Origin of the sequence: Cellulomonas marina, from assembly GCF_900111925.1 — a bacterium.
Taxonomy (GTDB): Bacteria; Actinomycetota; Actinomycetes; order Actinomycetales; family Cellulomonadaceae; genus Cellulomonas; species Cellulomonas marina.
The window spans coordinates 172118-229788 of record NZ_FOKA01000001.1 but is presented as its reverse complement, the minus strand read 5'-3'; the positions used below and the strand labels follow the sequence as shown (position 1 = coordinate 229788).

The 57671-nt window shown below is 76.7% G+C and carries 51 protein-coding genes, 1 tRNA gene and 4 pseudogenes (2 of these 56 running past the window's edge); 26 read left to right on the top strand and 30 right to left on the bottom strand.

Annotation, left to right across the window (positions count from 1 at the left end; genetic code table 11):
• Both bcp and BM048_RS01020 read left to right on the top strand, forming a co-directional pair.
• Positions 1-460: pseudogene (gene bcp, locus BM048_RS01025) on the top strand (thioredoxin-dependent thiol peroxidase) (its annotated part extends 23 nt beyond the left edge of the window); the annotation flags it as partial.
• Positions 461-563: 103 nt separating this feature from the next.
• Positions 564-646 (top strand) — tRNA-Leu (locus tag BM048_RS01020).
• A gap of 75 nt (positions 647-721) precedes the next feature.
• On the opposite strand, the gene BM048_RS01015 is transcribed toward BM048_RS01020, so the two are convergent.
• Positions 722-2233 carry an aldehyde dehydrogenase family protein gene (locus BM048_RS01015; protein ID WP_090029917.1) on the bottom strand — a complete coding sequence of 504 codons (1512 nt, stop codon included), beginning with the start codon at positions 2231-2233 and terminating at the stop codon, positions 722-724.
• 286 nt (positions 2234-2519) lie between these two features.
• Positions 2520-2654 (bottom strand): hypothetical protein, encoded by a 135-nt coding sequence (locus tag BM048_RS18910; protein ID WP_275407328.1) that lies wholly within the window; start codon positions 2652-2654, stop codon positions 2520-2522.
• A gap of 12 nt (positions 2655-2666) precedes the next feature.
• Between BM048_RS18910 and BM048_RS19010 the strand changes: the two genes are divergently transcribed.
• From BM048_RS19010 to BM048_RS00965, 10 genes are all read left to right on the top strand, one after another.
• Positions 2667-3989 carry an HAD-IIIA family hydrolase gene (locus BM048_RS19010; RefSeq protein ID WP_308439490.1) on the top strand — a complete coding sequence of 441 codons (1323 nt, stop codon included), beginning with the start codon at positions 2667-2669 and terminating at the stop codon, positions 3987-3989.
• Positions 3986-5143 (top strand): glycosyltransferase family 9 protein, encoded by a 1158-nt coding sequence (locus tag BM048_RS01005; RefSeq protein ID WP_090029914.1) that lies wholly within the window; start codon positions 3986-3988, stop codon positions 5141-5143. Before BM048_RS19010 ends, BM048_RS01005 begins: the two co-directional genes overlap by 4 nt.
• Positions 5140-6126 (top strand): glycosyltransferase, encoded by a 987-nt coding sequence (locus tag BM048_RS01000; protein WP_090029912.1) that lies wholly within the window; start codon positions 5140-5142, stop codon positions 6124-6126. Before BM048_RS01005 ends, BM048_RS01000 begins: the two co-directional genes overlap by 4 nt.
• The gene (locus BM048_RS00995) at positions 6123-7415 is read left to right on the top strand and encodes a glycosyltransferase (protein WP_090029910.1); all 1293 of its coding nucleotides are present in this window, start codon (positions 6123-6125) and stop codon (positions 7413-7415) included. The genes BM048_RS01000 and BM048_RS00995 overlap by 4 nt, the downstream gene beginning before the upstream one ends.
• Entirely contained in the window at positions 7412-8035 is a 624-nt protein-coding gene (locus tag BM048_RS00990; RefSeq protein ID WP_090029908.1) for a D-sedoheptulose-7-phosphate isomerase, read from the top strand. The genes BM048_RS00995 and BM048_RS00990 overlap by 4 nt, the downstream gene beginning before the upstream one ends.
• The gene (locus tag BM048_RS00985; RefSeq protein ID WP_239078705.1) at positions 8032-9564 is read left to right on the top strand and encodes a PfkB family carbohydrate kinase; all 1533 of its coding nucleotides are present in this window, start codon (positions 8032-8034) and stop codon (positions 9562-9564) included. Before BM048_RS00990 ends, BM048_RS00985 begins: the two co-directional genes overlap by 4 nt.
• 65 nt (positions 9565-9629) lie before the next feature.
• Positions 9630-10325: an SDR family oxidoreductase gene (locus BM048_RS00980; RefSeq protein ID WP_090030411.1), complete on the top strand. Its 696-nt coding sequence runs from the start codon at positions 9630-9632 to the stop codon at positions 10323-10325.
• Positions 10322-11488 (top strand): glycosyltransferase family 9 protein, encoded by a 1167-nt coding sequence (locus BM048_RS00975; RefSeq protein ID WP_090029906.1) that lies wholly within the window; start codon positions 10322-10324, stop codon positions 11486-11488. The genes BM048_RS00980 and BM048_RS00975 overlap by 4 nt, the downstream gene beginning before the upstream one ends.
• An 89-nt stretch (positions 11489-11577) precedes the next feature.
• Positions 11578-12141, top strand: coding sequence for a putative pterin-binding protein (locus tag BM048_RS00970; RefSeq protein ID WP_090029905.1), 564 nt, complete (start codon positions 11578-11580; stop codon positions 12139-12141).
• Positions 12142-12301: 160 nt separating this feature from the next.
• Positions 12302-14782, top strand: a complete 2481-nt coding sequence (locus BM048_RS00965) for a putative bifunctional diguanylate cyclase/phosphodiesterase (protein ID WP_139224259.1) — start codon at positions 12302-12304, stop codon at positions 14780-14782.
• Positions 14783-14821: 39 nt separating this feature from the next.
• Here BM048_RS00965 and trxA read toward each other — a convergent pair whose 3' ends face one another.
• From trxA to BM048_RS18565, 5 genes and pseudogenes are all read right to left on the bottom strand, one after another.
• Entirely contained in the window at positions 14822-15199 is a 378-nt protein-coding gene (gene trxA / locus BM048_RS00960) for a thioredoxin (protein WP_090029900.1), read from the bottom strand.
• 50 nt (positions 15200-15249) lie between these two features.
• Complete coding sequence (cydC, locus tag BM048_RS00955) at positions 15250-16878, bottom strand: thiol reductant ABC exporter subunit CydC (RefSeq protein WP_175499166.1); 1629 nt, start codon at positions 16876-16878, stop codon at positions 15250-15252.
• Positions 16879-16883: 5 nt separating this feature from the next.
• Complete coding sequence (gene cydD, locus BM048_RS00950; RefSeq protein ID WP_090029898.1) at positions 16884-18596, bottom strand: thiol reductant ABC exporter subunit CydD; 1713 nt, start codon at positions 18594-18596, stop codon at positions 16884-16886.
• Between the two features lie 3 nt (positions 18597-18599).
• Positions 18600-19622: pseudogene (cydB, locus tag BM048_RS18570) on the bottom strand (cytochrome d ubiquinol oxidase subunit II).
• Between the two features lie 15 nt (positions 19623-19637).
• Positions 19638-21062 (bottom strand): annotated as a pseudogene (locus tag BM048_RS18565) (cytochrome ubiquinol oxidase subunit I).
• Positions 21063-21259: 197 nt separating this feature from the next.
• Between BM048_RS18565 and BM048_RS00935 the strand changes: the two are divergent.
• Positions 21260-21814: an NUDIX hydrolase family protein gene (locus BM048_RS00935; RefSeq protein ID WP_090030408.1), complete on the top strand. Its 555-nt coding sequence runs from the start codon at positions 21260-21262 to the stop codon at positions 21812-21814.
• 45 nt (positions 21815-21859) lie between these two features.
• Here BM048_RS00935 and BM048_RS00930 read toward each other — a convergent pair whose 3' ends face one another.
• From BM048_RS00930 to clpS, 7 genes are read right to left on the bottom strand one after another with little or no spacing between them, the layout of a single operon-like run.
• Entirely contained in the window at positions 21860-23686 is a 1827-nt protein-coding gene (locus BM048_RS00930; RefSeq protein WP_090029896.1) for an ATP-binding cassette domain-containing protein, read from the bottom strand.
• Between the two features lie 5 nt (positions 23687-23691).
• Positions 23692-24420 (bottom strand): RdgB/HAM1 family non-canonical purine NTP pyrophosphatase, encoded by a 729-nt coding sequence (gene rdgB, locus BM048_RS00925; protein WP_090030406.1) that lies wholly within the window; start codon positions 24418-24420, stop codon positions 23692-23694.
• A gap of 35 nt (positions 24421-24455) precedes the next feature.
• Positions 24456-25316, bottom strand: coding sequence for a ribonuclease PH (gene rph, locus BM048_RS00920; protein ID WP_090029895.1), 861 nt, complete (start codon positions 25314-25316; stop codon positions 24456-24458).
• A 55-nt stretch (positions 25317-25371) separates the two neighbouring features.
• Complete coding sequence (locus tag BM048_RS00915; RefSeq protein ID WP_090029893.1) at positions 25372-26160, bottom strand: MBL fold metallo-hydrolase; 789 nt, start codon at positions 26158-26160, stop codon at positions 25372-25374.
• The gene (murI, locus tag BM048_RS00910; RefSeq protein WP_090029892.1) at positions 26157-26972 is read right to left on the bottom strand and encodes a glutamate racemase; all 816 of its coding nucleotides are present in this window, start codon (positions 26970-26972) and stop codon (positions 26157-26159) included. Before murI ends, BM048_RS00915 begins: the two co-directional genes overlap by 4 nt.
• A gap of 19 nt (positions 26973-26991) precedes the next feature.
• Positions 26992-27717 (bottom strand): DUF2017 family protein, encoded by a 726-nt coding sequence (locus tag BM048_RS00905; RefSeq protein WP_090029890.1) that lies wholly within the window; start codon positions 27715-27717, stop codon positions 26992-26994.
• Positions 27717-28004: an ATP-dependent Clp protease adapter ClpS gene (clpS, locus tag BM048_RS00900; protein WP_090029889.1), complete on the bottom strand. Its 288-nt coding sequence runs from the start codon at positions 28002-28004 to the stop codon at positions 27717-27719. The genes BM048_RS00905 and clpS overlap by 1 nt, the downstream gene beginning before the upstream one ends.
• Positions 28005-28087: 83 nt before the next feature.
• On the opposite strand from clpS, the gene BM048_RS00895 reads away from it, so the two are divergent.
• Positions 28088-29419, top strand: a complete 1332-nt coding sequence (locus BM048_RS00895) for a nicotinate phosphoribosyltransferase (RefSeq protein WP_090029887.1) — start codon at positions 28088-28090, stop codon at positions 29417-29419.
• A gap of 249 nt (positions 29420-29668) precedes the next feature.
• On the opposite strand, the pseudogene BM048_RS19110 reads toward BM048_RS00895, so the two are convergent.
• The 4 genes and pseudogenes from BM048_RS19110 to BM048_RS00875 form a co-directional block, all read right to left on the bottom strand.
• Positions 29669-30241: pseudogene (locus tag BM048_RS19110) on the bottom strand (HNH endonuclease signature motif containing protein); the annotation flags it as partial.
• Between the two features lie 865 nt (positions 30242-31106).
• Complete coding sequence (locus tag BM048_RS00885) at positions 31107-32948, bottom strand: DEAD/DEAH box helicase (RefSeq protein WP_090029884.1); 1842 nt, start codon at positions 32946-32948, stop codon at positions 31107-31109.
• Positions 32945-33322 carry a DUF3039 domain-containing protein gene (locus tag BM048_RS00880; RefSeq protein ID WP_090029882.1) on the bottom strand — a complete coding sequence of 126 codons (378 nt, stop codon included), beginning with the start codon at positions 33320-33322 and terminating at the stop codon, positions 32945-32947. Before BM048_RS00880 ends, BM048_RS00885 begins: the two co-directional genes overlap by 4 nt.
• Before the next feature lie 87 nt (positions 33323-33409).
• Complete coding sequence (locus BM048_RS00875) at positions 33410-33787, bottom strand: hypothetical protein (RefSeq protein ID WP_239078704.1); 378 nt, start codon at positions 33785-33787, stop codon at positions 33410-33412.
• A gap of 173 nt (positions 33788-33960) precedes the next feature.
• Here BM048_RS00875 and pgi point away from each other — a divergent pair, with 173 nt between their 5' ends.
• Complete coding sequence (pgi, locus tag BM048_RS00870; protein ID WP_090029881.1) at positions 33961-35664, top strand: glucose-6-phosphate isomerase; 1704 nt, start codon at positions 33961-33963, stop codon at positions 35662-35664.
• Positions 35665-35758: 94 nt separating this feature from the next.
• Here the strand turns inward: pgi and BM048_RS00865 are convergent, their stop codons facing one another.
• The gene (locus tag BM048_RS00865; RefSeq protein ID WP_090030404.1) at positions 35759-37021 is read right to left on the bottom strand and encodes an amidohydrolase; all 1263 of its coding nucleotides are present in this window, start codon (positions 37019-37021) and stop codon (positions 35759-35761) included.
• 162 nt (positions 37022-37183) lie between these two features.
• Here BM048_RS00865 and BM048_RS00860 point away from each other — a divergent pair, with 162 nt between their 5' ends.
• Genes BM048_RS00860 through BM048_RS00850 form a run of 3 tightly spaced genes read left to right on the top strand, consistent with a single transcriptional unit; the run spans position 37184 to position 39977 of the window.
• Complete coding sequence (locus BM048_RS00860) at positions 37184-37555, top strand: RNA-binding S4 domain-containing protein (RefSeq protein WP_090029879.1); 372 nt, start codon at positions 37184-37186, stop codon at positions 37553-37555.
• A gap of 55 nt (positions 37556-37610) precedes the next feature.
• On the top strand, positions 37611-38588 hold the full coding sequence (locus tag BM048_RS00855; protein WP_239078703.1) for a DNA-3-methyladenine glycosylase family protein: 978 nt from the start codon (positions 37611-37613) through the stop codon (positions 38586-38588).
• 15 nt (positions 38589-38603) lie between these two features.
• Entirely contained in the window at positions 38604-39977 is a 1374-nt protein-coding gene (locus BM048_RS00850; protein ID WP_175499163.1) for a glycoside hydrolase family 32 protein, read from the top strand.
• 2 nt (positions 39978-39979) lie between these two features.
• Here the strand turns inward: BM048_RS00850 and BM048_RS00845 are convergent, their stop codons facing one another.
• From BM048_RS00845 to BM048_RS00830, 4 genes are all read right to left on the bottom strand, one after another.
• Positions 39980-40558, bottom strand: a complete 579-nt coding sequence (locus tag BM048_RS00845; protein WP_239078702.1) for a DnaJ family domain-containing protein — start codon at positions 40556-40558, stop codon at positions 39980-39982.
• A 223-nt stretch (positions 40559-40781) separates the two neighbouring features.
• Positions 40782-41204 (bottom strand): ChaB family protein, encoded by a 423-nt coding sequence (locus BM048_RS00840; RefSeq protein WP_090029875.1) that lies wholly within the window; start codon positions 41202-41204, stop codon positions 40782-40784.
• Positions 41205-41301: 97 nt separating this feature from the next.
• Positions 41302-41706 (bottom strand): PPOX class F420-dependent oxidoreductase, encoded by a 405-nt coding sequence (locus tag BM048_RS00835; RefSeq protein ID WP_090030399.1) that lies wholly within the window; start codon positions 41704-41706, stop codon positions 41302-41304.
• Positions 41707-41806: 100 nt separating this feature from the next.
• On the bottom strand, positions 41807-43189 hold the full coding sequence (locus tag BM048_RS00830) for an MFS transporter (RefSeq protein ID WP_090029872.1): 1383 nt from the start codon (positions 43187-43189) through the stop codon (positions 41807-41809).
• A gap of 112 nt (positions 43190-43301) precedes the next feature.
• On the opposite strand from BM048_RS00830, the gene BM048_RS00825 reads away from it, so the two are divergent.
• Both BM048_RS00825 and mtnN read left to right on the top strand, forming a co-directional pair.
• Entirely contained in the window at positions 43302-43811 is a 510-nt protein-coding gene (locus BM048_RS00825; protein ID WP_090029871.1) for an S-ribosylhomocysteine lyase, read from the top strand.
• On the top strand, positions 43808-44593 hold the full coding sequence (mtnN, locus tag BM048_RS00820; RefSeq protein ID WP_239078701.1) for a 5'-methylthioadenosine/S-adenosylhomocysteine nucleosidase: 786 nt from the start codon (positions 43808-43810) through the stop codon (positions 44591-44593). Before BM048_RS00825 ends, mtnN begins: the two co-directional genes overlap by 4 nt.
• 34 nt (positions 44594-44627) lie before the next feature.
• Here the strand turns inward: mtnN and BM048_RS00815 are convergent, their stop codons facing one another.
• From BM048_RS00815 to BM048_RS00800, 4 genes are read right to left on the bottom strand one after another with little or no spacing between them, the layout of a single operon-like run.
• Positions 44628-45350, bottom strand: coding sequence for an esterase/lipase family protein (locus BM048_RS00815; RefSeq protein ID WP_090029869.1), 723 nt, complete (start codon positions 45348-45350; stop codon positions 44628-44630).
• Positions 45347-46153, bottom strand: coding sequence for an alpha/beta fold hydrolase (locus BM048_RS00810; RefSeq protein WP_090029868.1), 807 nt, complete (start codon positions 46151-46153; stop codon positions 45347-45349). The genes BM048_RS00815 and BM048_RS00810 overlap by 4 nt, the downstream gene beginning before the upstream one ends.
• A 37-nt stretch (positions 46154-46190) precedes the next feature.
• Positions 46191-47939 carry an HVA1 family protein gene (locus BM048_RS00805; RefSeq protein ID WP_090029866.1) on the bottom strand — a complete coding sequence of 583 codons (1749 nt, stop codon included), beginning with the start codon at positions 47937-47939 and terminating at the stop codon, positions 46191-46193.
• A gap of 2 nt (positions 47940-47941) precedes the next feature.
• A complete protein-coding gene (locus BM048_RS00800; RefSeq protein ID WP_090029865.1) occupies positions 47942-48595 on the bottom strand; it encodes a response regulator transcription factor in 654 nt (217 codons plus the stop codon).
• 113 nt (positions 48596-48708) lie between these two features.
• On the opposite strand from BM048_RS00800, the gene BM048_RS00795 reads away from it, so the two are divergent.
• The 3 genes from BM048_RS00795 to BM048_RS00785 all read left to right on the top strand — a co-directional run bounded on the left by BM048_RS00795 (position 48709) and on the right by BM048_RS00785 (position 52105).
• Positions 48709-50061, top strand: coding sequence for a hypothetical protein (locus BM048_RS00795; RefSeq protein ID WP_090029864.1), 1353 nt, complete (start codon positions 48709-48711; stop codon positions 50059-50061).
• Positions 50062-50253: 192 nt separating this feature from the next.
• Positions 50254-51213 carry an ABC transporter ATP-binding protein gene (locus tag BM048_RS00790; RefSeq protein ID WP_373308403.1) on the top strand — a complete coding sequence of 320 codons (960 nt, stop codon included), beginning with the start codon at positions 50254-50256 and terminating at the stop codon, positions 51211-51213.
• The gene (locus BM048_RS00785) at positions 51200-52105 is read left to right on the top strand and encodes an ABC transporter permease (protein WP_090029862.1); all 906 of its coding nucleotides are present in this window, start codon (positions 51200-51202) and stop codon (positions 52103-52105) included. The genes BM048_RS00790 and BM048_RS00785 overlap by 14 nt, the downstream gene beginning before the upstream one ends.
• Before the next feature lie 37 nt (positions 52106-52142).
• Here BM048_RS00785 and BM048_RS00780 read toward each other — a convergent pair whose 3' ends face one another.
• On the bottom strand, positions 52143-53096 hold the full coding sequence (locus BM048_RS00780; RefSeq protein WP_090029861.1) for an inositol monophosphatase family protein: 954 nt from the start codon (positions 53094-53096) through the stop codon (positions 52143-52145).
• An 83-nt stretch (positions 53097-53179) separates the two neighbouring features.
• A complete protein-coding gene (locus BM048_RS00775; protein ID WP_090029859.1) occupies positions 53180-53797 on the bottom strand; it encodes a LysE/ArgO family amino acid transporter in 618 nt (205 codons plus the stop codon).
• A 71-nt stretch (positions 53798-53868) separates the two neighbouring features.
• On the opposite strand from BM048_RS00775, the gene BM048_RS00770 reads away from it, so the two are divergent.
• From BM048_RS00770 to gndA, 3 genes are all read left to right on the top strand, one after another.
• Positions 53869-54780, top strand: coding sequence for a LysR family transcriptional regulator ArgP (locus BM048_RS00770; protein ID WP_090029858.1), 912 nt, complete (start codon positions 53869-53871; stop codon positions 54778-54780).
• 118 nt (positions 54781-54898) lie between these two features.
• The gene (locus BM048_RS00765; RefSeq protein ID WP_090029856.1) at positions 54899-55741 is read left to right on the top strand and encodes an aldo/keto reductase; all 843 of its coding nucleotides are present in this window, start codon (positions 54899-54901) and stop codon (positions 55739-55741) included.
• Between the two features lie 335 nt (positions 55742-56076).
• Entirely contained in the window at positions 56077-57471 is a 1395-nt protein-coding gene (gene gndA / locus BM048_RS00755; RefSeq protein WP_239078711.1) for an NADP-dependent phosphogluconate dehydrogenase, read from the top strand.
• A 106-nt stretch (positions 57472-57577) separates the two neighbouring features.
• On the opposite strand, the gene BM048_RS00750 is transcribed toward gndA, so the two are convergent.
• Positions 57578-57671 carry the end of a mycothiol transferase gene (locus tag BM048_RS00750; RefSeq protein ID WP_090029851.1) on the bottom strand. 422 nt of this gene lie beyond the right edge of the window, so the window shows 94 of its 516 coding nt (coding positions 423-516); its start codon lies off the right edge, out of view — the gene reads right to left on this strand; the stop codon is at positions 57578-57580.

Here is a 57671-nt window from a genome sequence, read left to right as displayed (position 1 = left end):
TCTGACCGTCGGCGAGACCGCACCCGACTTCACCCTGCCCACCGCCGACGGCGGCACGCTCGCCCTGGCGGACCTGCGCGGCCGGCCCGTCATCGTCTACTTCTACCCGGCGGCGATGACCCCGGGCTGCACCACGCAGGCGTGCGACTTCCGCGACAACCTGGCCTCGCTGGCCGCCGCGGGGTACGCGGTCGTCGGGGTCTCCCCCGACCCGGTGGACCGGCTGGCGGCGTTCGTCGAGCAGGAGGGCCTGACGTTCCCGCTCGTGTCCGACGCCGACCACGCCGTCATGGAGGCGTGGGGCGCCTGGGGCGAGAAGACGCTGTACGGCAAGAAGGTCACCGGCGTCGTCCGCTCGACGGTCGTCCTCGACGCCGAGGGCCGGGTCGTCCTCGCGCAGTACAACGTCAAGGCGACGGGGCACGTCGCCAAGCTGCGCCGCGACCTCGCGGTCGCCTGACGCCCGCCCCGGGCGCCGGCACCGGCCGGGCGCAGAGGCCCTGACGCCCGTGCCGGCCGGGTGGCACACTCCTGACGCGGTCCGGCCGGCAGCGGCCGGACCCGCGGGAGTGGTGAAACGGCAGCCACGCCAGGTTTAGGTCCTGGTGCCCGAGAGGGCGTGCGGGTTCGACTCCCGTCTCCCGCACGCCCCTCGCGCACGCCCCCGGCAGCGATCCCCGGCGGCCGACCTCCGGGGGCCACCGCGGGAGGCCGCGCGGGCTCAGGCGCCCGGCAGCACCGCCGCCTCCAGGTGCACGGCCTTGAGCACGGTCATGGACGCCAGCAGGTCCGGTCCGTAGCCGGCTCCGGCGCCGGAGTCGCGGCGCGGGTCGGCCGAACCGCCGGGCGCGCCCCCGAAGACCGCGTTGACCTTCACCGTGCCGACCTCGAGCTCGTCGGCCGCCCGCAGCGCGTGGTCCAGCCGCGGCGTGAGCACCGTCGCCGCCAGCCCGTAGCGACCGGCACCGGCCAGCTCCAGGGCCGCCGCGAAGTCCGGGACGCGCGTCACCGCGGCGACCGGCCCGAACGTCTCCTCCGTCATCACGTCCATGTCCGCGGTGCACCCGTCGAGGACCGTCGGCGGGTAGAAGGTGCCCGGGCCGTCCGGCCGCGCACCGCCCGCCAGCACCCGGGCCCCGCCCGCGACGGCGTCCTCCACGTGCGCGACGACGACCGCGAGCTGCTGCTCGTCGACGAGCGGCCCCAGCCCGGTCGCGGGGTCCGTCGGGTCCCCGACCACCGTGGCCTGCGCCACCGCGACGAGCTCGGCGAGCACGGCGTCCGCCACCTCCTCGTGCAGGTACACGCGCTCGACGGACGTGCAGAGCTGCCCCGTGTTGGTGAAGGCGCCGATCGCGATCTGGCGCGCCGCCCACGCCGGGTCCACCCCGGCGTCGACGACGAGCGGGTCCTTGCCGCCGTTCTCCAGCAGCACGCGGGCCCCGCGGGCGCCGGCAGCCGTCGCGATGGCACGCCCGGTCGCGGTGCTGCCCACCTGCGCGACGAGCGCGACCCGGGGGTCGGCGACGAGCGCCGCACCTGTGGCCCCGTCGCCGTTGACGACCGACAGCACCCCGGCCGGCAGGGCGTCGGCGACGAGGCGCCCGAGCTCCCAGCCGGACCGCGCGCTGCGCTCGGACGGCTTGTGCACGACCGTGTTGCCGGTGACCAGCGCGGCGGCGAGCAGCCCGGCAGCCGCCGGCAGCGGGTCGTTCCAGGGTGTGATGATCGCCACGACGCCGTGGGGGTCGCGGCGGACGACGTCGAGCGCGGCGGGCGCCCCGGCGAGCGTGCGGCCGGTCGGGCCGAGCCCCGTCGTCGCCGCCTCCTCCAGCAGCTCCGCAGCCACCTGCGCCGACTCGACCGACGAGCCCAGCAGGCGTCCCGTGTCCGCCGTCAGCGCCGCCCCGAGCGCGTCGGCCTGCGCGCGCACGGCAGCCGCGGCGGCGCGCAGGTACCCCGCGCGCTCCCCCGGCGAGGTACGGCGCCAGGCGGCCCGAGCCGCGTCCGCGGCCGCCACGGCTGCACCCACCTCCGCCTCGGTGGCAGGCACCAGCACGAGCGTGGGCGTCCCGTCGACGGGGGACGTGCGGGTCAGCTCGCGGTCCCCCGTCGCGGGGACGAGGTCGCCGCCGACGTGGTGCTCGGCCAGGCGCAGGGGGGCGGTCGACGTCCCGTCGGCCGGGCTGGTGGTCGTGCTCCCGGTGGCGGTGCGGTCGGGCGTCAGCGTCATGGCGTCTCCTCGCGGTCGTCCCCGGCGGTGCCGGGGGTGGCGCCGGCCACGTGCCGGCACGGCTGCCGGCATCGTGCCGCACGCCGCCGACATCCGGCCGGCGATGCACCGGACGGGCACGTCGCGCCCCCCGGCCCGGGCACTGCTCGACTAGCGGCACCGGGTGAAGTGCTCCACAGTGACGCCCAGGCGCCCGGCCGGGCGCCGTCGGCAGGACCGGTCGGCACGACTGCGTCCCTGGTCAGGGAGGTCCGCCACCGATGAGGGCACGGCAGGTCCCGGCAGGTCAGCGGCGCACGGCCACGTCCATGTCGACGGACACGTCGACGGACACGGCGACGGTGCGCGGCGCCCGCCCGGCGCCGGCAGCGCCCGCGGCGGGCGGCACCGCACGGCCCGGCGGCCCGACGACGCCCGCCACGGGGCTCCCCGCGTGAGCGCGGCCCCGCTCCCGCCCTGGTCCCTCGTCCTCACCTCGCTCGGCCGCCCGCGGCTGGCCGGGCTCCTCGACGTCCTCACGCTCGACCTCGCCCAGGCGACACGTGCCGCGCGAGCCTCAGGTCGCCCCCTGCCCGCCCCCGTCGAGGTCGTCGTGGTCGACGACCGGTCCGTGGCCCTCGACCCCCGGCCGGACGACGACGCCCCCGTGCTGCGCGACCCGGCCCCGCTGGAGGTGGCCGGCACGAACGGACCGGGCGCCACGCCCGTGCGGGTCGTCCGCACCGGCGGCCGCGGGCCGGCCGCCGCGCGCAACGCGGGGTGGCGCTCGGCGTCGGCCCCGTGGGTCGTCCTGCTCGACGAGCTGCGCGAGCCGGCTCCGGGCTGGGCCGCCGCCCTCGCCGAGGACCTCGCGGCCGCGGCCACGGGTGCGGGGGGACGGACGGCGCTCAGCGGAGGTGCCGCCGAGGCGCCCACCGACGCCGCCGCTCCCGGCGACGACCTCCTCGTGCGGCGCGACGCGCTCGCCGAGGTGTGGGGCTGGGACGAGCGCATCGGCGACGCCGAGCAGGCGCACGACGACCTCGTCGCCCGGCTGGGCGCGGCCGGGTGGGACGCCGTCCCCGGGACCCGCCGCGCGGCGGGTCCGACGGCACCCGAGCAACCCACGGGCACGGGGACCCGCACGGACGCCCCCGCACCCACCCGCCGCACGGACGCCGACCTGACGTCCTGGCCGCCGCCCGTGCAGGCGGTGCTCTTCGACCGGGACGGCACGCTCGTGCACGACGTGCCCTACAACGGCGACCCGGACCAGGTCCGCGTCATCGCCGGCGCGCACGAGGTCCTCGACGCCCTGCGCGAGGCCGGCGTGGCGGTCGGGATCGTCAGCAACCAGTCGGGCATCGCGCGCGGTCTGCTCAGCGTGGCGGACGTCGCCGCCGTCAACGCCCGCGTGGCCGCGGAGGTGGGCCCGTTCGGCACCGTTCAGGTGTGCCCGCACGGCACCGGTGACCACTGCGCGTGCCGCAAGCCCGGCCCCGGCCTCGTGCTGCGGGCGGCGCACGCGCTGGGCGTGCCGCCCTACGCCTGCGCGGTCGTCGGCGACATCGGGGCCGACGTGGGGGCCGCGGTCGCCGCCGGGGCGCGGACGGTCCTCGTGCCCACCGCCGTCACGCGCAGCCGGGAGGTGGCGACGGCGCCGGTCGTCGCGGTCGACCTGCGGGCAGCCGTCGCGCACCTCGTCCCCGGCGTGCTCGACCCGCTGCCCGGCGGCGTCCCGGACGGGGCGCCGCGCACCGCCGGGGACGCCGCGTGACCCGGGTCCTGGCGGTCCGGCTCGACAGCGACGGCGACGTCCTGCTCACCGGGCCGGCCGTCCGCGCCCTGGCCGCCGGCGCCGAGGCGCTGGACCTGCTCGTCTCCCCCGCGGGACGCCAGGCCGGCGAGCTGCTGCCGGGCGTCGACCGCGTGCTCGTCGCCGACGTGCCCTGGAGCGGCTACGCGCCGCCGCCCGCCGACCCGGCGGCGCTGCGGGACCTCGTCGACGTGCTCGCGGCCGGCCGCTACGACCGCGCCGTGGTGTTCACGTCCTTCCACCAGAGCCCGCTGCCCATGGCGCTGCTGCTGCGGATGGCCGGCGTGCCGTTCGTCGCCGGCACGAGCGAGGACTACCCCGGCTCGCTGCTCGACGTGCGGCACCGCCGCCCCGACGGCCTGCACGAGGTCGAGGCCGCCCTCGACCTCGCGCGCGCGGTCGAGGGCGAGGTCGAGGGCGAGGTGGGGGCGGCCCCAGCCGGGCGGCGGGGTAGCCCCGCCCTCGACCCCGCCCTCGACGACGACCGCCTGGCCCTGCGCGCGGACCGCGTCGCGGCGGCCGCGGCCGCCCTGCCCGACGAGGTGCCGGCCGGCGGGTTCGTCGTCCTGCACCCCGGCGCGTCCGTCCCCGCCCGGGCCCCGTCGCCCGCCCACGCCCGTACGATCGCGCTCGCGCTGGCCGAGGAAGGGCGGACCGTCGTGGTGACCGGGGGGCCGGGCGAGCGGGAGCTGGCACGCGCCGTCGCCACCGGCGTGCCCGGTGCGGTCGACCTCGCCGGCCGGACGAGCCTGGCCGGGCTGGCCGCCGTGCTGGCGCGCGCCGACGCGGTCGTCGTCGGCAACACGGGCCCGGCGCACCTCGCCGCGGCCGTCGGCACGCCGGTCGTGTCGCTGTTCTCGCCCGTCGTGCCCGCCGACCGCTGGGCGCCGTGGGGCGTCCCGACCGTCGTGCTGGGCGACCAGGGCGCACCCTGCGCCCTCACCCGGGCGCGCACCTGCCCCGTCGAGGGCCACCCCTGCCTCACCGGCGTCACGCCGGGGCAGGTGGTCGCGGCCGTCGACGCCCTGTCCCTGTCCGCCGCCGGAGCACCGGCGCGGACCACCGACCACGCAGACGCGTCCGGCGCACGGCCGGACGGGAGGGTGAGCGCATGAAGGTCCTGGCCTGGCACGTGCACGGCTCGTGGATGACCTCGTTCGTCCACGGCTCCCACGACTACCTCGTCCCGCGCGACGCCGAGCGCTCCCGCGACGGCGGCGGCCGCGCGACGACCTACGCCTGGCCCGACCGCGCGCGCGAGGTGCCGATCGACGTGCCGGACGGCACCGGCCTGGCCGAGGACCGCCCCGACGTCGTCGTCCTGCAGCGCCCCCACGAGCTCGAGCTGCTCAAGCGCTGGACCGGCCTGCGCGCCGGCGTGGACGTGCCGGCCGTCTACGTCGAGCACAACACGCCCGCCGGGCCCGCGGCCGCCACGCGCCACCACCTCGCCGACCGGTCCGACATCCCCGTCGTGCACGTCACGGCCTACAACGCCCTCATGTGGGACAGCGGGGCCGCGCCGACCCTCGTCGTCGACCACGGCATCGTCGACCCGGGGTACACCTACACCGGTGAGCGCGAGCGGGTGGCCGTCGTCGTCAACGAGCCCGTGCGCCGGTGGCGCGTGGCCGGGACGGACCTCGTCGTGCGGGTCGCGGAGGACCTGCCGGTCGAGGTCTACGGGATGGGCATGGACGCCCTCGCCGAGCACCTGCCGCAGCACAAGGAGCACCTGCACGAGGACGTCCGGCAGGCCGACATGCACGTGGCGATGGGCGGGGCCCGCGCCTACCTGCACCCCTACCGCTGGACGAGCCTCGGCCTGTCCCTCCTCGAGGCGATGACGGTCGGCCTGCCCGTCCTCGTCGTCGCCTCGACCGCCGCGCCGGAGGCGGTGCCCGCGGCCGCCGGCGTCGTCAGCGCGGACCCGGCGGCGCTCGTCGCGGCCGGGCGGCGCTGGCTCGCCGACCCGACGGAGGCGCGCGAGCGGGGCCTCGCGGGCCGCGAGCACGCCCTGGCGCACTACGGGCTCGCGCGGTTCCACCGCGACTGGGACGAGGTCCTGGCCGCCGTCGTCGAGGGGAGGGTGCCGTGAGGGTCGCCCTGGTCTCGGAGCACGCCAGCCCCCTGGCCGTGCTCGGCGGCGTCGACGCCGGCGGGCAGAACGTGCACGTCGACGCCCTGGCCCGCGGTCTCGCCGACCTCGGTCACGACGTGCGCGTCTACACACGGCGTGACGACGCGTCGCTGCCGGAGCGGGTGCCGCTCGGGCCGCGCGTCGAGGTCGTGCACGTGCCCGCCGGGCCCGCGCGGGAGGTGCCCAAGGACGCTCTCGCGCCGTACATGGACGCCTTCGGCGACTGGATGGCGCGCGACTGGGAGCGCACCGGCACCCCGGCCGTGGCGCACTCGCACTTCTGGATGTCGGGGCTGGCGACCCTCCGGGCGGCCGCCGCGCTCGACGTGCCCGTGGCGCACACGTACCACGCGCTGGGCTCGGTCAAGCGCCGCCACCAGGGCGCGAAGGACACGAGCCCGGCGGGCCGGGTCGCGGCGGAGCTGTCCGTCGGGGAGCGCGCCGACCTCGTCGTCGCCACCTGCCGGGACGAGGTCGACGAGCTCGTCCGCCTCGGCCTGGACCCCGCGCGCATCCAGGTCGTGCCCTGCGGCGTGGACGTCACGCACTTCCGGCCCCTGCCGCCCGCCCGCCGGGGCCGTGCCGCCGGTGCCGCCCGCGGCGGCGGCGCCCTCCTGCCCCGCCGCCGGCAGCCGCACCGGCTCCTCGTCGTCGGGCGGCTCGTCGAGCGCAAGGGCGTCGACACCGTCGTCCGGGCGCTGGCCGCGGTCCCGGGGACGGAGCTCCTCGTCGCCGGGGGGCCGCCGGCGGACCTCCTGGCCGCGGACCCCGAGGCGTGCCGGCTCGTCGCCCTGGCGGAGGCGCTCGGCGTCGACGACCGGGTCACGCTGCTGGGGCGCGTCGAGCACGACGACCTCCCGGCGGTCATCGGGTCGGCCGACGTCGTCGTGGCGACCCCCTGGTACGAGCCCTTCGGCATCGTCCCGCTCGAGGCCGCGGCGTGCGGCGTGCCCGTCGTGGGCAGCGCCGTCGGGGGGCTGCTCGACTCCGTGCGTCCCGGCGTCACCGGCCTGCTCGTGCCGCCGCGCGACCCCGACGCCCTCGCCGCGGCGCTGCGCCCGCTGCTCGCCGACCCGGTGCGGCGCCGCGCGCTCGGGCAGGCCGCGCGCCGCCGCGCGGTCCGCACCTACGCGTGGTCCCAGGTCGCCCAGCGCACGGCGGCCCTCTACCAGACCCTGGCCCTCCCGGCCGATGCGTTGCTCGCCGGGCCCGCCGCCGTCCCCGCCCTCACGGAGGTCGCCGTATGAGCGCCCAGTCCTGGATCGACGCCCACGACGACGAGCTGCGCGGTGCGCTCGACGGCCTGCGGGCCGACGCCGCCGTCGTCGAGCGCTGGGGGCGCACGCTGACCGACCGCCTGCTCGACGGCGCGCGGCTGCTGGCCGCGGGCAACGGCGGGTCGGCCGCCGAGGCGCAGCACCTGACCTCCGAGCTCGTCGGACGCTTCCTGGCCGACCGGCGGCCGCTGTCGGCGGTGTGCCTCTCCGCGGAGACCTCGACGCTGACCGCCCTGGTGAACGACTACGGGCCCGAGGAGATGTTCGCGCGCCAGGTCGAGGCGCACGGTCGACCCGGGGACGTGCTGGTCCTCCTGTCGACCTCCGGCTCGAGCCCCAACGTGCTCCGCGCCGCCGAGCGCGCGCACGAGCGCGGCCTGCTCGTCTGGTCGCTGACGGGGCGGCGGCCCAACCGCCTCGCGGCGCTGTCCGACGAGGCGCTGTGCATCGACGCGCCCTCCACCGCCGCCGTGCAGACCCTGCACCTCGTGGCGATCCACGCGCTGTGCGCGGCGGTCGACGAGGGGCTCGCGCGGCTCGACGCGGTGCACGCGGCGCCCGTCGTGCGCAGCCTCGAGGCCACCGCGTGAGCGGCTCGCCGCGGGCGGTGCGCCCGCACGTGGTCGTCGTCGGGGACGTCGTACTGGACCGGGACGTCGACGGGACCGTCGAGCGCCTGTGCCCCGACGCACCGGCCCCCGTCCTCGACGTCACCCGCGTCCGCGAGAGCCCCGGCGGCGCCGGCCTGACAGCCCTGCTGGTCGCGGCGTCGGGGGCGCGGACGACCCTCGTCGCACCCCTGGCCGACGACGACGCCGGCACCCGCCTGGCCGAGGACCTGCGCCGTGAGGTCGCCGTCGTGGCCCTGCCGCACGTCGGCGGCACCCGGCGCAAGGTCCGCATCCGCAGCGGCGGTCAGTCCCTCGTGCGGGTCGACGACGGCGGGCCGGGCGCGCCCGGTGCGGTCGACGCCGACGCCGTGCGCGCGGTGCTGGCCGACGCGGACGTCGTCCTCGTGTCGGACTACGGCGCGGGCGTGACGCAGGACCCGGCCCTGCGCGAGGTGCTGGCCGAGGCGGCCCGCGGCACCCGGGTCGTCTGGGACCCGCACCCGCGGGGCGGCGCACCCGTCGCCGGCGCGGCGCTCGTCACGCCGAACCTGTCCGAGGCGAGGGCGGCGGCGGGCGGAGGCGGCGGGGGTACCGCCGGTGGCACGGCGCCCCAGCACCCCGACGAGCTCGCCGCCGCCCTGCGCGCGTCCTGGGAGGCGCGGGCCGTCGCCGTCACGGCCGGGTCCGCCGGCGCCTTCGTCGCCGGTGGGGGCGACGCGCAGTACGTGCCGGCCGTGCCGGTCGCCGGTGGCGACCCGTGCGGCGCCGGGGACCGCTTCGCCGCCACCGCGGCCGTCGCCCTGGCGAGCGGCGCCACCGTGACGGAGGCCGTCGGCCGGGCCGTCGCGGACGCGGGGGCCTGGGTCGCGGCGGGCGGGGCGGAGGCGTTCCGGCGCGAGCGCGACGAGGAGACCGGGGCGCCGCCGGCGGCGGCGGACGTGACAGCGACCGGTCCGGTGGCGGAGAGCGCCGACGCCGCGCCCACGGACGGGACCGACGCCGTGCCGACCCCCGACGACGTCGAGGCGCTGGCAGCCCGGCTGCGACGCGGCGGTCGGCGGCTGGTCGCCACGGGCGGGTGCTTCGACATCGTCCACGCCGGGCACGTCGCCACGCTCCAGGCGGCCCGCCGGCTCGGCGACGCGCTCGTCGTCCTCATGAACTCCGACGCGTCGGTCTCGCGGCTCAAGGGCCCGACCCGGCCCGTCGTCACGGCGGGCGACCGCGCCCGCGTCCTCGAGGCGCTGGACTGCGTCGACGCCGTCGTCGTCTTCGAGGAGGACGACCCCGGCGCGGTGCTGGCCCGGCTGCAGCCGGACGTGTGGGCCAAGGGCGGCGACTACGGCGGGACCGAGCTGCCCGAGGCGGCGACGGTCCGCGCCCACGGCGGGCGGATCGTCCTGCTCCCCTACCTGGACGGCCGGTCGACGACGTCCATCATCGAGCGCTCGGGACGGTCCCGGGCGCAGCACGTGCCGGCAGCGGTCGGCGAGAAGGAGGCGGTGTGAGCACCCAGTCGAGCGTGAGCGCGCAGGCGGACCAGCGGACGGACCAGCAGGCGGACGCAAAGGTCCTGGCCCCCCGGCCGGTCGGCACGGTGTTCGTCACCGGCGGGTCCAGCGGCCTGGGATCGGCGGTCGTCGACGCCGTGCTGGCCGCCGGCGGGACGGTCGGCGTGCTCGACCGCGTGCCGCCGAAGCAGGACGTGTCGTTCGTCGAGGTCGACCTCGCGGAGCCGGCGTCGGTGGTCGCGGAGGCCGTCGAGCGGCTCGTCGGCCTCGTCGGGGCGCCCACGGGCGTCGTCACCGCGGCCGGCACGGACGCCTGCGGCGCCCTCGTGGACATCCACCCGGACGTGTGGGAGCGCGTCGTGCGCGTCAACCTGTTCGGGACCGTCGCCGTCGTGCGCGCGTGCCTGCCGCACCTGGAGGCCTCGCGCGGGACCGTCGTCACCGTCGGCTCGACCCTGTCGCTGCGGGGCATGAGCGACGCGACGGCCTACAGCGCCTCGAAGTTCGCCGTCCGCGGCTTCTCGCACGCCCTCGCGGCCGAGCTGCGCGGCAAGGTCGGGGTCACGCTGCTCATCCCCGGCGGGATGGACACGGCGTTCTTCGACGGCCGCACCGAGCAGTACAAGCCCGGCCCGGACGCGGACCTCAACGACCCGCGCGCCACGGCCGGCACGGTGGTCACGGCGCTGACGCAGCCCGTCGGGTCCGAGATCCGCGAGATGCTCGTCATGGCCTCCGGGGAGAGCTCCTGGCCGTGACCGGCGACGTCCTCGTCCTGCGCGCCCTCGGTCTCGGCGACGCCCTCACCGGTGTCGCCGCCCTCCGTGGGCTGCGGCGCGCGTTCCCCGGTCGTCGTCTGGTGCTCGCCGCTCCGGCGACGACCGGGGGCTGGCTGCGCGACCTCGGCCTCGTCGACGCGGTGCTGCCGACGCGCGAGCTGGAGCCGTTCGCGTGGTCGGGGACGGGCCACGTGGCGGTCAACCTGCACGGCCGCGGCCCGCAGAGCCACGCGCTCCTCGCGGCCACGCGCCCGGACCGGCTCGTCGCCTTCGCCGCCCCCGGCTTCCCCGGCGGCCCGGCCTTCGACCCCGAGGAGCACGAGGTCGTGCGCTGGTGCCGCCTCGTCGCGGCCGCGGGCGGCACGTGCGGACCGCAGGACCTGCGTCTGCCGGAGGTGACGTCCGCCCCCGCCCCGGCTCCCGAGGACGCACGGCCCGAGGTCCTGCTCCACCCCGGGGCGGCGTCCGGGGCCCGGCGCTGGCCCGCCGACCGGTTCGCCGCCGTCGGGGTCGCCCTGCGGGCGCGGGGCTTCCGCGTCGGCGTCACGGGCGGTCCCGACGAGCGCGAGCTGTGCGCGCAGGTCGTCGCCGGCGTCCGGGAGCGCGGCGGGACGGCGGGAGGCGGCACGGGGGACGCCGGGGACGAGGCACGCGACGTCGTCGACCTGGCGGGAGCGCTGGACCTGCCCGCTCTCGCGGCACGCGTCGCGGGGGCGGCGCTGCTCGTGTGCGGGGACACCGGGGTCGCCCACCTCGCCACGGCCGTGGCCACGCCGTCGGTCGTGCTGTTCGGCCCGGTGCCGCCCCGCTGGTGGCGCCCGCTGCTCGACGAGAGGCGCCACGCGGTCGTGTGGCACGGCGACGACGGGTCACCCGCGGGCGACGGCGGCGCCGACGTCGTCCACCCGTGGCTGGCGTCCGTCCAGGTCCCCGAGGTACTGGACGCCGTCGACCGCGTCCTCGGCGCCGGGAGGGCGCCCGCCCGCCCGCGCCCCTCCGCTGCGCGGTCGACGAGCACCGCCGTCGCCCCGCGGCCGAGCCGCACCGCACGCACGGTCGGCACGGCGACCCCGGCAGGCCCCGCGCGCGCCGTCAGCCGCGCGTCGCACGTCGCGTCGGTCGCCTCGCGCCCGGACGGGTGAACGGTCACCCCGAGGGGTGACGCGTCCGGCCGCGGCTCAGGAGGGAGGTCGTCGCGTCGATCGGCGGGGCTGACGGAAGGAGTCCCTCGATGCGCGCACGCCCCCGTGCCCTGCTCGTGCTCTGCCTCGCCGGTGCGGCGGTCGCGGGCCTGGCCTCGTGCTCCGACGGGACGAGCGCGCAGGTGCACGCGGTCTCCGCCGGCACCGTCGTCGAGGTCGCGGACCTCACGACCCCGGCGGCGGAGGACGTGGTCCTCACCGTCGAGGGGACGTCGTCGGGCACCGTGACGCTGTCCATGGCCGACCTCGAGGCGATGCCGACGGTCGAGGCGGAGGTGTACGAGCCGTTCCTCGAGGAGCGGGTGACGTTCCGGGGCGTCGCGCTGGCCGAGCTGCTGCGCGTCGTGGGCGTGCCGCAGGACGCGACGGTCCTGCACTCGCTGGCCCTCAACGACTACGCCGTCGACGTGCCGCTGACCGTCGCCGACCACCCGGGCGCCGTCCTCGCGACCCGCGCCGACGGCGAGCCGATCCCCCTCGAGGAGGGCGGGCCGACCCGCCTCGTGCTGACCGACGACCACCCGGACACCCGCGACCAGTCGCTGTGGATCTGGAGCATCGCGTCCCTCGCGGCGGACAGCACGGCGCCGTGACCGCGCGATGACGGGGCGGCGCGCCGGCGCGCCGCGAGGGCTGCACGTGCCGCGGAGGCCGCGCGCGTCGCGGACGCCGCGGGCGCAGCGCGCCCGGTGGTCGCGAGCCGGCGCCGGCACCGACGCCGGCGCGAACCGAGGCGGGGCCCGGCTGTCACCGGTGCAGGGGCTCCTGGAGCTGGCGCTCGCGGCCGCGGTCCTCGCGACGCCGGTGCTGTCGCTGCGCGACTACGCCAGCCTGCGGGCCACGGCCGACTCCTTCTCCCTCGCGCAGGACGTCACCGGCAACCTCGCCGACGCCCAGCGTGACGCCCTGCTCGCGCTCGTGCAGGCGGAGCGGCTCGACGCGGGCGACGACTCCGTCGTCACCCTGCGGCAGCAGAGCGCGTTCCTCGGCCAGCAGGTGCGGATCCTCGCCGCGAAGGACCTCGACGGACCCGTCGCGGCCCAGGTCACGCAGGCCGTCGCCGACCACGCCCGGCTCGACGCGCACCTCGAGGCCCTGCCCGACGTGCTCGCCCCCGACGAGGTGGCCGCGGCCCGCGCGACCGTCGTCGCCGACGCCGAGGCGGTCGTCGCCGACGTGCGCGGCCTCTACGCGCGCCTCGAGGGCGCCTTCTACTCCGAGCTGTCCGACCGGCTGCAGCAGCAGAACGCCCAGCAGCGCCTCGTCGTCGTCTGCGCCGCGCTGTCCCTCCTGCTCGGCGGGCTCCTGGTGGTGCTCCTGCAGCGCTCGGTCCGGCGGGAGTTCTCGGCCGCGTACGCCCTCGTCGTGCGCGAGGCCGCCGAGCGCGCGGAGGCGCAGCGGGCGGTCGAGCTCAGCGAGCGGCGGTTCCGCGCGCTCGTGGCGCACGGCAACGACATCACGCTCGTGCTCGACGAGCGGGGTGCGCTGACCTACGTCGACCCGCGCACCAGCACCGCGCTCGGGACCACCGTCGGGCCGCTCGACGGCCTGCGCGTCGGCGACCTCGTCCCGGCGGACCTGCAGGCGTCGGCGGTCGCTTCGTTCCGCGCGTGCCTGGCCGCGCCCGGCGCCACGACGACGCTCGACGTGGCGGTCCGCCTGCCGCGCGCCGGGCAGGACCCGGCGGGCCTCACGCACCTGGCCGTGCGGCTGACCAACCTGCTCGGCGACCCCGCCGTCGCCGGCGTCGTCGTCAACGCGCACGACGTCACCGACCGGACCCGGCACGCCGCCGAGCTCGAGCACCTCGCGTACCACGACCGCGTCACGGGCCTGCCCAACCGTCTGCGCCTCGACCGGGACCTCGACGCGGCGGCCGCCGACGACGAGCACGGGACCGGGGTGGCGGCGCTCGCCGTGCTCGACCTCGACGGCTTCCGCTCGCTCAACGAGCGGGTCGGCGCCCTGCGCGGCGACGCGGTGCTGCACGAGCTCGGCGCGCGCCTGCGGCGGCACGTGCCGGACGGCGTGGTCTACCACCTCGGCGGCGACGAGTTCGTCGTCCGGCGCGCGGGGGACGACGACGCGCACGGGCTGGCGCAGACCCTGCGCGCCGCGCTGCGCGTCCCGCTCGACGCCGTCCCCGGGGTGGCGGTGACGGCCGGCATCGGGGTCGTGGCCGCCCGCGCGGCCGACGTGCGGCCGCACGAGCTGGTCCGGCACGCCGACGCGGCGATGCAGGAGGCCAAGCGCCGCGGCCCCGACCAGGTCGAGACCGTCGACGGCGCCGGGCTCGCCGAGCAGGCGGCCCGCCAGCACCTCGTCGACCGGCTGGCGGAGGCCATCGCGCACGACCGCCTCGAGCTGCACTACCAGCCGATCGTCCGCACCGGCGACCGCTCGTGGGTGGCGGTGGAGGCGCTCGTGCGCTGGCGGACCGCCGACCGGCTGGTCCCGCCGGACGAGTTCATCCCGCTGGCCGAGGAGTCCGGGCTGGTCCTGGCGCTGGGCCGCTGGGTCGTGGCCACGGCAGTCCGCGACCTCGCCGTCATGCGCGCCGCCGGACGCCCGGACCTCAGGGTGAGCGTCAACGTCGCGGCGACGCAGCTGCACGACCTGGGCTTCCTCGACCACGTCCGGCACTGCCTCGCGCGCGCCCGGCTCTCCCCCGACGCGGTGGTCCTCGAGCTCACGGCGACCGTCGTCCTCGAGGACCCGGAGCACGCCATCGCGGTCCTCGCGGCGGCGCAGGCCGTCGGCATGGAAGTGGCGCTCGACGACTTCGGCACGGGCTACTCGTCGCTGGCCTACCTGCTGCGGCTGCCCGTCGACCTCGTCAAGCTCGACCGCTCGTTCCTGCGGGACCTCACCGTCTCGCCGCGCACCCGGCGCCTGCTCGGCGCGCTCACCGCGATCGTCCACGACCTCGGGATGCGGGTGACGGTCGAGGGCGTCGAGACGGAGGCGGAGATGGCCGCCGTCGTCGCGGCCGGCTGCGACACCGTCCAGGGCTACCTGCTCGCCCGCCCGGCCCCCCTGGGTGCACTGACGCCCGCCGCCCCGGAGGGGACGGCGGGCGTCCGGACGGGCCTTGCGGCGCTGTCGCCGGTCCGGAGACGGGACCTCGCACCGGGCCCGGCCCCCACGGGAGCGACCCCGCGGGTGCCGGCCCCGCGCGGGCCGGTCGACGAGGCGCGCGACCGCAGCAGCCGCCGACCGCCACCCGTCGCATGACGGTCCGGCGTCGCCCCCACCGGGCGGGAGCGACCGGTGTCAGGCCTGCGCGCCCTCGTGGTCGTGCTCGGCGATGGTCTTGCGCACCTCGTCCATGTCGAGGTTGCGCACGGCGTCGACGACCTGCTGCAGGGCCGGGCCGGGCAGCGCGCCCGGACGGTTGTAGACGAGCACGCCCTCGCGGAAGGCCATGAGCGTCGGGATCGACGTGATCTGCAGCTCGGCGGCGAGCGCCTGCTCGGCGTCGGTGTCGATCTTCGCGTGCACGATGTCGGCGTGCGTGTCCGAGGACTTCTCGAAGATCGGGCCGAACTGACGGCACGGGCCGCACCAGGCCGCCCAGAAGTCGACCAGGACGATGTCGTTGTCCTTGATGGTGGTCTCGAGGTTGTCTGCTGTCAGGGTGACGGTCGCCACGGCGTTCTCCTCTGTCGGTCGCTGGACGGTGGGTACAGCACGGCCGGCCCTCACGGTATTCCGGGCGGTGTTCCGGGCGGTCGCAGCACCACCACGCGCCACCGCTCGTCGAGCAGCGTGGCGTCGTGCGTGACCATCACGACGGTGCGCGGCTCGCGCGCGAGCATCGACACGACCGCGGCACCGGCGGCGCGGTCCAGGTGCGCGGTCGGCTCGTCGACGAGCAGGAGGGGTGCGGGCCGCAGCAGGGCCCGCGCCAGCCCGAGGCGCGCGCGCTCACCCGCGGACAGCCGCGAGCCCGCCTCGCCGACCCAGCCGTCGAGACCCAGGTCGGCCGCCCGGTCGGCGAGCCCGACGTCGGCGAGCACCGCCCGCAGCCGCCCGTCGTCGGCGGCGGGGTCTCCCATGCGCAGGTTGCCGGCCAGCGACGCCCCGGGCACCTGCGGCTCCTGCGGCACCCACGCGGACGCGGCCCGCACCTCGTCGAGCGGCAGGCGGCGCAGGTCCGCACCGCCGAGCAGGACGCGGCCGGCGGACGGGTCGCGCGCCCGCAGCAGGAGCGCCAGCACGGTGCTCTTCCCGGCGCCGCTGGGCCCCACGAGGGCGACCTTCTCCCCCGCCCGCACGACGAGGTCGAGGTGTGCCAGCGCGGGGCTCGACGCACCCGGGTAGGTGACGCCGACGTCCACCGGCGCCACGTCGTGCCCGGCCGGACGGGGCCCGGGCCCCTCCGGGTCGACGACCGCCGGCGGGGTCGCCGCCAGCGCCTCGACGCGGCGTCCGGCCGCGCGCGCACCGCCCGCCAGCGGCCAGGCCGCCCCGAGGCCGGCCACGGCCTCGAACGAGCCGAGGACGCCCAGCGCCGCCGCCGCGAGCAGCAGCGGCGAGGTCTCGCCGGCGGCCACGCCCCCACCGACCAGCACGAACGCGGCCACGAGGCCGAGCGCGGGCACGCCCTCCCGGAGCAGGGTCGCCACGGCCGCCACCCGGGCGGCCGCCCGCTCCGCCGCCTCCTGCTCCCGCAGCCGCGCGTCGGCGGCGGCCAGGGCCGTCGCCCCGCCGTCGCCGCCGACGTGGTCCGCCAGCCCCCGGACGAGGTCGAGCACGTCCGCGCCGCGGGCCTCCTCCGCCGCGGCGACCGCCCGGGCCGCCGGCGCGCCGGCCCGGTCCGCCCACGCCGGCACGACGACGCCGAGCAGGAGGAGCAGCGCGGCCGGCACGGCGCCGAGGCCGGGGTGCACCGCGGCCGCCAGGACGACGGCCGCCGATCCCGCGAGCACGGCCACCGCGGCCGGGGCCAGCAGGCGCAGCAGCACGTCCTGCAGGGCGTCGTCGTCGGCGTGCAGGCGGGCCAGCAGCTCGCCGCCGCGCACGCCCGTCAGCGCCGCCGGCGAGAGGGGCACGAGGCCCAGGAGCAGGTCGGTGCGGAGGCGGGCGACCAGCCGGAGCGTGACGTCGTGCGACACGAGCCGCTCGACGTAGCGCAACGCGGCACGCGACAGGCCGAAGGCGCGGACCGAGGTGATGAGGGGCAGGAGGACGAGCAGCGACTCCGGGCGCAGCGACGCATTCGTGACAAGGGCCCCCGAGGTCGCCAGGAGAGCCGCCCCGGACAGCACCGTCCCGGTGGCCAGGGCCACCGCCAGCGCCGTGCGGCCGCGAGGCAGGTGGCGCAGCACGGCCCTCACGGCACGGCCTGCGCGACGGCCCCGTCCACGAGCACGCCGTCGGGCCGGAGCCGGACCACGCGGTCGTGCAGCGCCGTCGGCGCGGATCGGTGCGTCACTGTCAGGAGCGTGCGGCCGCGCGCGAGGTCCGCCACGGCCGCGAGGACGACGGCCTCCGTCGCGGGGTCGAGCTGCGAGGTCGGCTCGTCGAGCACCACCAGGGGCGTGTCCTGCAGGAAGGCCCTCGCCAGGGCCAGGCGCAGCCGCTCGCCGCCGGAGAGCGTCGCGCCGTCCTCGCCGACCCGGGTGCGGACGCCCTGCGGCAAGGCCGCGACGACCTCCGTCAGCCCGGCGCGGACCAGCGCCGTCGACACCTGCTCGTCGTCGGCGTCCGGGCGCCCGAGCCGCACGTTGTCGGCGACGGTGCCGGGCAGCAGGTAGGGCCGCTCCGGGACGTGCGCGACCGCCGCCCACCAGTCGGCGCGCCGCAGCCGCGGCAGTGGCGTGCCCCCGACGAGCACGCGGCCGGTACCGGGCTCGCCGTACCCGAGGACCAGCCGGACCGGCGTGGTCTTGCCGGCACCGCTGGGCCCGACGAGGGCCGTGCGCGACCCCGGGGGCAGCACGAGGTCGACGCCCTGCAGGACGTCCCGCCCGTCGCGCCGCACGCCGACGCCCTCGAGCCGGACCTCGGGCACCCCGGCCGGCACGGGGACGTCCCCGCTCGGCGGGCCGGGCAGCGCCAGGAGCGCCGCGATCCGCTCCGCGGCGGGCCGGCCCTCCAGCGCCGCGTGCCGGTCCGCCCCGAGCGCTCGCAGCGGCGCGAAGAACTCGGGCGCCAGGAGCAGCACCAGGAGGGCGCACTCGAGCCCGAGGCCGCCCTCGAACAGCCGGACGCCGACGGTCATCGCGACGAGGGCGGTGCTGAGCGTCGCGCCCAGCTCCAGCACGAAGCCCGAGAGGAAGGCGGCGCGCAGCACGCGCAGCGTCGCGACCCGGTAGCCCTCGGCGACGTCCGCCAGCCAGCGGACCGTCGCCGGTGCGCGGCCGTAGGTGACCACCGTCGGCAGGACCCGCAGGGCGTCCGTCAGGAGCGCGCCGAGGCGCCCCAGGCCCTCCCACTGCCGCGCCGCGGCCCCCTGCGCGCGCAGCCCGACGAGCCACAGGAACACGACGACGAGCACGCCCGTCGGCACGAGGACGAGGGCCGTCGGCGGGTCGAGCACGAGCACCGCCGCCGCCAGGAGCAGGGGCACCACCGTGGCGTGCGTCCGGCCCGGGACGTAGCGGGCCACGAGGCCGTCGAGCAGCCGTACCCCTGCGGTCGCCGTGGTCGCCAGCTCCCCCGCGCGGGCGTCGGCCGCGGGGCCGAGGCGCACGAGCGTGCGCACGACGTCGAGCCCCACCTCCCGCCGCACCCGCGCCGAGGTGCGGGCGGCCAGCAGGTCGCGCAGCGCCAGCAGCCCGGCGCGCGCCCACCAGGCCGCGAGCGCGCCGGCGAGCGGCACCGCGAGCGCCGCCGGGCTGCGTCCGGCTCCCACGACGGCCTCCACCACGCGGGCGACGAGCGCCCACTGCAGCACGACGAGCGCCGCGACCAGCACGGCGACCGCGGTGCACGCCGCGCGCAGCCGCCGCACCTCGGGCCGCGCGGTCACCGCGGCGGTGCCGGCGTCGTCGGCCCCACCACGGCCGGTGCGGGCGCGGGCGAGGAGGCGGCGGCCCGGCACCCGTCAGTAGCCCTTCTGCAGCCCGCCGGCGTCGGGCCGCACCCCCTCGCGGAACACGTCGTAGTCCCACACCTGGTACCCGATGATGAGCGGCAGGAAGAACCCGCCGACCCAGGTCATGAGGACCAGGGTCCGGTGCTGGCTCGCCGAGCCCGCGAGCGTCAGGCTGAAGGCGGGGTCGATCGTCGAGGGCAGCACCACGCCGCGGGTGAACAGCGCGAGGAACACGGTCACGGTCGCCAGGAGGATCGTCAGCCCGCTCATCACGAACGCGAGCACGTCGCGGCGGAGCGAGAGCGCGAGCCAGATCGTCGCGAGCGTGGCGAAGGCGGCCACCGGGAAGACCCAGGGCAGCACGCCGAAGCTCTCGAACAGCCCCTCGGTCACGTAGCCCATGGTGACGAAGGCGAGGATCGCCACCGTGGCCAGCGCGCCCCACCGCAGCGCCGCCCTGCGCGCCCGGGCGTACAGGACGGAGTCCTGGTGCAGGCGCAGGAGCAGGAAGTTCGCGCCGTGCAGGGTGAACAGCAGCAGCGTGGTCAGGCCGCCGACCACGGAGAACGGCGTGAACAGCTCCCCCAGCCCGCCGACGACCCGCTAGTCGCCGTCCACCGGGAGCCCCTCGATGATCTTGGCCATCACCAGGCCCCACAGGAAGGCGGGCAGGACGCTGCCGGCGAAGGCCATGAGGTCCCAGAAGTCGCGCCACCGCTGCTTGTCGACCTGGTTGCGGTACTCGAAGGACACCCCGCGCAGCAGCAGCGCGAGCAGGATGACGACGAACACCGGGTACATGCCGCTGAACAGCGCGCCGTACCAGACGGGGAAGGTCGAGAAGAGCAGCCCGGCGGCCGCGATCACCCACACCTCGTTGCCGTCCCAGAACGGGCCGATCGTGCCGGTGAGGGCCCGCTCCTCGGACTCGTCGCGCGCGAGCTGCGGCCACAGGATGTCGACGCCGAAGTCGAAGCCCTCGAGGAAGAAGTAGAGCGTGAAGGTGAGGGCGATGAGCCAGAACCACAGCACGACGAGGTCCACGGCTCAGGCCTTCCGCTCGTAGCGCTCGAAGCCCTCGCCGCCGTAGTCCGGCACCGGCGCGGCGACGAGCTGCGCCTGGGGCACGTGGTCGATGCCCGCTCGCGCCGTGACGGTGAGGAGGAAGACGTCGAGACCGATGAGGGCGAGGTAGACCACCCAGAGGCCGACGAGCCCCACGAGGACCTCGCCCGCCGTGTTCGCGCTGACCCCCTCCTGGACGGTCAGCAGGCCGTAGACCATGAAGGGCTGGCGCCCCATCTCCGTGACGACCCACCCGGCGAAGTTCGCGATCCACGGCAGGGGCACCAGGAGGACCAGCAGGCGCAGGTACCAGCGCGTGCGGTCCAGCGCCGCGCGCCTGCGCCACCACAGGAACAGCCCGGTGAAGGCGGTCAGCAGCAGGAGCGACCCGATCGCGACCATGAGCCGGAAGGACCAGTAGACGGGTGCCACCGGCGGGACGTAGTCACCGGGCCCGTACGCCTCCTGGTACTGCTCGTTCAGCTCGACGAGCCCGTCGTACCGGCCCTCGAGGCTGTTGTAGGCGAGGATCGACCCGAGTTAGGGCAGTTCGACGGAGAAGTCGTTCTCCCGCTCCCGCTCGTCGATGTCCGCGACGAGGGACCACGGCGCCGGGGAGTCGGAGGTCTCCCACTGGGCCTCCATCGCCGCGAACTTCATCGGCTGGTCCACGCGGGCGACCTGCGCCTCGCGGTGGCCGCTCGTGGCGGAGAAGACCGTCCCGACGGCGGCGAACACCAGGGCGATCCGCAGGGAGCGCGAGAAGACCTCGACGTTGCGGCCCCTGAGCAGGTGGTAGGCGCTGATGGCCAGGACGAAGAACCCGGCGACGGTCCACGCGCTGCCCTGTACGTGGGCGAAGTACAGCCACGCCTTGTAGTTGAGCACCACCGCGGTGAAGTCGGTGAGGACCGCGCGCTCGTCGACGATCGCGTACCCCACGGGGTGGTGCATCCAGGCGTTGGCCAGCACGATCCAGAACGCGCTCACCTGCGTGCCGATGGCCACGAGCCAGATGCTGCCCAGGCGCATCCACGGCTTGAGCCGGTCCTTGCCGAACCACCACAGCCCGATGAACGTGCTCTCGAGGAAGAACGCCATGAGCACCTCGAGCGCCAGCGGCACGCCGAAGATGTTCCCGACGAACCGCGAGTACTCGCTCCAGTTCATGCCGAACTGGAACTCCTGCACGATCCCCGTCACGACGCCGACGGCGAAGTTGATGAGGAACAGGTGCCCGAAGAACGCGGTCATCGTCGCGTAGGCCTCGCGCCGCTCGTGCCGCAGGAACGCGAACGTCTCCATCACCGCGATGAGGAACGCGAGCCCCACCGTCAGGGAGACGAAGAAGAAGTGGAAGATGCTCGTCGAGGCGAACCGGAACCGGGACAGGTCGACGACGTCCATGCGCAGCCTCCGGGGCGACCGCCGGCGGGCGGCCCTCGGCGCCCGGCGTCGCGGCCCAGGGTGCTCCCGGCCCGGACGGCGTCGCGCTCGGCGGGGCCAGTATGGGTGGGTCCGCGCACGCCCGCCCGGCGGACGTGGCGCGGACACAGGTCGCCCCGGTGCTGGTCCCACGGGCGGCGCACGGCAGACTGTGCGGCGTGACTGCGACCCCCGACTTCCCCCGCGGCCCCGAGCGGCCCGCCGGCTGGTTGAGCCCCGAGCAGATCGCGGAGGCCCGCTCGCGGCTGCCGATCGTCTACGTGGACGCGGTGCCCGTGCGCGTCGACGACTGCGGCGACGTGGTCGCCGTCGGCCTGCTGCTGCGCGTCACGTCGTCCGGGGTGATGTCCCGCGCGCTCGTGTCGGGCCGCGTCATGTACCACGAGCGGGTGCGGGACGCGCTCGTGCGGCACATCGAGAAGGACCTCGGCCCGGTCGCGCTGCCGCAGATCCCGTCGACGCCGCAGCCGTTCACGGTGGCGGAGTACCTGCCGACGCCGGGCGTGACGCCGTACCACGACCCCCGGCAGCACGCGGTGTCGCTGGCGTACGTCGTGCCGGTCGCCGGTGATTGCCGCCCGCAGCAGGACGCGATCGACCTCGCGTGGATGACGCCCGAGGAGGCGTGCTCCGAGGAGGTCCAGATCGAGATGCACGGCGGGCAGGGCACGCTCCTGCGCCAGGCGATGGCGTTCGTCGGCCGCATGCCCTGACCGGGGTCGTCCCCCTCCGGGCCCGGCGGGCCACCGGGCGGCGGCTCAGCCCAGCTCGAGCGCCGGCCAGTCCGCCAGGTCCGCCCGCATCTGCCGGTCGTGCGTGGCGACGACGACGGCCGCGGACGTCCCGCGCAGCGCGACGGTGAGCTCGTCGACGAGGTGCACGGACAGGTGGTTCGTCGGCTCGTCGAGCACGAGGAGGTGCGGCGCGGCCAGGAGCGCGCACGCCAGGTCGAACCGGCGGCGCTGCCCGACCGACAGCTCCACGAGCGGCCGCTCCAGGTCCTCCTCGGTCAGCAGCCCGAGCGCGGCGACCGGCACGAGCCGGTCCGGGTCGACGAGCCCGGCCCGCAGCAGGTCCAGGGCGTGCCGTGCGTAGGCGTCGAATCCCGTGAGCGGCCTGCCCGTGGGGTCCCGCTCGTCGACGGACGGCAGCCCGACGGGCAGCCCGGCGTCAACAGCACCGGCGTCCGCGGCACCGGCGTGCTCGGCACCGGCGTGCTCGGCACCGGCATGCTCGGCACCGGGCTGGCCGGCAGCGGGCTGCGGGGCGCGCCCGTCCCGCTCCTGGCCCAGCACGCCCAGCCGCACGCCCGGCGCGACCGTGCGGACGCCCCGGTCGAGCCGCAGCGTCCCCGCGAGCGCCGCGAGCAGCGTCGACTTGCCCGACCCGTTCGGTCCGGTCACGAGCAGCCGCCCGCACGGCGGCACCGCGAGCCGGTGACCGGGCAGGTCGAGACGCACCCGCCCGTCGGGCGCGACCACGCGCGGGGCCCGCAGCTCGACGAGCGCCGCCGGCTGCGGGACCCCGTCGCGCGTCGTCGGCAGCGCCGGCAGGTCGGGGAACGCCAGGGCCAGCGGCGGGACGGGCACCTCGACGCCCTCGGCCTCCAGCCGCTGCACGAGCCGGTCGGCCGCCTTGACGTGGATGCGCGCCCGGGTGGCCCGGCGGTGTCCCTGCGAGCCCTTCGGCGGGCGCCATGCGTCCGACAGCCCCTCGTAGGAGGCGTCCAGCCGGCGCTCGAGCGTCTCCGCGCGCTTCCGCTCCGCGCGGTAGCGCGCGGACCAGCGCCGCAGCATGGCGTCGCGCGTGAAGCGGTAGTCCGCGTACCGCGTCGCCCCGTACAGCGCGGGGCGCCCGTCCATCGACGGGTCCATGTCGAGGATCGCGGTCATGACCTCGTCGAGCAGGCGCCGGTCGTGCGTGACGATGACCAGCCCGCCCGGCCACGCGCGCAGGGCCGCCGTCAGGTACTCGATGCCGGCCGCGTCCAGGTGGTTCGTCGGCTCGTCGAGCAGCAGCAGGTCCGCGCGCTCGGCGATGCGGCACGCCAGCCGCACGCGGTAGCGCTCGCCGACCGACAGCTCGTCCAGCCGGCGTCCCGTGTCCCGCGGCGCTCCGAAGCGGGTGAGCGCCTCGTCGACGCGCCGGTCGACGTCCCACGCCTCCAGCCGCTCGACGGCCGCCAGCGCCGCGCCGAGCCGGGCGAGGTCGCCGCTCTCGTGGTCGAACCCCGCGACGGCCGCGTCGAGCGCCGCCTGCGCCGCCCGCACGCGCGCCTGCGTGGCGGCGACGAGGTCCCCGACGGTCGACCCGGGCACGACGTCGAGCGCCTGCTCGACGACCGCCAGCGTCCCCGAGCGGCGCACACGACCGGCCTGCGGGACGAGGTCGCCGGCGAGGACCCGCAGCAGCGTGGTCTTCCCGGCGCCGTTCTCCCCGACGAGGCCCACCCGGTCCCCCGCGTGCACGACGAGCCCCAGGTCCGTCACGACGGACCGACCCGGCCACCCGTACGTCACCCCCTCGGCGACGAGCTGGACCGTCCCGACCGCCTCCTCGGCGACGGCGAGCCCCTCGTCCGGCACCGCGCTCACGTCCGTGCGGACCCGGGCCCGGGCCCCGACGAGCGCCCGAACCCGCGCCCCGACCCGCGCCCAGACCCCGAGGAGGGCACCAGGACCCGTGCGACGACCGGCGCCAGCGCACGGAACGCGGCGCCGCGGTGGCTGATGGCGTTCTTCTCGGCGGGGTCCAGCTCGGCGCACGTCCGGTCCGACCCCGTCGGCACCAGCACGGGGTCGTACCCGAAGCCGTGCCCCCCGCGCGGCGCGGTGGCGAGCGTGCCCTCGAGCGTGCCCAGCTCCACGTGCTCGAACCCGTCGGCCGCCTCCCCCGCGACCCCGGCGGCACCGGCGGGCACGACGAGGGCCGCCGCGCACACGAACCGGGCGCCGCGGTGCTCCGGCGCGATGTCCGCCAGCTGCGCCAGCAGGAGCGCCAGGTTCGCCGCGTCGTCGCCGTGCCGCCCGGCCCACCGCGCCGAGAAGATGCCGGGCGCACCGCCGAGGACGTCCACCGCCAGGCCCGAGTCGTCCGCCACCGCCGGCAGCCCGGTCGCGGCGGCGAGCGCGCGCGCCTTGATGAGCGCGTTGGCGGCGAACGTCACGCCGTCCTCGACCGGCTCGGGCACGCCGAGGTCCGCCGCCCCGACGACGGCGTCGTCGGGCAGGTCGGGCAGCGCCGCACCGAGGATGGCCCGCAGCTCCTCGACCTTGTGCGCGTTGTGCGTCGCGAGCACCAGCCGCGCGCCCGCTGGCACGCGGGGACCGCCGCCCGCGACCAGCGACGCCGCGCTCACGGCGCCGCGGGGGCGGCGAGGTCCCCCGGCGACCCGGCCACCGGGACCCCGTCGACGGCGGACGCGCCCGTGGCGGCCTTCGTCGCCGTCCCCGCGCCCGGCGCCGCCGTCAGGGCCGCCGTCTGGATCTCGGCCAGGCGCCGCGTGCCCTCGAGCGCGAGGTCGAGCATCGCGTCGAGCTCGGCGCGCACGAACGGCGCGTGCTCGGCGGTGCCCTGCACCTCGACGAACGCGCCCGAGCCGGTGACGACCACGTTCATGTCCGTCTCGGCGCGGACGTCCTCGACGTACGGCAGGTCGAGGACGGGCACGCCGTCGACGATGCCGACGCTGACCGCGGCGACCGAGTCGGTGAGCACCGGCTTCGAGGAGCGCACGAGCCCCTGCGCCGTGGCCCACGCGACGGCGTCGGCCAGCGCCACGTACGCGCCGGTGATGGCTGCCGTGCGCGTGCCGCCGTCCGCCTGCAGGACGTCGCAGTCGAGCACCAGGGTGTTCTCCCCCAGCGCGGACACGTCGACCACCGCGCGCAGGGAGCGGCCGATGAGGCGGCTGATCTCGTGCGTGCGGCCGCCGACCTTGCCGCGCACCGACTCCCGGTCGGACCGCGTGCTCGTCGCCCGCGGGAGCATCGCGTACTCCGCCGTCACCCAGCCCTGGCCCGAGCCCTTGCGCCAGCGCGGGACCCCCTCGGTCAGCGACGCCACGCACAGCACGCGCGTGTCCCCGAACTCGACGAGGACGTTGCCCTCACCTGCCCCGAGGAAGCGGCGGGTGATCGTCACGGGGCGCAACTGGGTGGGCAGCCGCCCGTCGGCGCGCGTGCCGGTGCCGGCCGGGGCAGGGGTGGAGGTCATGCGTCGAGACTAACGGGACCCCCCGACACGACCCCGCCGCCAGCATCCGTCCGGGCTAGAGGACGTGGACGGCGCCCGGGACGGCCATCGCGACCTCGCCGTCGAAGACGGCGGTCGCCTCCGCCAGCGTCTCCGCGGGGTCGTTCCACGCCGGGACGTGCGTGAGCACGAGTCGCGGCACCCCGGCGCGCGCGGCCGCGAGGCCGGCCCGCCGGCCCGTCAGGTGCACCCCGCGCACGGCGTCGTCGCGCCCCTCGAGGTACGCCGCCTCCGACAGCAGCAGGTCGGCGCCGTCCGCCAGGGCGTCCAGGCCCGGGCACTCGTCGGTGTCCCCCGAGTACGCCAGGGTGACCGTGCGGTCCGGGTCGAGGTCCGACGGCCCCGTCACCCGGACCCCGAACGCGGGGACGGGGTGGAGCACCGGGAACGGCTCGAGCAGCAGGGGTCCGACGCGGACCGGCTCGCCCGGCTCCCAGCGGTGCAGCGTGAACATGCCGGAGGCGTCCACGCCGGGGTCCTTGTCCGCGAGCCGCGCCAACCACTTCTGCGTCCCGCGCGGCCCGTACAGGTCGACGGGCGGGAGGGACCCGCCCGGCCGGTACTTGCGCAGCACGCTGAGGACGAGCAGGTCGGCGGCGTGGTCGGCGTGCAGGTGGCTGATGGCCACCGCGTCCAGCGCCTCCGCGTCGCCGTAGCGCTGGAGCGGGCCCAGCGCGCCGTTGCCCAGGTCGAGCAGCACGTGCCACGTGCGCCCTTCGGCATCCTCGGCCTGGACGAGGTAGCTCGACGCCGCGGAGTCCGCCGACGGGAAGGACCCCGCGCAGCCGAGGACGGTGAGCCTCATCGGAGCGCCCCGCGCGGCTCGACGAGCTCGACCTCGGGCCCGAGGAACCGGCGCGCGAGCACCTGGAACGACAGCGGCTCCCCCGTCGCGAGGAACCGGTGGCGGGGCGGGCCCGCCTCGGGGTCGCGCTCCAGGTCGTGCTTGACCAGGGTCCGGTACACGTCCTTGGCCGTCTCCTCGGCGGACGAGACGAGCGTGACCCTGTCCCCCATGACGTAGGAGATGGCGCCGGTCAGCAGCGGGTAGTGCGTGCACCCCAGCACGAGCGTGTCGACGTCGGCGGCCCGGACGGGCGCGAGGTACTCCCGCGCGAGCTCCAGGACCTGCGGACCCGAGGTCACGCCGGCCTCCACGAGGTCGACGAAGCGCGGGCAGGCGCGGGTGACGAGCTCGACGCCCGGGGCGACGGCGAAGGCGTCGTCGTAGGCGCGGCTGTCCACGGTGGACTGCGTGGCGATGACGCCGATCCGGCCCGTGCGCGTCGCCGCGACCGCCCGGCGTGCGGCGGGCAGCACGACCTCGACCACGGGGATGCCGCGGCGCAGCGTGTACCGCTCCCGGGCGTCCCGCAGCACCGCCGACGAGGCCGTGTTGCACGCGATGACCAGCATCTTCACCCCGGCGTCGACGAGGTCGTCCATGACCTCCAGCGCGAAGGCGCGCACGGCCGCCAGGGGCTTGGTGCCGTAGGGCGTGTTGAGGGTGTCGCCGATGTAGAGGGTGGACTCGTGGGGCAGCTGGTCGAGGACGGCCCGCGCCACGGTCAGCCCCCCGACCCCGGAGTCGAAGATGCCGATCGGGGCGTCGTTCACGCCCCGAGGCTAGACGCGGCTACCGACGCCGTTCGCAGCTGAGCAGCGTGACGAGCGTCTCCTGCCACCAGGTCAGCGCGCCGTACACCGCACCGAGCGCCCGCTGCGACCGCTCGGCCGCCTCCTCCTCCGCGGTCGGCCGGTCCCGGCCACCGCGGGCGCGCCACCGCCGGGCCCGGTCGGCGGCCCGGCCGTCCAGCTCGGCGTAGAGCGCGTCGACCTGCGCGTCCGTCTCGAGCCCGAGCCGGTCGGCCAGCACCAGGCGCACGTCGGTCAGCGCCGCGGCCACCTCAGCCGCGTCCGCCGGGGCGACCACGAGGTCCCCCTCGGCCCAGCCGTCGGTCCCCCGGACGACCGCGCGGAACAGCCGCACGAGCCGCGTGATCTTCGTCGCACGCAGGTCCGCCTCGGTCAGCCGCCGGAACTCGGCCGCCACCTCGGGCTCGTCCGGCGAGGCGTCGGGGAGCAGCCGGCGGACCGCCGGGTCGTCGGGCACCGGCACGGCCTCGGTGCTCCAGTCCGGCAGCCGAGCCTCGTCGGGCGCACCCGCGCCGCCTCCCGCCCCGCCGCCGTCGGCCCCGGACCGCAGCGCCCGGGCCTCGTCGGGCAGCAGCGGGCCGCCGTCCGGCCCGGCCTGCGCCCCGAGGAGGAACGCGACATCGGCCAGCACGCCGCCGACCACCTGGCGCTCGGTCGCGTCGAGCCGCGCGACGAAGTGGTCCCGCTCGCGCCGGAAGTCGCGCATCAGTCGCCCCCGCGCTGCAGCGTCGCCCACAGCCCGTACCCGTGCATGGCCTGGACGTCGACCTCCATGGCCTCCCGTGCCCCCGCCGAGACGACGGCCCGCCCCTCCTCGTGCACCTGGCGCATGAGCCGCTCGGCCTTGCTGCGCGGGTAGCCGAAGTACTCCTCGAACACGAACGTCACCCAGCTCATGAGGTTGACGGGGTCGTTCCAGACGATGGTCACCCAGGCGTCGGCGGTGACGGCCGAGACCTCGGCGACCTCCTCGGGAGCGATGGACGCCGGCACGGGCCGAGTCTAGGTCGGCCCGTGCCCTCCGTCCGGAGGACGGCCGGCGGTGCGGCCCCCGCCCGGCTGGGTAGGTTGCCCGCATGGCCCACCCCGCGTCGACGGCGCTGATGACGGACCGCTACGAGCTCACGATGCTCCAGGCCGCGCTGGCCGACGGCACCGCGCACCGCCGCTGCGTCTTCGAGGTCTTCACGCGCCGGCTCCCGGCCGGCCGGCGCTACGGCGTGCTCGCCGGCACGGGCCGTGTGCTGGAGGCGATCGAGCGGTTCCGCTTCGGCGACGCCGAGCTGTCGTGGCTCGAGGAGGCCGACGTCGTCGACGCCCTGACGCTCGACCACCTCGCCGGCTACCGCTTCACCGGCACGGTCCACGGGTACGCCGAGGGCGAGGCGTTCTTCCCGGCGTCGCCCGTCCTCGTCGTCGAGGGCACGTTCGCCGAGGCGGTCATCCTCGAGACGCTCGTGCTGTCCATCCTCAACTACGACTCCGCCATCGCCTCGGCAGCCAGCCGCATGACCACGGCCGCGGGTGACCGCCCGTGCCTCGAGATGGGTGCCCGCCGCGCGCACGAGGAGGCCGCCGTCGCCGCCGCCCGCGCCGCCGTGGTGGGTGGGTTCGCCGCGACGTCCCTGCTCGAGGCCGGCCGCCGCTGGGGCCTGCCGACCATCGGCACCGCGGCGCACGCCTTCACCCTCCTTCACGACGACGAGCGTGGGGCCTTCGCCGCCCAGGTCGCCTCCCAGGGCGCCGGCACCACGCTGCTGGTCGACACCTACGACGTCGCGCAGGGCGTCCGCCACGCGCTGGCCGCGGCCGGCGATGCGCCGCTCGGGGCGGTCCGCCTCGATTCCGGCGACCTCGGCGTGCTCGCCCACGAGGTCCGCGCGCAGCTCGACGCCGCGGGCGCCACGTCGACGAAGATCGTCGTGACCTCGGACCTCGACGAGTACGCCATCGCCGCGCTGGCCTCCGCGCCGGTCGACAGCTACGGCGTCGGCACCTCGGTCGTCACCGGCTCGGGGCACCCCACCTGCGGCATGGTCTACAAGCTCGTCGCTCGCGAGGGCGCCTCCGGCGAGCTCGAGCCCGTCGCCAAGGCGTCGGCCTCGAAGGCCTCCCAGGGCGGGCGCAAGACAGCCGCACGCCGCCTCGACGCCCACGGCCGTGCGACCGAGGAGGTCGTCGTCTCCGGTCGCGACGAGGCCGTCGTCGCCTGGCAGCCCGCGGACGGCATGCGGCCGCTGCTCGAGCCCCTCGTCGTCGACGGGGAGGTCCAGCCGGGGTGGACCGGCGCCGAGGGCGTCCGCCGGGCGACTCGTCGCCACCAGGAGTCCCGCGCCGAGCTCCCTCGCGTCGCCCGCCGGCTGTCGGCCGACGAGCCCGGCCTCCCGACGGTGCACCTCACCGTCTGAGCCGGCGGGGGCGCTCGACACGAGCTCCCGCAGCAGGGACCGCGGCATCGCGATGACACGAGCCTCGTCCGCGGCCACGGCTGCGCGAACGTGTCGTGCCAGGGTGGGCTCGGAGATCGAACGTGCCTGATGCCCGACGAGGCGTCCGTCGGGTGCCCGGAACTCGTACGCCGCCGGCCGCAGCCGGGTCGCCTTCACGCGCCCCGGTCGTCGATCCGTGGAGTCGGTGAGGCGGGTGATGGTGAGGTCGGCGCGGTGCACCTCGTGGTGGTGCCGGGTGCACAGCAGGATTCCGTTCTCGATGTCCGTCTCGCCGTTGTCGCGGGCCCACCAGCGGATGTGGTGGACCTCGCACCAGCGGGCGGGGACCTCGCACCCGGGGAAACGGCACGACTGGTCCCGCACGATGATGCAGCGCCGCTGACCCCCGGTGAAGAGGCGCTCCTCGCGGCCCAGCTCGGTGGGCTGCCCGTCCGGCCCGATCACCAGCGCCGCGAAGTCGACGTCGCACAGGATCCGACCCACCAGGCTCGGCGCCAGGACGTGCCCGTCGTCGTCGACGACGGGGGTCAGCCCGGTCAGGATCGGCCCGAGCACGTCGACGTCGGGCAGGTCCTCGGTGCACGCCACGGGCGCACCGACGACGCTCCGCGTGTCTTGGCAGTCGCGGGCCTCGTCGCGTCGGCGCAGCCCGTCGATCACCGTGGTGTAGGTGGTGAGGTCGGTCAGCAGGGTCAGGTGCGGACGCACCGAGGCACCCGAGGGGCCGCCCCTCTTCTCCGCCAGCGCCGCCCGCGCGAGCGCCTCCAACGCGTCGGCCATCGCCTGCCCGCTGGTGCGGTCCGCGCCCGGGATCTGCCGGGTCAGCTCCAGCGCCCGTCGCAGCGCGGTGCCCGCGCCGGGGTCCAGGCACCCCTTGACCTGGGTACCCATGTCGGTGTCGACCAGGTGCAGGTACCGGGCCCGGTGCCGGGCCTGGTACCGGGTCTCCACGGCGGGCGCGTCGATCTCGGCGGCCTTCTGCAGCAGCTCCCGCCGGAACCGGGCCGGGTCGACCTGCCCGGCCAGGTCCGTCAGCTCCGCCTGCCCCTCGACCGAGGTCAGCACGGCCTTGACCTGCTCCGACGCCGAAGCCAGGACCCCGGCCAACGCATCCAGGTGCGCCTCGGACCGCACCCCCGCGGCCACCGCCGCCCCGAACACCGGCGCGGCCTCCACCGCACCGGCCTGCCGCTCCTGCCGCGTGGCCTCCGGCAGCCCGACCCGGTCCCGCCCGGCGATCCCCTCCGCCGCCGACCTGTCCCCGACTCCCTTCGGCGTCAGCTTCGAGTCGGCCGCGATCCACACCGCCCGCGCCGCCGCCGTCGCCCCCGACACCGCCTGGAACAGCGACAGCACGTGCTGGCGCTGCGCCCGCGTCAACGCCTCCGCATGCCCGGCCCGTGCCCCCACATCGCCGAGAGCGGCCCGCGCGTTCCCGAAGGCGGACAACAGCTCCTCGTACACGCGCAGCACCTCCCTCGGCAGCAGCAGTAGAACGCCTGTACGAGAACGCTACGCCGACCGGTCAGCACCGCGGAAGTCGCACGATCGGGTGTTCCTGCAGGTCAGCCGTCCACAGCCCTCCCCTGGGGACGGCTCGCGACCCCACAAGCCCGGTCACCGGGGTGCGAAGTCGTCGGTGCCGTCAACGCTTGCCGACGAACCAGTCCCGCAGCATGGAGACCCGCTTCGCGAGCTGCACCGGGTCCGCCAGCGCGACCTCCGGGCCTCCGCACCGACGCCGCAGCTCGGCGTGGACGCTGCCGTGCGGCTGCCCGCTCTTGCGAGCCCACGCACCCACGAGCTGCGCCAGCTCCTTGCGCAGCTCCGCCTGCTTGCGGTGGTCCATCTCCTCCATCGGCACGTCCGCCGCGGCCCCGCCCCCGGCGGACCGCGCAGCGCCGCGCCCCCGCCGCGCCGCCACCTGGTCGGCCTGCCGCTGCCGCAGCAGGGTGGTCACCTGGTCGGCGTCGAGCAGCCCGGGCAGCCCGAGGAAGTCCTGCTCCTCGTCGGAGCCGACCTCGGCGCCCGTGCCGAACTCGCCGCCGTCGAAGAGGACGCGGTCGAACGACGCCTGCGCCTCCAGCGCCTGGAAGGCGCCCGGCTTCCCGTCGGGACCCAGCTCGTCGGAGCCCTTCCGGTCCTGGTTGGCCGCGGCCAGCAGCGCGTCCTCGGGGCTCCACCCCTCGGCGCCCTCGCCGGCGGACGGCTCCTTGTCCAGCGCGTGGTCGCGCTCGATCTCGAGGCCGTGCGCCAGCGCCAGCAGCGGCGCGACGCTCGGCAGGAACACCGAGGCCGTCTCCCCCCGCTTGCGCGCACGGACGAACCGCCCGACGGCCTGCGCGAAGAACAGCGGCGTCGAGGCGCTCGTGGCGTACACGCCGACGGCCAGCCGCGGCACGTCCACGCCCTCGGAGACCATCCGCACGGCGACGAGCCAGCGGCCGTCCCCGCGGGAGAACTCCTCGATACGGGCGCTGGCCCCGTCGTCGTCGGAGAGCACCACGGTCGGGCTCGTCCCGGTGAGCCGTGCCAGGTGACCGGCGTACGCGCGGGCATCGGTCTGGTCGGTCGCGATGACCATCGCGCCCGCGTCGGGCACCGCGCGGCGCACCTCCGTGAGCCGCCGGTCCGCGGCGGCCAGCACGCTCGGGACCCACTCGCCCTCGGGGTCCAGCGCGGTGCGCCAGGCCTGCGCCGTCAGGTCCTTCGTCAGCGGCTCGCCCAGCCGCGCCGCGACCTCGTCGCCGGCCTTCGTGCGCCACCGCATGGACCCGCCGTAGGACAGGAAGATCACGGGCCGCACGACGTGGTCGCGCAGCGCGTCGCCGTAGCCGTAGGAGTAGTCGGCCACGCTGCGCCGGATGCCCTGGCGGTCCGGCGCGTAGGTGACGAACGGGATGGCCGCGGTGTCCGACCGGAACGGCGTGCCCGTCAGCGACAGCCGCCGCGTGGCGCCCTCGAACGCCTCCCGGATGGCGTCGCCCCAGCTCAGCGCGTCGCCGCCGTGGTGGACCTCGTCCAGCACGACGAGGGTGCGCTCGGCCACGGTCCGCGCGGCGTGGAGGGCCGGCTTCGTCGCCACCTGCGCGTACGTCACCGCGACCCCGTCGAACCCGTGCCCGTGCCGGCCCTGCGCGTTGCGGAAGTTCGGGTCGAGCCGGATGCCGACCCGCGCGGCCGCGTCCGCCCACTGGTGCTTGAGGTGCTCGGTGGGGGCCACGACGGTCAGGCGCCGGACGGTCCCCGCGGCCAGCAGCTCGGTGGCCAGGCGCAGCGCGAAGGTCGTCTTGCCGGCGCCGGGGGTGGCGACGGCCAGGAAGTCCCGGGGCTGCCGGGAGCGGTACTGCTCGAGCGCCTCGGCCTGCCACGCGCGCAGCCGACCCGCCGTCCCCCAGGGCGCCCGCGCCGGGAAGGCCGGCGGCAGGCTGGAGGCGGCGGAGGGAGAGGCGTGCGGGGCGGACGAGGGGTGGGGGGCGCCGCTCACCGACCGCGGCCGAAGCCCCAGCGGCGGCCCCCGCCGGACCCACCGGTCCCGCCGGCACCACCCTCGCCGCCGCCCTCGTCGGCCGGCGGGCGCAGGCCCTCGTAGATCTCCTTGCAGACCGGGCACACGGGGAACTTCTGCGGGTCCCGCCCCGGGATCCAGACCTTGCCGCACAGGGCGACGACGGGCTTGCCGGAGAGGGCGGACTCCATGACCTTCTCCTTGCGCACGTAGTGCGCGAAGCGCTCGTGGTCGCCCGGCTCGACGTCCTGCGTCTCCGGGCGCTCCAGCAGGCCCGTCGACGACCCCGTCGAGGGGTCCGAGAGGCGGTCGGGATCGGCGCTCGGGCTGCTCGGCGGGAAGGGGTCGCTCATGCCGACGAGTCTACGTCGGGCCTCCGACGCGCCCGGGTGCGGGGATCGTGCCGCCGCCCCCGTCGGGCTGCCGGCGCACCACCCCGGTCAGCGCCGCCCGTGCGCCTTCGCGTCGACCAGCAGCACCGTCCCGACCGCCAGCACGGCCGCGACCAGGACGACCGCGGGCCACGCGCCGACGTGCGGCGCGAGCAGGTGCGACCCGACGAAGCAGGCGATCCCCAGCAGCGCGGCCAGCGACACGCGGGCGGTGCCGGCGACGGGCTGCGCGCGCCACGCGCACCAGGCGAACCCGGCCACGAGGACCGCACCGCCGAGCGCCCGCACCCCCGTGCCCTGCGCGACGGCGAACCCGACGACGAGGGTCGCCGCCGCCGGTGCGGCTGTCGGCAGGGCGGGCCACGGGCCGCGGACGGCCGAGGCGCCGGGTCGGGCGAGGACGGGGGTGCGCGTGCCGGTGCTCATCCCCCGATCCTGCCCCGCCTCCCCCGGACCGGGGAACCGGGGACCGCGCGTCCTCAGCGGGCCGGCCCCCACGCGCCGCGGGGTCCCCGCCGCCCGACCGCCGGGTGACGGCCGAGGTCACTACGGTAGAGGACGACCCGCCACCGCCCCCAGCCCACCGCCCGAGGAGCACCGTGCCCAGCGAGACCCGCCCCAGCCAGCCCGCCCCCGTCGACGCGACGACCACCGCGGCGTGGGCCGCCCTGACGGCGCACCGGGACGCCCTCGCCCCGGACCTGCGCGCCTGGTTCGACGCCGACCCCGGCCGGGCGGAGCGGCTGAGCCTGCCGCTGGCCGACCTGCACGTCGACCTGTCGAAGAACCTCGTCACCGACGAGACGCTCGAGCACCTGCTCGCCCTCGCCGATCAGGTGGGCCTCGTCGGGCGGCTCGACGCGATGCTCGGCGGCGAGCACATCAACGTCACCGAGGACCGGGCCGTCCTGCACACGGCGCTGCGCCGCCCGCCGGGGGCCACGCCTCCGCTCGAGGTGGACGGCCAGGACGTCGACGCCGACGTCCAGGCGGTGCTGACGAAGGTCTTCGCGTTCGCCGACGCCGTCCGGTCCGGCTCCTGGACCGGGGTGACCGGTGAGCGCATCCGCACGGTCGTCAACATCGGCATCGGCGGCTCCGACCTCGGCCCGGTGATGGCGTACGAGGCGCTGAAGCCCTACGTCCAGGACGGGCTCGAGGTCCGGTTCGTCTCCAACATCGACCCCACGGACATCGCGGAGACGACGGAGGACCTGGACCCGGCGACGACGCTGTTCATCGTCGCCTCGAAGACCTTCACCACCCTCGAGACGCTGACCAACGCGCGGCTGGCCCGTGCCTGGCTCTGGGAGGGCCTGCTGGCCGCCGGTGCCATCGACGACGAGGACGCCGCCCGCTCCGGCGCCGTCGCGAAGCACTTCGTCGCCGTCTCCACGGCCCTGGACAAGGTCGCCGACTTCGGCATCGACCCCGACAACGCGTTCGGCTTCTGGGACTGGGTGGGCGGCCGCTACTCCGTCGACTCGGCGATCGGCACGTCGCTCGCCGTCGCCATCGGCCCCGACGCCTTCCGCGAATTCCTCGCCGGCTTCCACGCCGTCGACCAGCACGTCGGCACCACGCCGCTCGAGCGCAACGTGCCCGTCCTCATGGGTCTGCTCAACGTCTGGTACGTCAACTTCCTCGACGCCCACACCCATGCGGTGCTGCCCTACGCGCAGTACCTGCACCGCTTCCCGGCGTACCTGCAGCAGCTCACCATGGAGTCCAACGGCAAGTCCGTGCGCTGGGACGGTTCCCCCGTCACCACGCAGACGGGCGAGGTGTTCTGGGGCGAGCCCGGCACCAACGGCCAGCACGCCTTCTACCAGCTCATCCACCAGGGCACGCGCCTCATCCCGGCGGACTTCATCGCCGTGGCCAACCCGGCCCACCCCCTGCAGGACGGCGACGCCGACGTGCACGGCCTCTTCCTGGCCAACTTCTTCGCGCAGACGAAGGCCCTCGCGTTCGGCAAGACGGCCGACGAGGTGCGCGCCGAGGGCACCGCCGAGCACGTCGTCCCCGCGCGGGTCTTCAGCGGGAACCGCCCGACGACGTCGATCCTCGCCCCGGCCCTCACGCCGTCGGTGCTGGGCCAGCTCATCGCGCTCTACGAGCACATCACGTTCGTCGAGGGCGTCGTCTGGGGCATCGACTCCTTCGACCAGTGGGGCGTCGAGCTGGGCAAGAAGCTCGCCCAGGAGATCGCCCCGGCGGTCGCGGGCGACACGGCGGCGCTCGAGTCCCAGGACCCGTCGACGAAGGCCCTCATCGCCCGCTACCTCGAGCTGCGCGGCTGACGCGGCACCCCCGCGCCGAGGAGGCCCGCCGCCCGGACGTGCTCGGGGCGGCGGGCCTCGTCGTGGCCGGGGTGGGCCTCCGGGTCGACCGGGGTCAGCGGCCGAAGCGCTCCGACCGCTCGACGACGACCCCGCGGCCGGCGGCCGCGTCCCACGTGTAGACCGTGCGCCCCTCGATGACGACGCGCTCGGCGCGCGACGTGACGTCCAGCGGGTCGCCGGACCACACGACGAGGTCACCGTCGAGCCCCGGCGCCAGCGCGCCGATGCGGCCCTCGAGGCCGAAGAAGGACGCCGGGTTGACGGTCAGCGCCTCGATCGCGGTCGTCGGCGGCAGGCCCTCCTTCACCGCCAGGGTCGCCTGGTGCACGAGGAAGTTGATGGGCACGACGGGGTGATCGGTGGTGATGGCGATGCGGACGCCCGCCGCCGCGATGGCCGCCAGGTGCTCGATGCCCCGGTCCCGCAGCTCCACCTTCGACCGGCTCGTGAACATCGGCCCGAACACCACCGGCACGTCCCGCTCGGCGAGGACGTCGGCGAGCTTGTGGCCCTCGGTGCCGTGGTTGACGACGAGGCGGTAGCCGAACTCGTCGGCCAGGCGCAGCGCCGTGGCGATGTCGTCGTGGCGGTGCGTGTGCTGGTCCCAGACGAGCTCCCCGTCGAGCACGCGCACGAGGGTCTCGAGCGTGAGGTCGCGCGCGAACGGCTCGTCCTTCGCGGCCGCGGCGTCCCGCTTGTCGCGGTAGTGCTGCGCGGCGACGAACGCCTCGCGGATGACCGCCGCCGTGCCGAGCCGGGTCTGCGGGGTCTGCTTGCGCTCGCCCCACACGCGCTTCGGGTTCTCCCCCAGCGCCGACTTCACGGACACGGCGTCGCGGATGACCTGCTCGTCGACCGTCCGCCCGCCCCACGTCTTCATGGCCACGGACTGCCCGCCGATCGGGTTGCCCGACCCCGGCTTCACGACGACGGACGTGATGCCGCCGGCCAGCGCGTCGCGGAAGCCCTCGTCGTCGACGTTGACCGCATCGATGGCGCGCACGGCCGCCGCGTTGACGCGGGTCATCTCGTTCGTGTCGTTCCCCGCGACGCCCTCGCCCTCCTCGTGCAGGCCGACGTGCCCGTGCGCCTCGACGAAGCCCGGCAGCACCCAGCGGCCGGTCGCGTCGACGACCTCGGCGTCGGCGGGGACCGCGACCTCGTCCGCCGCGCCGACCGCCGTGATCCGCCCGTCGACGACGAGCACCGTGCCACCCTCGACCGGCTCCCCGACGACGGGGACCACGCGTCCGCCGACGACCGCGAGGGTGCCGCGGTGCCGCAGCGGACGGCGGTCGTCGGGGCTGGTGGGCATGCGGGAGCCGGTGCCGGCGGGGGTGGTCATGCCCGCCACCGTACGTCCGTCCCCGCGGCGCGACCTCCCGCCCGACGCCCGGACGGCGCCCGTCGGCCTGCCGCCCCTGCCCCTCGCGCCTGCTCCTCACCACCTCCCCGCCGGCCGTGAGAACCTGGGCGTATGGCGGAGGTGGTGCAGGCGCGCGTGGACGCGTGGACCTGGGCCGTCCGCCTGTTCCCGACGAGGTCCGCCGCCGGCGCCGCCTGTCGCGGCGGGCACGTGCGCGTCAACGGCGAGCGCGCCAAGCCCGCCACGACCCTCGTGCCGGGCGACGAGGTCCGCGCCCGCGTCGGCGACCGCGAGCGCGTCGTCGTCGTGCAGCGGCTGATCGTCAAGCGCGTCGGCGCGCCCGTCGCCGTGACGTGCTACCTCGACCGCACCCCCGCCGCACCGCCGAAGGAGCACGTCGCCCTGGCCGCCCAGCGCGACCGCGGTGCCGGCCGCCCGACGAAGCGCGACCGGCGCGTCATCGACCGCCTGCGCGGCCGATGATGCGGCCGGTGATGCCGTCGGTGATGCGGCCGGTGGCGCGGCCGACGGGCCGGCCGTGACGGCCCTCGCCCCGGGCGTCCGTGGCGCGACCGTTGACGACGCCCCGTCCGATCACCCCGGGGACGCGCCCCTCGTCGACGTCTACCGCCCGGCCGCCCCCGTCGACGTGCGCCGCACGACGGGCCTCCTGCGCCGCGGCGCCGGCGACCCGGCCTGGCGGCTGACGCCTGACGGCGCCCTCTGGCAGGCCACCCTCACGCCGCTGGGCCCGGCCACCCGTCGGCTCGAGCTGCGCACCGACGGGGTCCACGTGCAGGCCTGGGGACCCGGCGCGGAGCACGCCGTGGCCGGCGTGCCGGACCTGCTCGGCGCCCGCGACGACTCCCACGCGCTCCCGTCGCACCTGCACCCGGTCGTGCACGACGCGCACCGCCGCCTCGCGGGGCTGCGCGTCCCGCGGACCGGCGGGATGGTCGAGTCCCTGGTCCCGGCCGTCCTCGAGCAGAAGGTCGTCGGCGCGGACGCCTTCGCCGCGTGGCGCCGGCTCGTCCAGCGGCACGGCACGCCCGCCCCGGGGCCGGCGCCCGCGGGACTGCGCGTCCCGCCGCCCGCCGCCGTCTGGCGCGAGCTGCCCGTGTGGGAGTGGCGGCAGGCCGGCGTGGAGGAGAAGCGCGCGGGCACGGTCCGCCGCGCGATGACCGTGGCGCACCGGCTGCAGGAGGCCGTCGACCTGCCCGTCGACGAGGCGCGGCGCCGGCTGCTGACCGTGCCGGGCATCGGGGAGTGGACCGTCGCCGAGGTCGCGTGCCGCGTGCTCGGCGACACGGACGCGGTGTCCGTCGGCGACTTCCACCTGGCGCACACCGTCGGCTGGGCGCTGACGGGCGAGCGCACCGACGACGCCGGCATGGTCCGGCTCCTCGAGCCGTGGCGGCCGTGGCGCCAGCGCGTCGTCCGCCTGCTCGAGATCACCTGCAGCGGCCGCGCCCCGCGGTACGGTCCGCGCATGTCCCGCGCCCGCCCGATGGTCTGACCGCTGGAGCCACCCGTGAGCCCGCACGCGAGCGACGACGACGTCGCCCCCCGCCCGACAGCACCCGCAGCCGCACCCGCTCCCGCGCTGGACCCCTATCCCCACCTGCACCTGCGCCCGTCCTCGGGCTGGGTGAACGACCCCAACGGCTTCCTGCGCCACCACGGCCGCTGGCACCTCTTCTACCAGCTCAACCCGCACAGCCCGCGGCACGCGGACATCCACTGGGGCCACGCCTCCTCCACCGACCTCGTGCGCTGGGAGCACGAGCCGGTCGCCCTGGCGCCCCGTCCCGACGGCCCCGACGCCAACGGCTGCTGGAGCGGCACGGCGGTCGTCGTCGACGACGTGCCCGTGCTCGCCTACACCGCGGTCCGCACCCGTCCGGAATCCGCCGGGGTCGTCCTCGCGACGCCCGACGACCCCGCCGACCCGCACCTCGCGGCCTGGACGGCCGAGGACGACGTCGTGTGCCCCATGCCGGCCGACGCGGGCCTCTTCGAGATCCGCGACCCCTTCTTCGTCACGCTCGGCGGGCACCGGTGGGCGCTGCAGGCCGGCCGGACGGTCGAGGACACGCCCGTGGTCCGCGTCTTCCTCGTCGACGACCTGCACGACTGGCAGGACGCCGGCACGCTGCTGGCCGGCACGGGCACCGACGACCCGTGGGCGCCCGGGCACATGTGGGAGTGCCCGCAGCTCGTCAGGGTCGACGGGGCCTGGGTGCTCGTCGTGTCGCGCTGGCGCCTCGGCCCCTCCGGCGCGTCCGACGCGGTCCTCGGACCCGTGGCGGCGATCGTCGGCGACGTGCACCTCGGCGCCGTCGGCACGCCGGGCGGCGGCCCGCGGTTCCGGCCGCGGACGTCCGTCCTGCTCGACGACGGCCCCGACTTCTACGCCCCGCAGGCGCTCGTCGAGCCCGACCGCGTCGTGCTCGTCGGCTGGACGTGGGAGCACCGGGACGCCGCGGAGGTGGACGCGGCGGGCTGGGCGGGAGCGCTGACGTTCCCCCGCGAACTCGGGGTGCGCGACGGGCACGTGCTCTCGTGGCCGGCCCGCGAGGTCGAGGCGCTGCGCGGCGAGAGGCTCGGCGCCGGCACCGACGTCCGCGTCGCCGCCGCGGCCTTCGAGGTGCTCGACGAGGAGCTGGCGAGCGCGACCGGCACCGGAACCGAGCTCGTCCTCGCGCTCGACGGCCCGCAGGGCGCCCGCGTGGTCTGGCGCAGCGCGGGCACCGGCCCCGTGCGCGTGCTCGTCGACGGGAGCGTCGTCGAGGCCTTCGTCGACGGGCGCGCGCACACGGTGCGCGCCTACCCGCGGCCCGGCGAGACGTGGCACGTGCGCGCGGCGGCGCCGGTGGTCGTGCACGCCCTGCGCCTGCCGGGCTGACCTCAGCGCGCCGCGCGGCGCTGGCGCCAGCGCGCGACCTCCCGCTCGACGTCCCGCAGCGGCGTGACCACCGGCGGACCGCCGAGCAGCTGCCGCCGGGCCTCGACGACCCGCGCGTTGAACTCCTCGAGGACCTCGCGCACGCGCGGCTCGTACGCCTCCTCGTCCAGGCGCGCGTCGAGCCGGGCGTCGTCGGTGCGCAGCTGCAGCGCCTCGGGCAGGACGCCCGTGATCTGCTCCCGCTCGACGAGGCTCCGCAGCCACCAGTCCGGGTCGTGCCGCGTCAGCCCGGGGATGGGCTTGCCGGCCAGCGGCAGGTCCTCGAACTCCCCGCGCGCCACGGCCTCGTCGAGCATGCGGTCCACCCAGCGCCCGCGGTCCGCCATCCGCCCCACGCCGCGCGCCGGGCCGTCGGGGTGCGCGCGCGGGACCTCGGGCAGCTCGGCCCGCGTCCCGTCGTCGAGGTCGGTGCCGCCCTCCCGGCGCTCGCGGTCGATCTCGCGGTCGACGAGGTACTGCGCCACCGACCGCCGGGGGTCGGGCACCCGCCCCGCGGCGGCGTCGACCACGGCGTCGACCACGGCGTCGACCCCGTCGTCACCGGCCGCACCCGTCCCCGGCGCCCCTCCGCGCCGCCGTCCGCGCCACCACGCCACCTCGTGCCGTCCTCTCCCTCGTCGTCGACGGTCCGCCCCCACCCGCGCATCGGCCGATGGTCCCGGGGGACGCGTCCACGCCGGCCGCGCCACCCGTTCGGCCGTCCGGCCGGCCCCGCCGGCCCGCCCGTCGGTCCGACCCGCCGGATCAGCCCCGCGCCGCGGCCGTCCGGCGGTCGTTCTCCTCGCCGATGGCCCGGACGAGCTCGTCCTTCGTCATCCGGGACCGCCCGTGCACGTCCAGGCGCTTCGCGACGTCCATGAGGTGCGCCTTGGAGGCGTTCGCGTCCACGCCGCCGGCCGTCGGCGCGTCGCCGTCCGGGCCACCGCCCGCGGCGCGCTCGTCGGACGGGCCCGCGTGCTCCTTCGGCTCCCAGTGGTCGCCGACCTTCTCGTGCGTGTGCTTGAGGGCGGCGTAGGCGACGCGGTGGGCGGCGCCCTCGTCGTGGTAGGTGGCGGCGGCGGAGTCGTGCGTCTTCGCGAACGTCTCCCGGGCCTTGGCGTCCGAGCGTGCGACGGTGCTCGGCAGCTCGTCGTCCTTCGCGGTGCCCTCGCGGGTCGTCTTCGGCACGGCGGACCTCCCTGGGGTCGGGCGACGCCCTCCGGCGTCACCGGTCCATCGTGCGGCGCGCCCGTGCGCCCCGCACGACCGGGGCAGCGGTCGGGCGTCAGGACGCCGGTGCCGGCACCCGGCCCAGGACCCGGTCCACCGCGACCGCCAGCACCACGCGCTCCGGGTTCTCCCGCGGCACGCGGTAGCGCTGCGCGTACCGACGCTCCCCCTCGCGCACCTCGTCGGGCGACGAGAGCACCCGCACCTCGCCCTCGAGCGTGAGCCACCGGCCGCCGTCGACCTGGCACAGCGCGACGCGGCCGCCCCGCGCGGCGAGCCGGGCCTTCACGGACCCGCCGGAGGTGATGACGCGCGCGAGCCGGGCCTCGTCGTCCCACGTGAAGCCGACGGGCACGACGTGCGGGCTGCCGTCGGCGCGCAGGCTGGACAGGGTCGCCAGGTGCCGGTCCGCGAGGAACGCGAGCACGTGCGGCGGCAGGGCGGCGGGGTCGAGGCTCACGGCCCGAGCCTGCCACGCACCGCCTCCGCCGGGTCGCGCCCGCCCGCCCGTCCGGCCCGCCCGTCCGGCCCGCCCGTCCCGGTCGTCCACCGGCCCCGCGTCATCGCGTCCTCCCCTGCACCTCCCCCGCACCGGGAGGCGACGAGCCGTCCGCCCGCAGGCCGGCCGCCACCCGGGTCCGCACGCTCGCGTGCACGGTCCAGCGCGGGACCGTCGCGGCGAGCACCCCCGCCGCCACGACGCCCACCGCGCCCATGGTCAGCGCCCCCGCCGCCAGCGACCCCAGCGCCGCGGCCGCCGACACCACGAGCGGACCCGCCGCCGTCCCCGTGTCCTGCATGAGCCGCCACATCCCGAGGAACTGCGCCCGCACGTCCGCGGGCGCGGTGTCGGCACCCAGCGTCATGAGGATCCCGGCGCTGACGCCGTTGCCCAGGCCCATCGCCGCGGCGAGCACCGCGAGCGCCACCGGCCCGCCCGCCAGCGGCAGGAGCAGCATCGCGACCCCGAGCACGAGCATGGACGGCACGCCGACCGCGAGCCGCCCCCGCCGGTCCATGAGCATCCCGGCCGGGTAGAAGACGAGCGTGTCGAGCGCGCCGGAGATGCCGTAGACGAGGCTGGTGACCGCCGGGTCGAGGCCCAGGTGCTCGCCCCACAGCGGCAGCAGCACCTGCCGCGACCCGCGCACCGCCCCGACGAGCAGCACCCCGACGCCGAGGGTCGCGAAGAGCCGGCCGTGGTCGGCCACGACCCGTCGCACGGTGACGCGGGGCGCCGGGGCCCGGGTGGCACCTCGCCCCGCGACGGCTCCCGCACCCGCGGCACCGCCCGCCGCACCGCCCGCGGCGCGCCGGCGCAGCGTCCCGCGCCGTCCGCGCCCCTCGCCGCCCACGTCGGGCACCGCCAGCAGCACGATGACGACGAGAGCCGTCGTCACCACCGCGAGCCAGAACGCGGCCGCGGTGGCCGTGGCGTGCACGAGCGCCGCGCCGAGGAACGGCCCGACGAACATGCCGATGCGCCCGACCCCGCCGAGCGTGGACAGCACCCGCGCCCGGTGCACGACGGGTGTGACCTCCGCGAGGTAGGAGTGCCGGGCCAGCAGGAAGACCGCGTTCGTGACCCCGGTGCCGAGGACGCCGAGCGCGAGGACGGCCAGGGCGTCGGCCAGCGCGCACACCGTCAGCGTGACCACCGCCACGGCCGCGGCCGCGGCCATCGCCCACCGGTCCCCGAGCCGGGCGGCGACGGCCCCCGCCGGCACGTCGCCGAGGATCTGCCCCACCGCCAGCAGCGCCGCGAGCAGGCCCGCCGTCGCCAGGTCCGCCCCCAGCTCCGAGGCGCGCACCGCCACCATCGGGATGACCGCGCCGATGCCGACCTCGAACAGCAGGGCCGGCGCGAAGACGGCCGCCAGCGCGGTCGGGGTGAGGAAGGACAGCGCGCCGCCGCGCGCGGGCGGCTTGGGGTCGGAGGACATCGCGCCCATCCTCCCCCGACCCTGCAGGCAGTCCGCGCTCGGCGGGCGCGCACGCTCGTGGGCGGACGCCCCCGGGCCCGCCGCGGTCGCGGTCCGGGGTCACAATGGGGACATGACCGAGACCACCAGCACCCCGGCCGCGACCGCGTCGGACGCCGGCGTCCCCCGCCGGAACGTCGAGTCCTTCAACCTCGACCACCGCACCGTGGCCGCGCCGTACGTCCGCCTCGCGGACCGCAAGGTGCTCCCGCACGGCGACGTGCTGACGAAGTACGACCTGCGCTTCACGCAGCCCAACCACGCCCACCTCGAGATGGACGTCGTCCACAGCGTCGAGCACCTCTTCGCCGAGAAGTCGCGCGACCACTCCGACGCCGTCGTCGACTTCTCGCCGATGGGCTGCCAGACGGGCTTCTACCTCCTCCTGTCCGGCGACCCGGCGTACGAGGACGTCCTCGCCCTCGTCGAGCGCACGCTGCAGGACGTCGTCGAGGCCGACGAGGTCCCGGCGGCCAACGAGGTGCAGTGCGGGTGGGGCGCGAACCACACGCTCACCGGCGCGCAGGAGGCCGCGCGCGGGTTCCTCGCGGCCCGCGACGGCTGGTCCCAGGTGACGGCGTGACGACGGTCGACCCGGGCGTCCCGGCGGACGCCGTGATGCCGCGCGCGACGGCGGGCCACGTGCTCGGGGCGGGCGACGAGGTGGCGGCCGTCGTCGTCGTCGCCATGGCCGACGAGGCGGCGCCCTTCCTGGCCGTGGCCGAGGAGTCGACGCAGGTCGCGCCGACCGTGCACGCCCCGACGTGGCGCGTCCGGCTGGCCGGCGTGCCCGTCCTGCTCGTGCAGTCGGGGATCGGGCTCGTCGCCGCCGCCAGCGCCGGGGCCGTCGCGCTCGAGCGCACGGGTGCGGACGTCCTGGTCAGCGCGGGCAGCGCGGGTGGGCTCGCGGCCGGCGTGCGCGTGGGCGACGTCGTCGTCGGGGCCAGCGCCACGCTGTCGCAGGCCGACGCCCGCGTCTTCGGCTACGCCCTCGGGCAGGTGCCCGGCATGCCGCCGTCCTTCCCGTCCGACGAGGTGCTCGTCGACGCCGCGCTGGCCGCGCCCGTCGCCGACCTGCACGTGCGCCGCGGCGCCATGGTGTCCGGCGACGGGTTCGTCGACGGCTCGGCGGTCGAGAGGGTGCGCGCCGACTACCCCGACGCGCTGAGCACCGACATGGAGACGGCCGCGCTGGCGCAGGTGGCGTTCCTGCGCGGCGCCCGGTTCCTCGGCGTGCGCGGCATCTCGGACCTGTGCGGCCCGGCGGCCGACGACGACTTCCTCACGCACGTCGACGACGCCGCCGAGCGGTCCGCGCGCGTCGTGGTCGCGGCGCTCGCGTCCGCGCTCGTCCCCGCGGCCTGAGGCACGCGCGGGACGAGCCGGGCCGCGGTGCTCGTCAGCGGTGCGCGTCGCGGCCGGGGGACGTGCGCGCAGCGCCCAGCGTGCCCACCGCCCGCAGGACCTCGCGGTGCAGGCGCGGTGCGGACAGGACCTTGAAGTGCCCGTCGAGGGGCAGCTCGACGTCGACCGCACCCTCGAGCCGCGAGCGTCCCGGCACGTGCGGGTCGAACCGCGCGTGCAGCGCGACGACGCGCGCGTTGACGGGCAGCTGCCGCGCGAGCTCGAGGAGCACCGGGTCCCGCGGCGACAGCGCGCGGACGGCCCGCGCGGGGAACCACCGCGCGTAGGCGGAGCCGGCGAAGGGCGTGTTCACCGCCACGAGCCCGGCGGCGCGCCCCTCGACGCGCGGCAGGGTGAGCGCGAGCTTGCCGATGAGCCCGCCCTTGGAGTGGGCGACGAAGACCACGCCGCGCAGGTCGAGCCTCTCGAGCCGGTCGGCCACCTGCGCGGCGGAGGTCGCCAGGTCCGCGCTGTTGAAGCCCAGCGCGGGCACGGTGTGCACCGGGTGGCCCGCGTCGTGCAGCGCGCGGGCCAGGGGCGTCATGACGCCCCAGGTCTCGTAGATCCCCGGCAGGAGGAGCACGGGCGTGCCGGTCCCGTCGGCGTACCGGTCGGCGGGCGGGGGCCGCAGCAGCACGCGTGCCTGCCACGCGACGATCCACGCGTAGTCGGCCGCCCACGCCGCACCGCGCCGCAGCAGGCGCACCAGGGCCCTCATCGTCGCGCGTGCTCGACGACGAGGCGGGCGACCTCGTCGCGGTGGTCGTCGATGACGCCGTGCCCGGCGCCCTCCACCTCCACGAACCGCCCGTCCTTCGCCAGCCCCGTCAGGTGCTCGACCCACGGCCGCGGCGCGACGTGGTCGTGCTCGCCCCGCAGCAGCAGCAGGGGCACGTCCACCTGCCCGATGCGCTCCTCGATCGGGTACCGGACCATCCCGGGCAGCACCGCGCGGACCCACCAGGGCGCGCACCGGCCGTAGGCCGAGACGACCACCGACCGCGTGCGGTGCGACTCGAACGGCGCGCTCTGCAGCAGCCGCAGCGCCTGCCGCGTCGCCGACCGCTCCGCCGCGTTGACGATCGGCCCGACGAGCACCCCGGCGTGCGCGCTCCCCGGGTACGCCGCCAGCGTCTCGGTCACGACCTGCGTACCCATCGACTGCCCGACGAGCACCGGCGCGACGAGGTCGGCCTGGTCCATCCACGCGTGCAGGACCGCGGCGAAGTCCTCCGTGCGGAACGGGCGCGAGGGCGCCGGCACCGCCGCGAACCCCGGCAGGTCCATGAGGTGCACCGTGCCCATCCGCGCCAGCCGGAGCCCGAGCCGCTCGAAGTACTGCGAGCTCGCTCCGAGCCCGTGCACCATGACGACGTCGTGCCGGTCCTGCCCCGCGGCCCGGTCGGCGTCGTCGAGCCACATCGTCCACACCCGCAGGCAGGCGTCACCGCGCCGGAACCGGTCGATGCGCACGCTCAGCCCCGAGGGCAGGTCCGAGACCTGCACCGCCGAGCGCGTCACGCGACCACCACCGGGCTCGGACCCTGCGCCGCGGGCCTCACTCCTCGGTCAGCGCCGACGGCTTGTGGACGGCCTCCTTGCCGGTCTTGTCGCTCTTGACGAGGTACTGCGGGTCGTCCTTGGACGCACGGACCGTGCGCCCCGCGGCCTCCGTGTCCGAGGTGATCTTCTTCTCCACCTCGCCGTGGACGGTCTGGCCGTGGCTCTTCCACGTCACCTCGTCGCCCTTGTGCAGCTCGTCGCCCATCGTTCCTCCTGCGTGGTCGTGGTCGTGGTCGTGGTCGTGCTCCGGGCCAAGACTCAGCCCCGGGCCCCCACCCTTCCCCGGCCCGTCGGCGACCGCATCCGCGGGCGGCGGGACGACGGCGGCGGGGTCGTCGCCCGCTCTCAGCCGCAGCTGCGCCCGCAGCCCGCCCAGCGGGGAGTCCCCCAGCACCACGTCCCCGCCGTGCTCGCGTGCGATCTCGCGTGCGATGGCCAGCCCCAGCCCCGAGCCACCCGTCCCCCGCTCGCGCGCCGCGTCCAGGCGCACGAACCGCTCGAAGACGCGCTCCCGGTCGGCGGGGTCGATGCCGCCGCCGTCGTCGTCCACGACGACCAGCCCCGGCGCGACGTGCACCTCGACGCGCGAGGTCGCGTGCCGGCGGGCGTTCTCGACGAGGTTGCGCACGACGCGGGCCAGGGCGGACGCATCCCCTCGCGTCGCGCCCGCGCCCTCGAGGTGCACGGGCACCTCCGCGCTGCCGGGCGCGGGGCCGTCGGTGGCCGCGCCCCCGGCCACGGCGGCCGCCACGCCCTCGGCGGCGACCGCGGCGAGGTCCACCGGCCTCTCGCCCCGCGGCGCGGACCCCAGACGGGCCAGCAGCAGCAGGTCGTCGACGAGGGCCCCCATCCGCAGCACCTCCGGCGCCAGGTCCTCCGCGAGCTCCTCGGCCGTGTAGCCGCTGCGCGAGTCGGCGGCGACCTCGATCGTGGCGCGCAGGGACGACAGCGGGGAGCGCAGCTCGTGGGCGGCGTCGGCGACGAAGCTGCGCTGGCGTCCCGCGGCCGCGTCGAGCCGGTCCAGCATGTCGTTGAGGGTCCGCGCCAGGGCGGCGATCTCGTCGTCGTCGCGCCCGACGGGCAGCACCCCGCGCCCGCCGGTGCTCGCCACCTGTGCGGCCGCCCGGCGCAGCTGGTCCACCGGCCCGAGCGCGCGCCCCAGCACGAGCCACACCGCGATCGCGACGAGCAGGGTGAGCGTGGGGACGACCCCGAAGAACGACACCTGCAGCGCCCGCAGGAGCCCCCGCACCTCGGTCAGCGGCATCGTCGCCACCACGGTGACCGGCCCCGAGGGGCCCTCGACGAGGCGCATGGCCGCCCGGGCGGTGTCGGCGTACGCCGAGGCGGAGGTCGTCATGACGGCCGGGTCCGGTGCCGCCGCGCCCGGCGCCGCGGACAGCAGGTCGGCGGGCAGCACGGGCAGCGTGCGGGAGGCCGTCGACGAGCTGGCCACCACCCGGCCCTGCGCGTCGAGGACCTGCACGACCTCCCCCGGCTCCTCGACCGGCAGCGGGTCGGGCAGGCGGTCCTCGGCGACGAGCGCGGCGACGGTGTCGACGCGGGCCGCCACGATGCCGTCGAGCGCGGCCAGCCGCCCCCGCTGCAGCACCGTCCCCAGCGTCCACGCGCCCGCGACGAGCGCCAGGCACATGACCGCGGCCGTGAGCACGGTCAGGCGGACCCGCAGCGACCGCCACGCCGGGCCGCGGCGGTCCGGCTGGTGGCGCGCGGCGGCGCTCACGCTCAGCCCGCGGCGCGGTAGCCGGCACCGCGGACGGTGGCGACGACGTCGCGGCCCAGCTTGCGGCGCAGGTAGCCCACGTAGACCTCGACGACGTTGACGTCCTCGCCCGTGCCGTCCCACACGTGGTCGAGCAGCTCGACCTTGCCGACGACGCGGTCCGCGTTGCGCATGAGGTACTCCAGCAGCGCCATCTCGCGCGTGGTGAGCTCGACCGGCGCCCCGCCGCGCGTGACCGTCCGCGCGCTCGGGTCGAGGACGAGGTCGCCCACGGTGAGCACCGCCGGGCGCGCGGTGGCCGGCCGGCGCACGAGCGCCCGGAGCCGCGCCACGAGCACGACGAAGGAGAACGGCTTGATGAGGTAGTCGTCGGCACCCACGTCGAGGCCGTCGGCGACGTCGTAGTCCCCGTCCTTCGCGGAGAGCAGCAGCACGGGCGTCCAGATCTCCCGCTCGCGCATCTTCGTCACGACGTCGTAGCCGTTGAGCCGCGGCAGCATGATGTCCAGGACCATCGCGTCGTACTCGCGGTCCGCCGCCATCTGCAGCCCGGTGAGCCCGTCGAAGGCCACGTCCACCGCGAAGCCCTCCGCCGTCAGGCCGCGCTGCAGCGCACGGACCAGCCCTCGTTCGTCGTCGACCACCAGCACGCGCACGGCGGCAGCATGGCACCCGCACGGCCGGCGCGCGCCCCGGCCGGGACGTCGGTCCCACCCGCGCCGGTCCCATCTCAGTGCTGCCTCAGCGCCTCCCGAGGACCCTGGGACCCATGAGCCCCACCCCCTCGTCCCGCTCCCTGTCCTCCCGCGCCCGTTCGACCCGTGCCCGCTGGGCCGTGCCGGTGGTGGCGGTGGCGGTCGTCGGCGGCGCGGTCGGGCTGCGGCCGCTGGTCGCCAGCGCCGAGGGGACGGACCTGCCCGACGTGACCGTCGCGGAGCTGCTCGAGCAGGTGTCGCAGGCGGAGTCCACGCCCGTCTCCGGCACGGTCGTCTACACGGCGCGCCTGGGCCTGCCGTCGGTGCCCGTGGCCGAGATGTCGGGCGCCGACCCGACGGCGCTGCTCGGCGGGTCCTCGACCCTGCGGGTCTGGACGGACGGGGTGGACCGCTCCCGCATCGCCCTCCTCGGCGCGGTCTCGGAGTACTCGGTCGTCCGCGACGGCGCGGACGCCTGGACCTACTCCAGCACCAGCGGCGAGGCCGTGCACTACACGCTCGACGAGGCCGGCCGGGCCCGCTACGAGCAGATGCGCGTGATGGCGGAGGAGGGCACGCTCCCCACCCTCGACCCCGCGGCGGTGCCCACCGCCCTGCCGGACGACGTCGCCGGCCGTCTCCCGGCCGAGCTCGCCGCCCGCATCGACGCCGAGCTGGCCGCCGGGCCCGGCGTGACGGGTGAGCTGCCGACCCCGCAGGAGGCCGCCCGCGCCGCGCTGCGCATCGGCGAGGCCTACTCGACGTTCACCATGGGCGAGCAGAAGACGGTCGCCGGCCGGCAGGCGTACGAGGTCGTCGTGACCCCGAAGGACGACGCGACGCTCGTCGACCGCGTCGTCGTCGACGTCGACGGGTCCACCTTCGTCCCCCTGCGGGTCCAGGTGTGGAGCACGCAGGACGCCACGGCCCCCGCCCTCGAGCTCGGCTTCACCGACGTCAGCTACGCGACGCCGGGCGAGGCGGTGCTGACCTTCTCCCCGCCCTCCGGCACGCAGGTGCGCGAGGTCGTCGTGCCGACGCAGGAGGAGCCCTCGACGGCCGACGGCACGCTCCCGACCCCGCGCGACGCGACGGTCACCGGCGAGGGCTGGAGCGGCGTCGTCGAGCTGCAGGGGGTGGACGTGGCGGCGCTCGTCGCGGGTGACCCGACGGCCCTGCTCGACCCGTCCTCGCAGCTCACCATCGGCAGCGAGACCGCCCAGGACCTCATCCAGCAGTTCCGCCCGACGGACGAGGAGGGCCAGGTCGGCCTCGAGCTCGACGCGGCGACGCTGTACGACACGCTGACGACGCCGGTCGAGGGCGGACGGCTGCTGAGCTCGGCGCTGGTCTCCGTCCTCGTGACCGACGACGGCCGCGTCCTCGTCGGCGCCGTCCCGGCCGACACGCTGCGCGCCCTCGCGTGACGGACCGCGGCGGCCGGCGCTGACGGCAGGCTCGTGAGGGCACAGGACCGGGCGCGCCGCGTCGCAGACGAGGTGCGGGTGCGCCAGGCTGGGGCCGTGACCAGGCCTCCCACCGCCGAGCACACCGGCGGCCCCGTGCGGGCGCCGTCCGCACCCGCCGCCGGACGGGTGACCTCGCCGGCGCCCGTCCCGCTGCCCGCCGGGTCCGGCGACGACGAGGCAGCCGTGCGCACGACCGGCCTGACGAAACGGTTCCGGTCCGGGCAGGTCGCCGTGGACCACGTCGACCTCCTCGTACCGCGGGGTGCGGTCTACGGGTTCCTCGGCCCGAACGGCTCGGGGAAGACGACGACGATCCGCATGCTCCTCGGCCTCGTCCGCCCCACCAGCGGCGAGGTCCAGGTCCTCGGCGCGCGCATGCCGGAGGACGCCGACCGCGTCCTGCCGCACGTGGGGGCGCTCGTCGAGGGGCCGGGGTTCCAGCCGTACCTGTCGGCGCGGGCCAACCTCGCACGCATCGACGCGGCGGACCGCACGGTCGACCCGCGGACGTCCCGGGCCCGCGCCGAGGCCGCCCTCGAGCGCGTCGGCCTGTCCGCCGCGGCCGACAAGCGCTTCCGGCAGTACTCCCTCGGCATGAAGCAGCGGCTCGGGCTCGCCGCGGCGCTGCTGCGGCCGCGCTCCCTGCTCGTGCTCGACGAGCCGACCAACGGCCTCGACCCGCAGGGGACGCGGGAGGTGCGCACGCTCATCCGCGAGCTGGCCGCGGACGGGACGACCGTGCTCGTGTCCTCGCACCTGCTCGCCGAGATCGAGCAGGTGTGCACGCACATCGGCATCATGAGCCGCGGCCACCTCGTCCGGCAGGGGGCACGGGCGGAGATCGCGGACCCGAGCGAGGCGAGGGTCGTGGTCACCACACCGACCGCGCAGGCCCCCGCGGCCTCCGCGGTGCTGTCCGGGCTGGGCCTGACCGTGCAGCGCACCACGGACACCGGCGTCGAGGCGCTGCTGGGCGACGTGCCACCGGCCCAGGTCACCGCCGCGCTCGTCGGGGCGGGTGTCGACGTCGAGGGGCTGGCCGTGCGCACACCGAGCCTGGAGCAGGTCTTCGTCGAGCTGACCGGGGAGGGCTTCGATGTCGCCCGCTGACGTGGCGGTCCCGCCGGCGCCGCCGGCCGGACCCGCGCACCGCCCGCTCCTGCCCGACGCGCCGGCCATCCGGGGGGCCTTCCTGCGGCTGCTGCGCAGCGAGCTCCGGCTCGTGCTCGGGCGGCGGCGGAACCAGGCCCTGCTCGTCGGGCTGTCGCTCGTGCCGCTCATCCTGGGCCTCGTCGTGCGACTCACGCAGGACAGCGCGCTGCAGGGCCAAGGCCCGGGCTTCATCGGCGAGGTGACCGGGAACGGGCTCTTCCTCGTCGTGGCGGCGCTGTTCGTGTGCCTGCCGTTCCTGCTGCCGCTGTGCATCGCGATCGCCTCGGGTGACGCCGTGGCCGGCGAGGCGCAGACCGGCACGCTGCGGTACCTGCTGGTCGTGCCGGTGTCCCGCTCCCGGCTGCTGCTGGTGAAGGCCGTCGGCGCGCTCGTGTTCGCGGCGTCGTGCGTCGCGGCGATCGCCGTCGTGGCCGCCGTCACCGGGGCCGCCCTGTTCGGCGTGCGCCCGCTGACCCTGCTGTCCGGCGACACGGTGCCGCTGTCCGACGGGGCGCTGCGCGTCGCCGGCGTCGCGCTCTACGTCGGCCTGTCGTTCATCGGCCTCGTCGCCGTCGGGCTGTTCTTCTCGACGCTCACCGAGGTCCCGGTCGCCGCCATGGCCGCCACCGTCGTCGTCCCCGTGGTCTCGACGGTCCTCGACTCGCTGCCCCAGCTCGACGCCATCCACCCCGTGCTGCTCACGCACCACTGGTTCGACTTCGCCGAGTTCCTGCGCGTCCAGGTCGGCTGGGACGTCCTGGCCGGCGGCCTCGCCCTGCAGGCCGGCTGGGCCGTGGTCTTCGGCTCCCTCGCCTGGGCGCGCTTCACCACCGCCGACATCACGAGCTGACGTCCGCGCGACGCCGGACGCGTCGCCCCCGCGTCCCTCAGCCGAGCGCCCGGCGCTCCGCCGTCCGCACCCCCGTCCGCACCGCGTCGACGAGCGCGGCGGCCGTCTCCTCGTCCGCGGCCGCGAGCACGGAGTCGGCCCCGGGCCGCCACGGCTCGCCGTGCGCGTCGAGGACGACACCGCCCCCCTCGCGCACGAGCAGGACCCCCGGGAACGTGTCCCAGGGCTTGTTGCCGAACAGCACCGCGCCGGCGGTCCGACCGGCAGCGACCCACGCCAGCTCCAGCGCCGAGCTCCCGACGATCCGCACGCGACCGGCCGCCGGCGCCACCGCGGCGATCGTCGCCGCCCGTACGGCCGCCGGCCACGGTCCGGTCGTCGTCCAGCCGACGTCGCCCACCGTCACCGCCGACGCCCGCGCGCCCACGCGGCTCACCGTGCGGACCTCCTCCGACCGCGGCAGCACCCGCGCCAGTCCCTGCCCGACCACGGCGACGAGCACGTCGTCGGTCGGCAGGTCGCCGTCCCCTCCGGCGGCGTCGCCCCCACCGGACTCCACGCCGGCCGACAGCCCCGCGGTGACCGCGACGGCCAGCTCCCCGTCCACGAGCAGCGCGACGTTCACCGCGCACACGGGGATGCCCGCCGCGTAGTTGAAGGTGCCGTCCACCGGGTCGACGATCCACCGGGTCGGCGCGTCCTCGGTCGGGCTCAGCTCCTCGCCCTGGACGGGGACGTCCGCGCCGCGCCGCAGGACCTCGGTGACGGCGGCCTCCACCGCCCGGTCGACCTCGGTCGCGAAGTCGTTGGGCCCCTTCGTCTCGACGACCTCCCGCGACCGCGCCGTGCGTGCCATCCGCACGCCGAGCCGCGCCGCCTCGACCGCTGCCGCCCGCGCCGCCGCGAGGTCGACCCCTCCTGCGGCGGAGCCGCCGTCGACCTCGCCCGTCCGGTCGTGGGCAGGCAGGGGCGCAGCGGAGGAGGAGGTCACGCGCCCAGCATGCCGGACACCGCCGCCGCCCTCCTGTCGATGGGCCACGTCCCGAGGGCCCTCCTCGCGACGAGGGCCTGCGCTCAGCCCCCCGCGACCAGCGACACGGCGAGCACCACCATCACCACCGCGATCAGACCGTCCAGCACCCGCCACGCCCGCGGCGACGCGAACAGGGGCCGCAGCAGCGCCGCCCCGAAGCCGAGCAGGGGGAACCACAGCGCGCTGCCCAGCACCGCGCCCGCGGCGAACCACCACGAGCGCCCCCCGTGCCCCTGCGCCACCGACCCGAGCAGCACCACGGTGTCCAGGTACACGTGCGGGTTCAGCCACGTGAGCGCCAGGGTCGTCGCCACCGCCGCCCGCACCGACGTCGGTCCGCGCGCACCGGCCGCCTCGAGCACGGCCGGCGGCCGCAGCGCCCGCCGCGCGGCGAGCACCCCGTACGCCAGCAGGAAGACCGCACCGGCGACCCGCACGACCGTCAGCAGCCCCGGCACCGCCTCCACGGCCGCCCCCGCCCCCGCCACGCCGGCCGCGATCAGCACGGCGTCCGACACCACGCACACCAGCACCACCACGCCCACGTGCTCGCGCCGCAGCCCCTGCCGCAGCACGAAGGCGTTCTGCGACCCGATGGCGACGATGAGCGAGAGCCCCAGCCCGAGTCCGGACAGAGCGGCGAGGAGAGCAGCAAGCACGCGCCGACGCTAGGCACCCGAGCAGCAGCAGCGGTAGTTCAGATCCTTGACCTTCCGTTAGCGTCGCTGTCGTGGACCTCGACCTGGCGCAGCTGCGGGCGCTCAACGCGGCGGTGTCGACGGGCAGCCTCGACGGTGCCGCCCGCCTCCTGCACCTGACGCCGTCGGCCGTGAGCCAGCGGCTGCGCGCCCTCGAGGTCGCCACGGGGCGGGTGCTCCTCGTGCGGAGCCGCCCGGTCCGGCCGACGCCGTCGGGCGAGGTGGTCCTGCGGCTCGCCCGGCAGATCGAGCTCCTCGCCGACGACACCCTCGTCGCCCTCGGCACCGCGATCACGGGCGACGACGGCGTCCTGACGCCGCGGCCGCCGACCCTCGCCCTCGCCGTCAACGCCGACTCCCTCGCGACCTGGGCGCTGCCGGCGCTCGCTCCCCTGGCCGACGAGGTGTGCCTCGAGCTGCACCGCGACGACGAGGAGCACACCACGGCGCTGCTGCGCGACGGCACCGTCGTCGCCGCCGTGACCACGGACCCGGACCCGTTGCCGGGCTGCTCCGTCACGCGGCTCGGCACCATGCGGTACCGACCGATGGTCGCACCCCGTGCCGCCCGCCGGTGGTTCCCGGACGGACCGACGCCCGCCGCGCTGGCGCGGGCGCCGGTGGTCGTCTTCGACGCCAAGGACGACCTGCAGCACCGCTGGCTGCGTAGCCGGCTCCCGGGCGGCGAGGACGCGGACCCGCCCACGCACCAGGTGCCCTCATCGGCGGAGTTCCGGTCGGCGGTCCGCCTCGGTCTCGGCTGGGGCATGCTGCCCGACCTGCACCGCGCGGACGACGAGGCCGCCGGCCACCTCGTCGTCCTGGACCCCGACGCCTTCGTCGACGTGACCCTGCACTGGCAGCAGTGGAAGCTGCGCTCGCCCGCGCTGGACCGCGTCGGCGAGGCGCTGACGACCGCCGCCCGGCGCCTCCTGCTTCCCTGACCCGCACCACGCCCGCCGCGTGCGCCCGCCCCGGCGGGCGCACCTGCTGCACCGGGCGCAAGGTGGACGTCGACGGCCACGCCACCACCCACCCGTCCTACCCCGGAGGAGATGCCCCATGGGCGACCAGCCCGGCAACGTCCCCACGATCCTGCTCAACAACGGCGTCGAGATCCCGCAGCTCGGCTTCGGCGTCTTCCAGGTCGACCCCGCCAAGACCCGCGACGCGGTCCTCACCGCGTTCGAGGTCGGGTACCGCCACGTCGACACCGCGCAGATGTACCGCAACGAGGCGGGCGTCGGTGAGGCGGTGCGCGACTCCGGCCTGCCCCGCGACGAGGTCTTCATCACCAGCAAGCTCAACAACGGTGCCCACGACCCCGAGGACGCGCTGAAGGCGTTCGACGGCACGCTCGAGACGCTCGGGCTGGAGCAGGTCGACCTGTTCCTCGTGCACTGGCCGCTGCCGGGCATCGGGGACTTCGTCGAGACGTGGAAGGCGATGGAGGAGATCTACGCCTCCGGCCGCGCGCGGGCGATCGGCGTGTCGAACTTCCAGGTGCACCACCTCAACCGCCTCTTCGACGGGACCACGGTGCGCCCGGCGGTCAACCAGATCGAGGTCCACCCCTACCTGACGAACGAGTCGGTGCGCGCGTTCGGCGCCGAGCACCAGATCGCCACCGAGGCCTGGTCCCCCATCGCGCAGGGCACGGTGCTCGACGACCCGGTCGTCGAGCGCATCGCGCGGGAGACCGGCCGCACGCCGGCCCAGGTCGTCCTGCGCTGGCACGTGCAGCGGGGTGACATCGTCTTCCCCAAGTCCGTCACGCGCAGCCGCGTCGAGGAGAACTTCGCGCTCTTCGACTTCGAGCTCGACGAGACGTGGATGGGCGCCCTGTCGGCGCTCAACCGCGACGAGCGCACCGGTCCCGACCCGGACACGTTCAACCCCTCCTGACCCGCCCCCGCACGGCGGGCGACGTCGCACGACGGGGCCCGGACCGCCACCGGTCCGGGCCCCGTCGCCCGTCAGGCGGTCGTCCGCCCGCGCGCCCCTCGTCGAGGGGCAGGATGGGCCCGTCCGGGAGCACCGGCTCCCGGCCGTCCGGCGCGCGCCCGCAGCGGCGCGGCCCGACGAGGGACCACCGGAGAGGCAGCACAGGCATGAGCACGCAGACGGGCACGCAGGCGGCGTCGGGCACGGGGACGGCGGCGGAGACGGCGGCGGCGACCGCGAGCGGCACCGGCGCCGGGGCCGGCACCGCCGAGATCGGCGTCACGGGCCTCGCCGTCATGGGCCGCAACCTGGCGCGCAACTTCGCCCGGCACGGCTTCGTCACCGCCGTCCACAACCGCTCCGCGGCGAAGATGCACTCCCTCGTCGCGGACCACGGCGACGAGGGCACGTTCATCGGCTCGGAGTCCATGGCGGACTTCGTCGCCAGCCTGGCGCGGCCCCGCAAGGTCGTCATCATGGTGAAGGCCGGCGCCCCGACGGACGCGGTCATCGACGAGCTCGTGCCCCTGCTGGAGGAGGGCGACATCGTCATCGACGCCGGCAACGCCCACTTCCCCGACACGATCCGGCGCGAGAAGGACCTGTCCGCGCGCGGCCTGCACTTCGTCGGGACCGGGGTGTCCGGCGGCGAGGAGGGCGCCCTGCTCGGCCCGTCGATCATGCCCGGTGGCACCACCGAGGCCTACGCCTCGCTCGGCCCGATCCTCGAGGCGATCTCCGCGAAGGTCGACGGCGTGCCCTGCTGCACGCACGTCGGGCCTGGCGGCGCCGGCCACTTCGTGAAGATGGTGCACAACGGCATCGAGTACGCCGACATGCAGCTCATCGCCGAGGCCTACGACCTGCTGCGGCAGGGACTCGGTGCCTCCGCGCAGGAGATCGGCGACGTCTTCGCCGAGTGGAACACCGGCGACCTCGAGTCCTTCCTCATCGAGATCACCGCCGACGTCCTGCACCACACGGACGCGCGCACCGGTGGTGCCTTCGTCGACGTCATCGCCGACGCCGCCGAGCAGAAGGGCACCGGCCGCTGGACCGTGCAGAACGGCCTCGACCTCGGCGTGCCCATCACCGGCATCGCGGAGGCCACCTTCGCCCGGGCCCTGTCCGGCGGCGCCCCGCAGCGCGCCGCCGCCGTCGGCACGCTGCCGGCCGACACGCAGCCGTGGGAGGTGCCGGACCGCGACGCCTTCGTCGACGACGTCCGCAAGGCCCTCTACGCCTCCAAGGTCGTCGCCTACTCGCAGGGCTTCGACCAGATCGCCGCCGCGTCCGCCGAGTACGGCTGGGACATCGACCGCGGCGCGATGGCCCGCATCTGGCGCGGCGGGTGCATCATCCGCGCGCGCTTCCTCAACCGCATCACGGAGGCGTACGAGCGCGACCGCGGCCTGCCGCTGCTGCTCGCCGACCCGTACTTCACCGCCGCGGTCGCCGACGGCGTCGCGGCCTGGCGCCGCATCGTCGCCGCCGCCGCCCTGCACGGCGTCCCGACGCCGGCCTTCGCGTCCTCGCTCGCCTACTACGACGGCGTGCGGGCCGAGCGCCTCCCGGCCGCGCTCATCCAGGCGCAGCGCGACTTCTTCGGCGCGCACACCTACCGCCGCGTGGACGTCGAGGGCACGTTCCACACCGACTGGTCCGGCGACCGCTCCGAGCAGCCCGCCTGACCTGCGGCACACCGCTCGACGAGGGCCGGCCGGCACCGCGTGCAGCGGTGCCGGCCGGCCGTCGTCGAGGCCCGACGTCAGGCTCGCGCGGTCAGGCGCCCCGGCGTCAGGCCTCCCGTGCCCGCTCGAGCAGCCCGCGCAGGTACGCCGCCTGCCCCGCGTGCTCGAGGTCGTCGCCCAGCACGCTCACGAGGCGGACG

Excerpts from the sequence above, each read along its gene's own strand:
- BM048_RS01015 (WP_090029917.1), bottom strand. The coding sequence starts at position 2,233 with ATGACGCTGACGCCCGACCGCACCGCCACCGGGAGCACGACCACCAGC.
- BM048_RS01000 (WP_090029912.1), top strand. The coding sequence starts at position 5,140 with ATGAAGGTCCTGGCCTGGCACGTGCACGGCTCGTGGATGACCTCGTTC.
- BM048_RS00990 (WP_090029908.1), top strand. The coding sequence starts at position 7,412 with ATGAGCGCCCAGTCCTGGATCGACGCCCACGACGACGAGCTGCGCGGT.
- BM048_RS00970 (WP_090029905.1), top strand. The coding sequence starts at position 11,578 with ATGCGCGCACGCCCCCGTGCCCTGCTCGTGCTCTGCCTCGCCGGTGCG.
- rph (WP_090029895.1), bottom strand. The coding sequence starts at position 25,316 with ATGACCTCCACCCCTGCCCCGGCCGGCACCGGCACGCGCGCCGACGGG.
- BM048_RS00915 (WP_090029893.1), bottom strand. The coding sequence starts at position 26,160 with ATGAGGCTCACCGTCCTCGGCTGCGCGGGGTCCTTCCCGTCGGCGGAC.
- BM048_RS00905 (WP_090029890.1), bottom strand. The coding sequence starts at position 27,717 with ATGCGCGACTTCCGGCGCGAGCGGGACCACTTCGTCGCGCGGCTCGAC.
- BM048_RS00895 (WP_090029887.1), top strand. The coding sequence starts at position 28,088 with ATGGCCCACCCCGCGTCGACGGCGCTGATGACGGACCGCTACGAGCTC.
- BM048_RS00880 (WP_090029882.1), bottom strand. The coding sequence starts at position 33,322 with ATGAGCGACCCCTTCCCGCCGAGCAGCCCGAGCGCCGATCCCGACCGC.
- BM048_RS00875 (WP_239078704.1), bottom strand. The coding sequence starts at position 33,787 with ATGAGCACCGGCACGCGCACCCCCGTCCTCGCCCGACCCGGCGCCTCG.
- BM048_RS00865 (WP_090030404.1), bottom strand. The coding sequence starts at position 37,021 with ATGCCCACCAGCCCCGACGACCGCCGTCCGCTGCGGCACCGCGGCACC.
- BM048_RS00860 (WP_090029879.1), top strand. The coding sequence starts at position 37,184 with ATGGCGGAGGTGGTGCAGGCGCGCGTGGACGCGTGGACCTGGGCCGTC.
- BM048_RS00830 (WP_090029872.1), bottom strand. The coding sequence starts at position 43,189 with ATGTCCTCCGACCCCAAGCCGCCCGCGCGCGGCGGCGCGCTGTCCTTC.
- BM048_RS00825 (WP_090029871.1), top strand. The coding sequence starts at position 43,302 with ATGACCGAGACCACCAGCACCCCGGCCGCGACCGCGTCGGACGCCGGC.
- BM048_RS00815 (WP_090029869.1), bottom strand. The coding sequence starts at position 45,350 with ATGAGGGCCCTGGTGCGCCTGCTGCGGCGCGGTGCGGCGTGGGCGGCC.
- BM048_RS00795 (WP_090029864.1), top strand. The coding sequence starts at position 48,709 with ATGAGCCCCACCCCCTCGTCCCGCTCCCTGTCCTCCCGCGCCCGTTCG.
- BM048_RS00785 (WP_090029862.1), top strand. The coding sequence starts at position 51,200 with ATGTCGCCCGCTGACGTGGCGGTCCCGCCGGCGCCGCCGGCCGGACCC.
- BM048_RS00765 (WP_090029856.1), top strand. The coding sequence starts at position 54,899 with ATGGGCGACCAGCCCGGCAACGTCCCCACGATCCTGCTCAACAACGGC.
- gndA (WP_239078711.1), top strand. The coding sequence starts at position 56,077 with ATGGGCCGCAACCTGGCGCGCAACTTCGCCCGGCACGGCTTCGTCACC.